Here is a 56,908-nt window from a genome sequence, read left to right on the forward strand (position 1 = left end):
CCGCGCCGGCCGAGGCGGGACCTTGATTGTTTACCGAGAACGGGGCACCCCGAGGGCAGGTGATCCGGTCCGGGTGGGAAAAGGCTCCTCATGATGCGCAACCTGGTGAACGGCGCCGTCGGCGGCGCGCTCGCGACAGCCGTGTACAGCGCGATGCTGATGGCGGCGGACAGGGCCGGCCTGCTGGAGGAGCCGCCGCCGCGGCGGTTCGCGCGGCTGACCCTTTCCGGGCGGGACAAGCCCAGGAGGGGTGAGAACGTGCTCGGGACGATCGCGCACTTCGCGTTCGGCTCCTCCTCCGGATCTTTGCTCGGCCTGCTGTCGGCCGGACAGCGGGTGCCCGTGCCCATCGGCACGGCGTACGGGTTGCTGGTGTGGTACTTCGGCTACCAGGGCCTGGCGCCGAGCATCGGCGCGTATCCGCCCGCGCCGAAGGACCGCGCGGGACGCCAGGCCGCACTGCTGGCGGGACACCTGTTGTGGGGCACCGCGCTCGCCGTCGCGCTCAACCGGCTGCGGACCGAGAAGGCGCCGTTGACCGCCGAACTCGCGCCCCGCGTTCGCGAGCAGGTCCGGCGCGTCATGCCCACCCTCGAGCCGGTCCCGGCGCGGTGACGTTCACCAGAACCCGACCTCCGGATACTCCGCCGACGGCCCGTCGAGCAGGGGCCGCCGCTTGCCCTTCAGGTGCGTGTCGAGGAAGGCGGTCACGTATTCCCGAGTGATCGTGAGGGAGCGTTCACCGTCGATCGGATACGCCGGCATGCCGAGCTGCGGCCCGAGCACCGCGTAGTCGACGAAGCTCACGTGCTCGGCGCCGGTGACGGTGAGCCAGCGCTTCCACATGCCGGTGCGTGTTCTTCATGGCCGTCACCCTGCCGGGCGGCGCTGCCGCACCGTCCCCTGCGAAGGTCACGCGGCGTGCGCGACTTTCGTAGGGGGTCGCTCCGCCGGCCGCCCAATAGCCTCTGACCATGACCTCTACCGGTTCGGGCATCCTGGATCGGGCCTTGCCGTGGGCGCTCGGGAGCGCGGTGTTCGTGCTCTGCGCGGGCTCCGTGTCCGGCTGGGCCGGCGTCGCGACGACCGTGCCCGCCCCGGTGGCCCTGGCGGTCGCCGCGGCCTCGGCGGGTGCCACGGTCGCGGCCAGGCGTTCGGTGTGGCCGGTGACCGTGGTGGCGGCCGTCGCCTACGTCTGGCTCGCCATGTGGCCGCCGGCGGTCGTGGCCTCCTATTACGCAGGCCTTCACCTGGGGCGCCGTCAGGCTCTGTGGCTCTACGCGGCAGGCGCGTCCGCCGTGTGGGCGCTGGGCGGAGTCGTCTCCCGCCTGAGCGGCGGCCACCGGGCGCTGGCGATGGGCTCCTCGCCCAACGTGCTCATCCTGGGCGGCGCGCTGGTCGGGCTTCCGCTGGTGGCCGGGTTGTGGAGCCGTGCCAGGCGGCAGGTGCTCGACGCCGTGCGCGAGCAGGCCGAACAGCTGCTGCGGGAGCAGGTCCTGCGCGCGGAGCAGGCACGCGCCCAGGAACGCGCCCGCATCGCGCGGGAGATGCACGACGTGGTCGCGCACCGGGTGTCGCTGATGGTCCTGCACGCCGGGGCGCTGGAGGTCGGCGCGCCGGACGAGCGTACCGCCCAGGCGGCCGCCCTGATCAGCGACGTCGGCAGGGAGGCGCTGCACAACCTGCGCGAGGTGCTCGGTGTCCTGCGCTCGCCGGACGCCTCCCGCGACCCGCAGCCCACGCTGGCCGACCTCGACCGGCTGCTGGAGCAGTCGCGCGCCCTCGGCCTCATGGTCAACCGGCGCGACGAGGGCCCGGCCCGCCCGCTCGGGCACTCGGCGGAACGCACCGCCTACCGGGTGGTCCAGGAGGCGCTGACCAACGTGCACAAGCACGCACGTGGCGCCGAGACCGACGTGGTCGTCCGCTACCTGCCCGCCGAGCTGGAGGTCCTCATCCGCAACGCGACGTCCCCCACGGGCGAGGGGTTCCCCGGATCCGGCTGGGGACTGGTCGGCCTGCGCGAGCGCGTCGAGCTGCTCGGAGGCACCCTGGAGGCCGGCCCGCACGGAGGCGGTTTCCAGGTGCTGGCGAGGATTCCCGCCGCATGATCCGCGTACTGATCGTCGATGACGAGGCGCTGGTCAGGTCGGGGCTGCGGATGATCCTGGAGTCGGCCGGCGACATGGTGATCGTGGGCGAGGCCCGTGACGGCGAGGAGGCGATCGGCGCGGCCGCCCGGCTCAGGCCCGAGGTCGTGCTCATGGACGTCCGGATGCCCGGCATGGACGGCCTGACCGCCGCGGCGCGGCTCCCGCGCGCCGCCGGCGCCCCGAAGGTGGTGATGCTGACCACCTTCGACCTGGACGAGTACGTCCACGAGGCGCTGCGTCTGGGCGCCGTGGGGTTCCTGCTCAAGGACACCCCGCCGCGTGAGCTGATCGCCGCGGTCCGCACGGTCGCCGCGGGGAACGCGATGCTCTCCCCCGTCGTCCTGAAGAGGCTCATCGGCTCGTTCGTCCACAAGGCGCCCTCGCGTGCCGAGGTCGCGCGCGAGCGGCTCGCCGCGCTCACGGCCAGGGAGGAGGACGTGATCAGGGCGCTGGCGCGCGGCCTGTCGAACGCCGAGATCGGACGGGAGCTGAAGCTGTCGGAACCGACGGTGAAGGCGCATGTGAGCCGGCTGCTCGCCAAGCTGGGCCTGGCCAACAGGGTGCAGGCCGCGATCCTCGTCCACGACGCCGACCTCGCCTGACGCCGGCGCTTTCGCATACGAAAGTAGGGGCTGACGCCCGCCGATCGTCCGATGTGCCCTGACCTGCTGAGTGTCTAGCTTCATGGCGTGTCGGCCCTGACCTCTGTGCGGGATGGGCCCGCCTCCGACCCGGGACCTCCCGGATGTCCCCGACGCTCCTCGGCCGACACGGTGTACCCAGTGCCCCAACGATCGGAGTCACGCTGATGTCGCACGCGATCCTCGACCTGGTCCAGCAGGTGATGTCATCGCCTTGGTTATACGTGGCGCTGTTCGCCCTGGCGCTGCTCGACGGCTTCTTCCCGGTCGTGCCGGCCGAGACCTCAGTGATCACCGCCGCGGTGTTCGCCGCGTCGGGCGAGACCAACCTGGCCCTGGTCATCGTGGTCGCGGCTCTCGGCGCATGCGCGGGTGACCACATCTCCTACCTGATCGGCAGCAGGTCGGCGGGCAGGCTGCGGGAGAGGAAGCCGTTCGTCTGGGCGCGGAACGCGCTGGCCGAGCGGGGCGGTCTCGTCCTGGTCGTGGCGAGATACATCCCCGGTGGACGCACCGCGACCACGCTCACCATGGGCGCCGTACGGCATCCGCTGCGCTCGTTCACGTTCTTCGACGCGATCGCGGCGGGCTCGTGGGCGGTGTACTCCGGGCTGATCGGCTTCTTCGGCGGCATGGCGTTCGAGAACGACCCGATCAAGGGCCTGTTCCTCGGCCTCGGCATCGCGCTGTCGATCGCCGTGATCGTCGAGCTGGTGCGATGGCTCAGGAAACGACGCGCCGCCCGGCTCTCCCCCGAGCGTCTTCCCACCCCGTCATCGGGGGAAGAATGTGATCTCGTGTCCGCCGCCGATTCAAGGCAGCGCTGACGAACCGAGGAGGAGCAGATGAGCAAGCTCGATGAGAACGCCGTAGCTCTGCTGAAGGAACCGGTCCACGCCTGGGTGACGACCGTCCGGCCGGACGGATCGCTGCACAACACCGTGGTGTGGGTCGACGTCGACGGAGACGAAGTGATCTTCAACACCGCCGTGGGGCGGGCGAAGGAGCGGCACCTGCGCAACGACCCCCGGGTGTCGGTCAGCGTGCTCGACCCGGAGAACGCCTTCCGCTTCGTCAGCGTCTCGGGCACCGCCGAGCTGGTGCTCGAAGGCGCGGACGCGGTCATCGACGGCCTGGCGAAGAAGTACCTCGGGGTGGACGCCTACCCCTACCGGCAGCCCGGAGAGCAGCGCATCACCGTGCGCGTCGTTCCCGAGAAGGTTGTCTCCAGCGCCGGTCGCTGACCGGGCGCTCTCCGGAGCGGCGACGAGGACCCGCTCACACGGCGGCGCGCAGGTAGGCGAGCACGGCGAGCACCCGGCGGTGGTCGTCGGCGTCCGGAGGCAGGTCGAGCTTGGCCAGGATGCTCGCGATGTGCTTGGCGACGGCCGCCTCGGAGACGAACAGCGCGCGGGCGATCGCGGCGTTCGACCGTCCCTCCGCGACGAGGGCGAGCACCTCGCGCTCGCGTGGCGTGAGCCGGGTCAGCGGGTCGCGGCGCCCGCGCAGCAACTGCCGGACGACCTCGGCGTCGATCACCGTGCCGCCGCCCGCGACCGTCGTCACCGCGCCGGCGAACTGCGTGACGTCGCCGATCCGGTCCTTCAGCAGGTAGCCGACGCCGCCCCCGGCCGGGGAGCGGGTCTGGTCGAGCAGTTCGGCGGCGTAGGTCTGCTCGACGTACTGGCTGAGCACGAGCACCGCGAGGGACGGCCGCGCCGCCCGCAGCTCCAGCACGGCCCGCAGCCCCTCGTCGCTGAAGCCGGGCGGCATGCGCACGTCGGCGACGACGACGTCGGGGTCCTGCTCGGCGACCGCCGCGATCAGCGCGGGGGCGTCGCCGACGGCCGCGACGACGCTGTGCCCGAACCGTCCGAGCAGGCCGGCGAGGCCCTCCCGGAGCAGCACCGAGTCTTCGGCGATCACCACTCGCACGGGATCTCCGCCCTCACCGTGGTCGGGCCGCCGTACGGGCTCTCGACGGTCAGGGTGCCGCCGACGGCCGCCACCCGGTCGGCGAGCCCGGTCAGGCCGGTGCCGCACGCCGGGTCCGCTCCCCCGCGCCCGTCGTCGGCGATCTCCAGCACGAGCCTGCCCCTGCGCAGCCGGCCGCGCACCGCGCAGGAGCCGGCCCCGCTGTGCTTGGCCACGTTCGCCAGCGCCTCGCAGGCGACGTAGTAGGCCGCCGCCTCCGCCCGCTCGGGCAGCCGCCGGTCCAGTTCGACGTCCACCTCCGCGGGCACCGGCGACCTGCCGGCCACGTCGCGTACGGCGGCGGGCAACCCGCGGTCGGCGAGCACCTGTGGATGGACACCGCGGATCAGCTCGCGCAGCTCCGCCAGCGCCTGCCCGGCCAGCTCGCGCGCCTCGTCGAGCCGCACGGCCGCGGGCGAGCCCGGCGGCAGGTCGAGCCCGGCCAGGCCCAGCTTCATCGACAGCGCGACGAGCCGCTGCTGCGCGCCGTCGTGCAGGTCGCGCTCGATGCGGCGGCGCTCGGCCTCGAAGGCGTCCACCAGCCGCGCCCGGGAGCGTGCGATCTCCCGCATCTCGGCCTCCTGCGGGACGAGCATCGCCCGCGCCATCGCCGCCCTGGCGCCCGCCCAGGCGGCGATCGTGTACGCCGCGACGGGCACCAGCAACAGCCCGACGGCCGAGCCGACGAAGGTCTCCCCCAGCGTGGCCTCGCCCTCGGGAGCGGTCGGCTGCACGACCGGGGAGAGGATCAGCACCACCGGCCCGGCGATCGCGGCCGCCACCACCAGCAGGTCGACCCACCAGAGCGCGAGCAGCGCCACGAGGGCGTGCCCCGCCTCCCGCCACCCCGGCCACCAGCCGTCCGGCAGTCCGCGCACCGGCTGCCGGTCCGCGAGGCGCAGCCGCCACCGCTCGAACCGGGCCAGGGGCGCCAGCAGCACGGCGGCCACCACGAGGGACAGCGGCGCGGCGAGCAGGCCGCCCACCGCACGGACGGGCGCCAGGACGGCGGCGAACGCGAGGCCGGGGACGACCCCGGCCAGCAGGTACGCCAGAGACCTCCACGGCCAGGCCGAGGCCAGGAAGCGCTGGGGCGGCCCGCTGAGCGCGTCCAGCGCGGTCCGGGGCACAAGGGTCATGGGGGCGGGGACGAGGAGCGGGGTGGCCACGGCACCGACGCTAACCGCTTGGCGCGCCGGTGTCGGTAGTGCTGGGGATACCCCTGGTTCTCGCCCCAGCGCCAATGCCTCGCGGGCCCGCCGCCGGTTGGCTGAGCCACATGACACAGACAACCGGGCAGGCGGTCCTGCTCGACTCGGTCCAGGTGGTGTACGGCACCGGGCCCGGCGCGGTGACCGCTCTCGACGGCGTGACCCTCGGCTTCGGCCAGGGGACCTTCACCGCCGTGATGGGGCCCTCGGGCTCCGGCAAGTCCACGCTGCTGCACTGCGCCGCCGGGCTCGACCGGCCGACGTCCGGGACCGTGCTGATCGGCGGCACCGACCTCGGCCCGCTCAGCGAGAAGGCGCTCACCCTGCTGCGCCGGGAACGGGTCGGCTTCGTCTTCCAGGAGTACAACCTGGTCGACGCGCTCACCGCCGAGGAGAACGTGGCGCTCCCCCTCCGCCTGGCCGGGCGCCGCCCCGGCCCTGACGAGGTGCGCGACGCGCTCGCCGAGGTCGGCCTGGAGCGGCGGGCCGGGCATCGGCCCGCCGAGCTCTCCGGCGGCGAGCGGCAGCGGGTGGCGATCGCCCGCACCCTCATCACCCGGTCGAGACGAACCGAGCCCGCCGTGCTCTTCGCCGACGAGCCCACCGGCGCGCTCGACAGCGCCGCGTCCCGCGTGGTCATGGAACTCCTGCGCGCGCTGGTCGACGCCCACGGGCAGACCGTGGTCATGGTCACGCACGACCCCGCCGCCGCGGCGTACGCGGACCGGGTCGTGCTGCTGGCCGACGGCCGGCTCGCCGGGGAGCTGAGCCGGTCGAGCGCCGCCGAGATCGCCGCCCGCATGGCCCTGCTGGAGGAGGCATGCTGAGCTTCTCCCTGCTCGGGCCGGCCGGAAGGGGCCGGTGGACCGGGCTCGCGGGCACCTTCGTCGCGCTCTGCCTCGGCGCCGCGGTCCTCACCGCGAGCGCGCTGCTGCTGACGTCCGCGGGCCCGCGGGTGCCCGCGCGGTACGCCGCCGCGTCCCTGCTCGTACGCACCCCCGGCGTGCCCGGCGACGACAACGCCTTCGCCGAGAACCGGCCCTGGTCTCCGGAGACGGTGGAGGCGCTGGTCCGCGCGCTGACGTCGGTGCCCGGCGTCGCGGCGGCCCTGCCCGATCGCGCCTTCTACGCCCAGGCCGTCGTCCGGGGCAGACCGGCCGGCGCGCACGAGGCACGAGGCTGGAGCACCGCGGCGCTGGCGCCGCACCGGCTGGTGGCGGGCAGGCCGCCCGTCCGCGCCGGAGAGGTCGTGCTCGGACGCGCGCCCGGGCTCGCGCCGGGCTCGCCCGTCACGCTGCTGACCGCCAGGGGACCCGCGCTCTACACGGTCAGCGGGCTCACCGACGGCCCCGGCCCGTACGTCTCCGACGGCGAGGCCGCGCGCCTCGGTGGCGGGGTCCGCGTCATCGGACTGCTCACCCGGCCGGGAATCGACCCCCACGCCGTGCGGCGTGCCGTACTCGGCGTCGTCGGCGGGTCCGGGCAGGTGCTCGCCGGGCCGGACCGGGCGGCGGCCGAGCCCGCGGCCGACGCGCGGACCCGCTGGATCGGCATGCAGGTGCTGACCGCGATGGCGCTGCTCGGCGGGTTCGTGTCGGTGTTCGTCGTGGCCTCCACGTTCGCGTTCCGGGTCACCCAGCGGCGCCGGGAGTTCGGCCTGCTGCGGGCGGTCGGCGCGACCCCGCGCCAGGTGCGGCTGATCGTGTACGGCGAGGCGCTCGCCGTGGGAGCCGTCGCCGCCGCGGTCGGGGCGCTGCTGGGCGCGGCCGTCGCGCCCGCCGTGGGCGGGGTGCTCGTCGCGGCGGGCTTCGAGCCCGAGTCGTTCGGCGTGCGGTTCGCCCCGCTGCCCGTGGCCGGAGCGGTCGCGGCCGGGATCGCGGCGGGCCTGCTCGGCGCGTGGTCCGCCTCGGGCAGGGCCGCCCGCGTCCGCCCGCTGGAGGCCCTTCGCGACCACACGACGGGCGGCACGCCGATGACCCGCCTGCGGTGGATCGCGGGCGTCGTGTCGGTCGCGGGCGGCCTGGCCCTGGCGGTGGCGAGCGGGTCCGCGGGCGAGGACGCCCTGGTGAACGACGTCCTGCTCGCCGCGATGGCGCTGATCGCCGGGCTCACCCTGCTCGCGCCGGTCGTCCTCCCGCCGCTCGTCCGCGTCCTCGCGTGGCCGGTCTCCCGGCCGGCCGTGGGCATGCTGGCCGGGCGGAGCGCGATGACGGCCGTGCGGCGCACCGCCGCCACGGCGGCCCCGGTGCTGCTGACGGTGGGCTTCGCCGTGCTCGTCACCGGCATGGTGCGCACGACCGCCGCGGCGTACACGGCGGGGCGGGCGGCCGGCACCCCCGCCGCGACGGTGCTCGTGCCCGACGGCGCCCCCGGCCTGTCGGACGCGGCGCTCGCGGCGGCGTCGGCCCCCTCGGAGATCACGGCCCCGCTGCCCACCACCGTGTACGGCGACCGGCCGCTCGCCGCGCTGGGCGACGGTCACCTCGCCGGGGACGAGACGGCGGTCGCGGAATGGGTCGCCCGGGACCACGGCTGGCGGAAGGGAGACGTCGTGCCGCTCACCTTCGAGGACGGCAGGGCCGTGCGCCTGCGGATCGCGGCGGTCCTGCCCGGCGCGCCGGCGGAGGTGCTGGTCTCCAGGGACACGGTCCGGGCGCACGACCCGTCGGCGCTGACCCCCGAGGCGTACGTGTCCCGGCCGGCCGGGATGGTCTTCCCGGGGGCGAGGACGGTGAGCGTCGCCGACCGCGCGGCCGGCGACCAGGCGGAGGAGGACCGGCTCGTCTGGCTGTTCACGCTCCTGCTGGTCGGGGTCTCGGCCGGCTATTCGGGCCTGGCGATCGTCAACACGCAGGTCATGGCGGCGTCGGCACGCGCACGCGAGTTCGCGGTCCTGCGTCTGTCCGGCGCGACGCGGCGGCAGGCGACCGCGGCGGCCGCGGCCGAGGCGGCGCTCGTCACCGGGATCGGCACCGTGCTCGGCCTCGCCGTGGCCGTTCCCGCGCTGCTCGGAATGCGCGCCGGTCTGGCGCAGAAGTCCGGCACGGCCGTTCCGCTGGTCGTCCCCTGGCCCACGGTCGCGGCCGTCGTCGCCGCCTGTCTCGTCCTCGCGGCCGGAGCGAGCACTTTCACAGGAAAAACACCTTTCACTTCCGGAAAGGCGTCGTATAGGCCGTCTACCAGGGCGGATGAGTGATCAGGCAAAGGAATCGTCGATCCTTCGCCTTGTTATCGCAAGTATTGCGATCCCACGTGTTCAGACGGCCCGGTTTCCAGATAGCCCTTATTAACATTTTTTTCCTGAGCATTGCATTACGGACACGAACGGAGGGGTCATGGCGGGCTGGCGCATGCCTTCCCTTTTACGCCCGCGCTCGATCCAGGCGCGGACCGCACTGATGAGCGCGGTCCTCTCCCTCGTCGTCCTCACGGTGATCGGGTTCGGCCTGGACATCGCCGTACGCAACCGGATCCACAGCCATCTCTTCATGGACACCCAGCGGGTGGCCACCGACTGGATCGCCTCGATGGGCCCCAACGGCATCTCCGAGCCTCCGGCCGCGCACGAGGACCTGGTGCAACTCGTCGACTCCCGCAACCGGGTGATCACCGCCAGCCGGGCGGCGAGCGGCCGGGCCCCGCTGACCTCCCCCTTCCCCACGGGCCAGGACCGCCTGCAGTACCGGATCGAATGCCCGGACCGGGGCCGGTGCGTCGTGCTCACCGCCGTACGGGTCCTGCCGGTGCAGTCCCGGCTGTTCTGGGACGGCGAGCCGCACGCCGTGTACGCGGGAAGGACCGAGCCGGGCCTCCTGGCCACGCGGCGGCTGGAACTGTTCATCGCGATCGGAGTGCTGCTGATGACCGCCGGATGGACCTGGGCGAGCTGGCGCGCCGCGGGCCGCACGCTGCGTCCGGTCAGAGAGATTCGTGAGAGGGTGACCGAGATCAGCGTGCGCGACCTGAGCCTGCGCGTCCCCCAGCCGCCCGGGCGCGACGAGATCGCCGAGCTCGCGCGGGCCTCCAACAACTTCCTCGAACGCCTCGACACCTCGGTGCGCCAGCAGCGGCACTTCGCCTCGATGGTCTCCCACGAGCTGCGGACCCCGCTCGCCGGGCTGCGCACGCAACTGGAGGAGGCCCTGCTCTACCGCGAGGAGACCGATCCGTACGAGACGATCCGTACGGCGGTGCGGACCACGGAGAGGTGCCAGGCGATCATCGACGAGATGCTCACGGTCGCCCGCGTGCGCACGGCCGCGACGGACGAACCCGAGCCGGTCGACCTCGGGACGCTCGCGCGGGAGGAGGCCGCCGCCCGCACGGACGGCGTGCCCGTGCACGTCGAGATCGAGGACGAGGTGACCGTCCTCGGCAACCGGGTCCAGCTGTGCGGCGTGCTGACCAACCTGCTGGTCAACGCCCAGCGCCACGCGTACAGCAGGGTCGACGTCACGGTCGGGCGGGCCGGGGACGAGGCGGTCGTCACCGTGCTCGACGACGGCGACGGCATCGCGCCGGAGGACCGCGAGCGGGTCTTCGAGCCGTTCGTCCGCCTGAAGGACGGGCGCCGCCGCGACCCCAAGGGCACCGGGCTGGGCCTCGCCCTGTGCCGCGTCACGGCGGACGCGCACCACGGGACGCTGCGGGTCGAGGACTCGCCCCGCGGCGCCCGCTTCGTCCTGCGTCTGCCGCTGCCCGCGGTCGCCGCGGCCGCGAGCAGCGCGCCCCAGCTCAGCCGGTGACGCTCAGCCGGTGACGCCCGGGCGGGCGCTCCCGACGACGGCCAGAGTCAGCGCGAAGTCGGCGGCGCTGTCGGTGTACCAGCGGCAGACCGCGAACCCGGCCCGGGACAACTCGTCGAGCACACCCTCTCTGCGGAACTTGGCGCTGATCTCCGTGCGCATCTCCTCGCCCTCGGCGAAGGCGACCGTGAGGCCGAGCGTCCTGATCGGGACCTCCATGGGCCGGGTGGCCCGCAGCCGCATCTCGATCCAGTCGTTGTCCTCGTCCCACAGCGCGACGTGCTCGAACGCCTCCGGCTCGAACCCGGCGTCCAGCTCCCGGTTGAGCACGTGCAGCACGTTGCGGTTGAAGGCGGCCGTCACGCCTCCCGGGTCGTCGTATGCCGCGACCAGCCGCCCCCTGTCCTTCACCAGGTCGGTGCCGAGCAGCAGGGTGTCGCCCGGCCGCAGCGTGGCGCGCAGTTCCTTGAGGAACACCTCCCGCGCGGCGGGCGGGAGGTTGCCGATCGTGCCGCCGAGGAACGCCACCAGCCGCCTGCCGGTCCTCGGCAGCAGCGCGAGGTGCTGCTCGAAGTCGGCGCGCACCGGCCGCACGTCGAGGCCGGGATAGCGTACGGCGAGCCGCTCCGCCGCGGCCTCGAGCGTGACGTCGTCCACGTCGACCGGCGTGTAGGCCCGCAGCACGCCCGCGTTGGCCAGCGCGTCGAGCAGCAGCACGGTCTTCTCGCTGGTGCCCGAGCCCAGCTCGACGAGCGTGTCGGCGCGGCTGAGGCCGGCGACGTCGACGGCGCGGCGGCGCAGGATCTCCAGCTCGCGCCGGGTCGGGTAGTACTCCGCCAGCCGGGTGATCCGGGAGAACAGCTCGCTGCCCGCGGCGTCGTAGAACCACTTGGGGGGCAGCCACTTGGGCGACGAGGTCAGCCCTGCGCGCACGTCGTTCTCCAGAGCATGGCGCAGGTAGTCGGCGCCGAGATGGTCCATAACGCTAACGCTCATGTCGCCTCTCAATCGATGGGTGTCACCGAAACGCCGTCGGGGGACGCGAGCAGCAGGCTCCGGTCGGGCACGGCCCGCCAGCCCGGCCGGTCGTCCAGCGGCTCGCTCGCGACGAGCACCCCCTCCTCCAGGTGCGTGAACAACGTGTCGCCCCACGCGACGGCGGCCAGGTGGGAACCTCCCGTGACGAGCAGGTTGAGCCGGGCCTCAGGGTCGCCCTCGGCGGCCGCGCGGACGACGGCGGGCAGGACGTCGGCGAGTGGCAGGCCGTCCCGCAACCGGGTGAACGCGGCCGCGGCGAGCCACGCCGAGTCGCACCCGCTCTCCGCGTCGGCCGCGAGGGGCCGGACGGCCTCGCGCCTGACCCTGCCGTTGTGGCTGAGCAGCCAGGGCCCGTCGACGAACGGCGCGGTGGCCGTCTCCTCGATCGGCATCCCGACCGTGGCCGACCGCACCGCCGCGATCAGGCATGTCGAGCGGGCCGCCGCGGCGAGGCCGGGCATGTTGGCGTCCGCCCAGATGGGCACCGTACGGCGGTAGCGCACGGGCCGGGACCCGTCATACCAGCCCAAGCCGAAGCCGTCGGCGTTCACTGTGCCGTACTTCTGCAGGCGCGGCGCGTACGACTGGCGCAGCAGGCCGTGTTCGGGGTCGCTGATGAGCGTGGTCAGGGCCCGCGCCGGGCCCAGCCACGCCGCGTGGCGGCACATCCCTCACTCCTCCGAGCGGGCGCAGCGGAACCCGGCGAAGATCTGCCGCCGGATCGGGTAGTCCCAGTTGCGGAAGGTCGTGCGGACGGCGGAGGGATGGGTGGCCCACGACCCGCCGCGCAGCACCCGGTAGGTCTCCCCGAAGAAGACCTTGCTGTACTCCTCGTAGGGGAAGCACCGGTAGCCCGGATAGGGCTGGAACCAGGAGTCGGTCCACTCCCACACGTCCCCGATGAGCTGCTCTACGCCATAAGGACTCGCGCCGTCCGGGAACGCCCCGGCGGGCGCGGGCCGGGCCGCGCGGTGGCCGAGGTTGGCCCAGCGCCCGAGGTGGCCGGGGTCGGCCTCGCCCCAGGGGTACGTGCGGCCGCCGCACGCCTTCTCCCACTCGGCCTCGGTCGGCAGGCGCTTGCCCGCCCACCGGGCGTACGCGTCGGCCTCGAACCACGAGACGTGCTGCACCGGCTCGTCCGGCGGCACGGGCTCCTCCCGGCCGAACCGGACCCGCCACCAGGTGTCGCCGTCGCGCGTCCAGAACAGCGGGGCCTCCACGCCGTTCCGCTCGGCCCACTCCCAGCCCTGCGGCAGCCACCAGCGCGGGTCGCGGTAGCCGCCGTCCTCGACGAACTCCAGGTAGGCCCCGTTCGTCACGGGGTGGCGGTCGATCCAGTAACCCGGCAGGTATATGCGGTGGGCCGGCCGCTCGTTGTCGTACGCCCAGGGCGTGGTGTCGGTGCCCATCCTGAAGACCCCGGCGGGGATGTGCACCTCGGGCTCGGCCGCGGGCCTGCCGGGCGGCAGCTCCCCGTCGCGGACCAGGCCCGGCCGCCGGGACAACTGGAGCGTGGCGAGCATGGTCTCGTCGTGCTGATGCTCGTGCTGCAACACCAGCCCGAAGACGTAGCCGCGGGACCGCAGCGGATCAGGGTCGGTCAGGTCCACCCGGTCGAGGACGTCGAGCACCCGGCCGCGCACGCCGGAGATGTACTTCCTGGCCTCGGCCGGGCCGAGCAGCGGGAGCGTCGGCCGGTCCTTGCGCGGATACCTGAACGCGTCGTAGAGGTGGTCGATCTCCGGGCGCAGCGGCTCGATGCCGCCCACCTCGCGCAGCACCCACAGCTCCTCGTAGTTGCCGACGTGGGCGAGGTCCCAGACCAGCGGCGACATCAGGGACGAGTGCTGGCGCACGAGCATGTCGTCGTCGGCGTCGGTGTAGGCGAGCGACCGCTCGCGTACGGCGGCGAGCTCGGCCGCGATCCGCTCCTTCAGGCCGGTCGGGCCGGCGTTGCCCAGGACGGCGTCGAGATCGGTCACGCGAACATCTCCTCCATCTGGTCGGCGGCCGGCGATCGGCCGGATTCGATGTGCCGAGAGGCGAACGCGCGGACCCGGGCGACCAGCGAGGGCTCGGCCCCGAGGCGGGGCAGGGCCTCGGCGGCGGCGGCGAAGCAGACCGAGGCGGAGCGGCGCAGATCGGGGTCGGCGAGACCGAGGCGGGCGGCGTCCGCCCACCGGTGGGCGACCGGCCGGGCCGCCTCCACGGCGATCCCGGCGGCCCGGTCGTCGGTGACGAGCGCGTGGACGACGGCCACGCACACGGGCCACTCGGCGGCCCCCTGCGCGTCGAGGTAGCGCACCTCCAGCCAGCCCCGGGGCCGCACGGGCGGGAAGAGCGTGGTGGCGTGGTAGGCGAGGTCGGCCTGAGTGGGGGGCCGCCCGGCCACGCGGGCGAAGTCGCGGAACGCCGAGCCGTCGAGGACCGGCAGGAGTCCGCCGGTCCCCCGGACCAGCATGAGGCGGGCGTCGAGGAGGTAGCGCGCCCAGTCGTCCGCCGGGTCGCCGTTCCGCGCGACCGGCGCGGTCCTGCTCGGGTCGAGCCTGCCCCACACGGCCTGGCGGCCGGAGGCCCACCCGTCGGCGGGCGAGTTGGCGAAGGCCGCCACCAGCACCGGGCCGAGCACGTGGGCCCTTTCCCAGCGGGCCCGGTGATCCTCACCGAAGTCCAGGTTGACCTGGATCGACGCCGTCGAGCACATCATCGTCAGGCCGTCCGGCCGCTCCAGGACCGCGGCCATCGCCTCATACCTGGGCTCTCGTAACTGCCGCAGGGGCGCGCGCAGGGTGTCCAGGCCGCGGCCGCCCAGCCGCAGCCCGGCCCGGGCGAGCGCGAGCCGTACGGCGTCGACGTCGGCGGTGAGCTTCGCGACGGCGACGGGCAGGACGTCCGGCGGGGCGGACAGTTCGAGCTGCCCGCCCGGTTCGAACGTCACCCGGCTGCCACCCGGGAGCGCGGGGAGCGCACCCGCGATCCGGGCGATGGGGACGTAAAGCGCGGGGTTGTCCGCGTCGAAGACCAGAAACTCCAGCTCGACGCCCAACCGGTCGGAGGTGACCCCGCGGAAGCAGTCCCGGGCGTACCTCTGCACGTCGGTCATTCGCCCCCCATCGGGCCGATGTTTACGCGACTCGGTCGCGCCGAGTCAACTTTCCCCGTAATCCCCCTTGTCAACCTGAAACCCACTGAAACAGTGCGTTACCACCGGTCACGCGGCGTCGGAGGTCGCCCACTCCTCGTTGCGCATGCGGATCATCGATACGCCGACGATTCCGAAGACGACCAGCAGGATGACCGGGCCGCCGAGGCCGAGCACGAGGTTCCACGCGCTCGCGCCGAACAGCCAGACGAGGATGCCGACGAGCACACCGGCCGGGAACCACCACCCGGCCCGGCCTCCCCAGGCGTACGCGACGGCCACGAGCACGAGGCCGAGGAACGACCCGATCATGCCGGGCATCTGCCAGGCGATGGTCATCGCGGGCTGCGCCGCGTCCTGCATGAGCTTCTCCGCCTGGTCCACCGGCAGCATCCGGAACGCCACGATGTCGAAGAAGTCCGAGATCATCAGCGCCGAGAAGTTGATCAGGCCGAGGACGGCCACGACGCCCGCGATGTTGGCGAGCACCACGCCCTTCTTGCGTACGAGGTGGACGAGGCCGATCACTCCGGGCACCCACAGGATCCACGCGTAATGGAGGAGCGTCGCGCTGACGCCCACGGCGCCCGGGTTGTGCGCGTACGCGAGGGGGTCGTCGACCCCGGGCTCGGACGGATCGACGGCCATGCCGAGGAGCAGGCAGAGCGGGGCGAGGATGAGGCTTGTGCCCGCCGCGACGCGGCGGAAGGTGTTCGCGTTGGTAAGCATGCGGAGGACCGTACGGATCGGTCCTCCGCGGCGTCGTCAAAGCACACTTTGACCTCATGTCCACCTAGAGGCGGATTCCTCTCACCTAAGTGGCGGAACGGTGCATTTAGGGCGACCGTTACTCTCTGCACCCATTACTCTCTGGATCGTGCTCCACCGCCGTCCCCCCACTCTCGTCGACTGGCTCGTCGCGGTGGTCGTGGGCCTGTTCGCGATCGCCGAGGAGGTCGGCGGGCGCTCGACGGGCCCGGCCCGCGACCATCTCCCCCTGTGGATCGCCGCGGGGGTCGCCGCCGCCGTCGCCGTGCTGTTCCGGCGCCGCGCTCCGTTCGCGATCCTGTTCGTCTACTGCGCCGTCACCGTCCCGCTGCTCATCCTGGAGTCCCAGACCGCGTCGGCCTGGCAGTTCTACACCGAGCTCGTGCTGCTGTTCACCCTGCTGTCCGAGGTGCGGCCGCGCAGCGTGCGGGCCGCCGTCGGCCTGGCGGCGAGCGGCGCGTACGTGGCCGCCATGATGTCCACCGCGTCCCCCGCGTCCGGGCCGGGCGACGTCGCCGTGGCCGTGGTGATGTCCGCGATCGCGGCCGGAGCCGGCCTGGCCGTGCGCCGCCACCGCGTGCTCGCCGTCCAGGCCGCCGAACGCGGCGAGCTGCTGGCCCGCGAGGCCGTGGCGGAGGAACGCGCCCGCATCGCCCGCGAACTGCACGACATCGTCGCCCACAGCGTCAGCGTGATGACCATGCAGACCGGCGGGGTACGGCTCATGCTGCGCGAGGACCAGGAGCGTGAGCGGCAGGTGCTCGCGTCGATCGAGGAGACGGGCCGGGGCGCCGTGGACGAGTTGCGCCGGATGCTCGGCCTGCTGCGCGGGCCGCAGGCCGACTCGGGCCCGCAGTCCGGCCTCGACCGGCTGGACGACCTGCTCGACCAGGTCAGGGCGGCAGGGCTCGACGTGACCCTGGAGGTGCGCGGCGATCCGGTGCCGCTGCCCGCCGGGCTCGACCTGTCGGCCTACCGCATCGTGCAGGAGGCGCTGACCAACGCGCTCAAGCACGCCGGCCCGACCCGGGCGACGGTGACCGTGGCGTACCACTCGGGCGAGCTGCACCTGGAGATCGTGGACCACGGGCCGCGCGAGCGCCGGGCCAGGACGGCCGGGCGCGGGGCGGGCCACGGGCTGATCGGCATGCGGGAGCGGGCCGCGCTGTTCCACGGCACGCTCACCGCGGGACCGCTCGCCTCGGGCGGGTTCGGCGTGAGGGCGGTGCTTCCCCTCTGAACGAGCGTGTGATCGGCATTCTGATCGCCGACGACCAGGCGATGATCCGGGCCGGGCTGCGCCTGGTCATCGGCACCCAGCCGGACCTCGCCGTGCTGGGCGAGGCATCCGACGGCGAACGCGCCGTGGACCTGGCCCGGAGCCTGCGGCCCGACGTCGTGCTGCTCGACATCGCGATGCCGCGGCTCGACGGCCTGGAAGCGGCCCGGCGCATCCTGTCCGTGCCCGAGCCGCCGCGCGTGATCATGCTGACGACCTACGACACCGACGAGAACCTCGACAAGGCCCTGCACACCGGGGTCAGCGGCTTCCTGCTGAAGGTCTCCCCGCCCGAGCACCTGTTCGCCGCGATCCGCAGCGCCGCCCGGGGGGAGGTGCTGCTCGACCCCGCCGTCACGGGCCGGGTGGTCGACGCCTACCGCCGCGCGCAGCCCGCCGCGCCGCCGCCCGAGACGGGACTCACCGCCCGGGAGGAGCAGGTGCTGCGCCTGGTCGCACGGGGGCTGTCGAACGGCGAGATCGCGGACACGCTGTCGATCAGCGAGGCGACGGTGAGCACGCACATGAACCGCCTGCTGGCCAAGCTCGGCCTGCGCGACCGCGCCCAGGCCGTGCGTTACGCCTACGAGTCGGGCCTCGTCCGTCCAGGAGACCCCTCCTCGTGAGCCGGTAGCGTAGGTGCACATGACAGCTATCGACTCCACCACCTCGGGTGCGTACGGCATCGGCCTGGCCACGATCGCCGCGGACGGCACCGTGCTGGACACCTGGTTCCCCTTCCCGGCGCTGGGCGAGCCCCCGGCCGTGGGCACCGAGCCGATCGCGGGCGAGGACCTCGGCGAGGGCATGGCGGAACTGGTCGGCCCCGACCTCGCCAGGGGCGTCGAGGTCGTGGCCGTGCGCACCGGCATCGCCGACCTGTCGGCCCCGCCGGCCGACGCGCACGACGTGTATCTGCGCCTGCACCTGCTGTCCCACCGTCTGGTCCGGCCCCGCGCGCTCAACCTCGACGGGATCTTCGGGCTGCTGGCCAACGTCGTGTGGACCAACCACGGCCCCTGCAAGGTGGAGGGCTTCGAGGAGGTGCGGCTTCGCCTGCGGGCCCGGGGCCCGGTGACCGTGTACGGCGTGGACAAGTTCCCCCGGATGGTCGACTACGTGCTGCCGGCCGGGGTGCGGATCGCCGACGCCGACCGCGTACGGCTCGGCGCCCACCTGGCGAGCGGCACCACCGTCATGCACGAGGGCTTCGTCAACTACAACGCCGGCACGCTCGGCGTCTCCATGGTGGAGGGCCGCATCTCGGCGGGGGTCGTCGTGGGCGACGGCTCCGACGTGGGCGGCGGGGCCTCGATCATGGGGACGCTGTCCGGCGGCGGCAAGGAGGTCATCTCGATCGGCGAGCGCTGCCTGCTCGGGGCCAACTCCGGCATCGGCATCTCGCTCGGCGACGACTGCGTGGTGGAGGCCGGGCTGTACGTCACGGCGGGCACCAAGGTCACGCTGCCGGACGGGACGGTCGCGAAGGCGAGGGAGCTGTCGGGCAAGTCGGGCCTGCTGCTGCGCCGCAACTCGACGACCGGGGCGGTCGAGGCGGTGTCCCGCGACAGCAGGGGCATCGAGCTCAACGCCGCGCTGCACGCCAACGACTGACGCCGGAGCGGGCCCCCTCCCCCACCCTGAGATGACCCTGAGTCTGCCCTGAACTTGGCCTTCGGCCCTGTGAACGGCGGGAGGGCGGCCCGTACGGTGAAGGCATGGGACGCATTCTCCTCATCGCCGCAGCCGTCATCGTCGGGTTCTTCCTTCTCGGTTCCGTCATCGGGCTCATCTTCGGCGCGCTGAAGTGGGTTCTGATCATCGGCGCCATCGCGCTGATCGTGTCGGTCGTGCTCAAGCTCACCCGGAGCAGCAGGTCGAACCACTACTCCTGACCGGCTCCATGGCCGGAAACAGGGCCGGAAAACAGGGGCGGGCCCCGCCGCGGATGCGGCGGGGCCCGCTGTCACTCGCGCCTCGTGTTACGAGAGGGGCGGGTAGGCGTTCTGCATGAGCTGCTGGAACTGCGCGGAGAACCAGTGGCCCGAAACCGGGGCGCCCCCCAGAGCACCGGACATGTTGTTGCCGTTCAGGCTGTTACCGGTGTAGGTGGGGTCGCACATCCGGTCGAAGCCCTTACCCTCGTCGTTGTCGATCGCCGAGCTGGAACCGTCGGACTCACCCGGGGGCTTGATCCAGACGTAGGCGTCGAAACCGGCGGCGGGGTTCGCCCTCGGCCGCTCACCCATACCGGCGCCGGACTGGTTGCACCAGTTGCCGGCGTGGATGCGGCGGTCGACGCGCGACTCGTTGACGAAGGTGTTCACGTCGGTGGACGTGCTCGCCTTGGTCGGCCGGGCCGAGCCACCCCAGCCGTTGCGGGAGGTGTCGACCAGCATGCCGATGGTGTTCGGGAAGCCCTTCGAAATCAGGGCGTTGCGGAGACCGGTCGCGAAGGACGACTCGTCCACGTACCAGTTCCAGTCGACCCAGTGGGACTGGCGCACCGACTGACCGTTCACCGTGGTGTTGATGTTGAAGTACGGCTCGGTCAGCGCGGCGAAGTTGGCGGTGTTCACGATGAAGCCGTCAATGCTGTTCACGCCGGCGGTGGTGCCGGTGGCGACCTGGTAGAAGAGGTTCACCATCGGCTGGAAGTTGTTGTCCCAGCCGAGCCAGGCGTGGTGCGCCGCGTCCACGTAGGTGTACACGTTCTTGATCGCGTGCAGCTTGTTCAGCGCGTACTGGACGCCCTGGACGTAGGCGCCCGAGGACTGGGCCTCCTGGCACGCCTGGAAGTTGCTGACGTTGGTGATCAGGTTCGGCAGCGAGTCGGGCTCGATGACCGTCACGATGCGGAGGTTCGAGTACTTCGAGTCCGCCATGATCCCGGCGATCACGTCGATGTACTCGCTCTTGTACCGCGCGAGGCCGTCCTGCGCGATCTTCAGCTCGCCGTTGGAGGCGAGCGCCGAGCAGTCGCGGTTCGGCAGGTCGTAGATGACGACCTGGATCGTGAGAGGCGCGCTGCCGTTGGCCGCGTCCTGCCTGACCGCCTCATCGAGGTGGTCACGCAGGCCCATGCTGTTGTTGCCGGCCGAGCCGGAGCTGATCGCCGCGATGCGGTCCAGCCAGATCGCCGTGGAGATGTTGGCCACCCGCGAACCGCCCGGCTCGGACTTCGCGCTCGCCGACCAGTCCGGGTTCACGTAGCCCGTGGCGTCGGCGTACGGGTTGTCCACGTGGGTCCCGGGCGGCGGCGGCGAGGACGACGGTGAAGCGGACGGCGACGGGGACGCCGACGGGGAGACCCGGGGAGAGGGCGAGGCCGACGGGGAGACCCTCGGGGAGGGCGAGGCCGAGGGCGAGACGGACGGCGAGGCCGACGGGGACTGCGTCGGGCCGGTCCCGTTGCAGGCCACGCCGTTGATCTTGAAGTCGGTCGGCGCCGGGTTGCTTCCGGACCAGGTTCCGTTGAAGCCGATGCTCGTCGAGCCGCCTGTGGCCAGGGACTTGTTCCAGTCCATGGCGGTCACGGTCACATTGCTGCCCGACTGGCTCCAGTTGCCCGACCAGCCCTGGCTGACCTTCTGGCTGCTGTTCGGGAAGCTGAACGTGAGCGTCCAGCCGTTGAGGGCGTCGCCCAGGTTCTGAATGGTCAGGTTGGCGGACATACCGCCCTGCCACTCGCTGGCGGAGTAGTTGACTTTGCAGGAGACCGCGGCACTCGCCGAGGTGGCGGTGGCGACGGCCGCCGTGGAACCGAGCGCGAGCACGGCCGCCGCGACCAGGCCGCGGCGCACCGTGGAGCTCACGGCTCCCGGTCGGGGGGTGGATCTCATTGGGAAGGTCCTCCTGGCGATGAATACTGCGCTTGGGAGCGCTCCCACGAACCATAGGCACCGCCTCCGGCGCCGTACAGGGACCCGTCAAGGGCGGGAGCGCGGCGAAGTCGCGGCCCGGCGTTCACCCCGCGTCCGAGCAGGGATTCCGTCATGCCGTTACGTCAGAAGTCACCTGCGTGTTTCGTGAAAGTTTCACCCTTTCACTGGCGAAACGCGTGGCCAGGGGCCGGATGTCCCGTCCAGACCACCCCCGACGCGCGGAAGTGGGGATGCACCACCTGGTCACAGGGGGAACCGGGCCGACGGGTAGCATCCGTGAGTCACACATATCGCGAATGGGGATCCGTCATGACCGTCAAAGTGACCGTCACCGGCGCGGCCGGCCAGATCGGTTACGCGCTGCTCTTCCGCGTCGCCTCGGGCCAGCTCCTCGGGGCTGACACCCCGGTGAAGCTGAGCCTTCTCGAGATCCCGCAGGCCGTCAAGGCGGCCGAGGGCACCGCGATGGAGCTCGACGACTGCGCGTTCCCGCTGCTGCGGGGCATCGAGATCTCCGACGACCCGGCCAAGGCCTTCGACGGCGCCAGCGTCGCGCTGCTCGTCGGCGCCCGCCCGCGTACGAAGGGCATGGAGCGCGGCGACCTCCTCGAGGCCAACGGCGGCATCTTCGGCCCGCAGGGCAAGGCCATCAACGAGCACGCGGCCGACGACATCCGTGTGCTCGTCGTGGGCAACCCGGCCAACACCAACGCGCTCATCGCGCAGTCCGCGGCTCCCGACGTGCCGGCCGAGCGGTTCACCGCGATGACCCGTCTCGACCACAATCGCGCGCTCTCGCAGCTCGCGGCCAAGCTGAACGTGCCGGTGGCCGAGATCAAGAAGATGACGATCTGGGGCAACCACTCCGCCACGCAGTACCCGGACCTCTTCCACGCCGAGGTCGGCGGCAAGATCGCGGCCGAGCAGGTCGAGCAGGAGTGGCTGCGCGACACCTTCATCCCGACCGTCGCCAAGCGCGGCGCCGCCATCATCGAGGCGCGCGGCGCGTCCTCGGCGGCGTCCGCGGCCAACGCGGCGATCGACCACGTGCACGACTGGGTGAACGGCACGCCCGAGGGCGACTGGACCTCGGCCGCCATCCCGTCCGACGGCTCCTACGGCGTGCCGGAGGGCCTCATCTCGTCCTTCCCGGTGGTGTCCAGGAACGGCCGCTGGGAGATCGTCCAGGGCCTGGAGATCGACGCGTTCTCCCGCGAGCGGATCGACGCCTCGGTGAGCGAGCTGGTCGAGGAGCGCGACGCCGTGCGGGCTCTCGGTCTCATCTGACGATTCACGCACGGAAGGGGCGGGCCCGCATGGGCCCGCCCTCGTGTTGTCCCGGGTCTCCCGCGCGGTACGGCTCCGCCTGCCTGGGCAGTTGACGGGCATGGACGGCATGTACGACGTGGTGGTGCTCGGTCTGGGACCGGGCGGAGAGGACGTCGCGGGACGGCTGGCGGAGGCGGGCCTCAGCGTCGCCGGCGTGGAGGCCCGGCTGATCGGGGGCGAGTGCGCCTACTGGGGCTGCGTGCCCTCCAAGATGATGGTGCGCGCCGCGGGACTGCTGGCCGAGGCGCGGCGGGTGCCCGGCATGGCCGGCTCGGTGCGGGTCTTCCCCAGGTGGGCCCCGGTGATCGACCGGATCAGCGGCGAGGCCACCGACGGCTGGAGCGACGACGCCAGGGCGGAGCACTTCGAGAGCGCCGGCGTCCACCTCGTCCGCGGCCGCGGCCGGATCACCGGGCCTCGGGAGGTGACCGTGGACGGCCGGGTGCTGCGGGCACGGCGCGGGATCGTCCTCGCCACCGGGACCAGCCCCGCCGTCCCCCCGATCGACGGCCTGGAGGGCACGCCGTACTGGACGAACCGGGACGCCGTCGCGGCGCGGCACGTGCCCGAGTCGCTGATCGTGCTCGGCGGCGGGGCGATCGGCTGCGAACTCGCCCAGGTGTTCGCCCGGTTCGGCACGCGGGTGTCGGTCGTGGAGGCCGCCGACCGCCTGCTCGCGCAGGAGGAGCCCGAGGCCGGCGTGCTGCTGGCCCGGGTGTTCGCCGGCGAGGGCCTCGAGACGCACACCGGCGTCGCGGCCGAGCGGGTGCGGCACGACGAGGGCGGCTTCACGCTCACGCTGGAGGACGGCCGGACCCTCCGCGCCGCGCGACTGCTGGTCGCCACCGGGCGCAGGACCGACCTGGCCGCGATCGGCGCCGGCGACGCCGGCCTCGACGAGAGCGCCCGGTTCGTCACCGTGGACGGGCGGATGCGGGCCGCCGACGGCGTGTGGGCGGTGGGCGATGTCACCGGCCGGGGGGCGTACACGCATGTCGCCGTCTACCAGGGCAGGATCGCGGCCCGCGACATCCTCGGCGAGGGCGGCCCACCGGCCGACTACCGGGCGGTGCCCCGGGTCACGTTCACCGACCCCGAGGTGGCCTCGGTCGGCCTGACGGAGCGGGGGGCCCGGGAGGCCGGGCTCGACGTGCGGGTGGGCCTCGCCTCCGTCAGCGAGTCGGCCCGGGGCTGGATCCACGGGGCCGGGCACGAGGGCTTCGTCAAGCTGGTGGAGGACGCGCGGCGTGGCGTGCTGGTCGGCGCCACGAGCGCCGGGCCGGCCGGCGGGGAGGTGCTCGGCGCACTGGTGGTGGCGGTGCAGAACGAGATCCCCACGACGCGGCTGCGGCACATGATGTACGCGTATCCGACCTTCCATCGCGCCATCGAGGACGCGCTCGAGACGCTCGACGGCCAGGCATACGCAATCGACTTGTGACGAACCGGCGACGCCCGGGGCGGGTCCAATGCATGACCTCCCAGGAAGGAGAAAGTCATGCGGCACCCCACCCGGCCGATCACACTGCGTCCCATCTCAATGGGGCTGATCGGCCTCGCCCTGTCCACGCTCACGATCTCCGCGGCGGCCGCGCCCGCCACGGCCCGGACCGCACCCCCCATGCGGCACTCCGCGCACCACTCGATCCGGTACGCCTCGGTGGACGCCTGCACGGCCAAGGACGGCACCGATAGCCCGTGCCACACCTGGCGGCTGGACCTGCTCGACGGCAGGCGGGTCGCGCTCAAGGACGCCATGCTGTGGCCGCTCAACGCCAAGGGCAAGGTCGACAAGAGCCTCAGCGCCCCCCTCACCGTCAGCGGTGACGGCGAGTCGGTGGCCTACTTCCGCAAGTCAGACCATCGCCTGGTCGTACGCGAGTTCCACGGCGGGGTCCACGTGATGCCGAAGACGCCGCTGCCGCGCGGCATCGGCATGGACTCGGTCTGGCTGGACATGTCCCAGGACGGCAGCCGCCTGGCCCTCGCCTACACCGACGACGACGGCAATACGCGAGGCCGCCTGTTCGACGTCGCGCGGGCGAGCGTGACCGGCACGATCCCGAAGTCGGGCGGGTTCTCCGGCTTCAGCGGGGACGGCTCGGCCGTCCTCCTGCAGCGGGACGCCACCGCGAACACCACAGGGCTGGCCGTCCACGACGACGCCGGCGCCGAACTGGCCAGTGCCGTCCCACCCCAGATCGTGGCCAACAACGGCCCGTGGGCGCTGTCGGCCGACGACCGCACGGTCGCCTTCGTCACCGGCAGCGGCAAGAAGGCGGTGCTGCGCTTCTACGACGTCAGGACCGACCAGACGACGGGCTCGGTCCGCGTCTCCCTGCCCGGGGACACCTCGCCCGACATGATCGACTGGACCGGCGAGCACGAGGTCACCGTCCACATCAGCGAGTCGGGAGGCCCCCGCGACGTGGTGACCGTCCTGCGGATCGACACGCAGACGGGCAAGACCCGAGTGCGTGACCGATACAAGGTCCGGGCCGGCACCTTCACCTACCAGAGCTGCGGCGGCTGACCTCGCCGCCGACACGGACATGGCCACCAGCGCCGCCACCTCGGAGACGACGGTCAGGCGCTGGGTGAGCCCGGCCGGCACCGTGCCGGGGTCGAGGTGCAGCATCCGGAAGGCGTACGGCAGGACCACGAGGAGCAGCGAGCCGAGCGCGACGGAGCACAGCACGCGCACCCGACGCGAGCGGGTGGCCCGGGCGACGAGCAGCCCGGCCAACGGCAGGCTGACGAAGGCGGCGAAGGCGGCATAGCGGTGAATGCCGCCGGAGAGCGACAGCGACAGCCCCGGCCGGTCGGTCGGGAACCCGGCCACCAGCAGCAGGCAGACGCCCCACACGCCCACCAGCAGCGCCGCACGCCGGTCCAGCCGCGCCAGCCGTACGGCGAGCACGGCCGAGCCCAGGGCGAGCGACGTCAGCGAGACCGGCAGCAGCCAACCGTGCGGCGCGAAGACGTACTCGCTGATCATGTCGGTGAGCGGGTCGAGCCCCGCCACCAGATGTAACGCGAGCATCGCGGCGGCGCCGGTCGCCACCAGCAGGTATCCCAAGACCATCCCCATGGCTCTTCACTGTGGCCGTGGGGAGGGCGGCGGCCCATCGGAGATCCACCCGAGCCGTCCCTGAGGGAACCCCTAGGGAGCTCAGGAGGCGTCGGCGGAATCCGCCGGGGCCGTCTCGGGGGTGGAGGCGCGGAACCAGCGGCAGCCGTACCTGCCCATGGGGAAACGGGCCCGCCCGGAGCCGGAGATCTCGACCGTGCCGTCCACCAGCAGGTCGGTCAGCACCTTGGAAGAGTCGAGCCCGTCCAGCTCGATCTCCACCTCGACCTCGGCCTCGCTGAGGTTGTGCACGGCCACGACCGTCTCGCCGTCGCAGTCGGCCCGGTGGGCGAACACGGCGTCCACGCCCGTGTCGAGCACCGTGTACTCGCCCCACGCGAACTCCGGGCAGTCGCGGTAGTGCCTGATCAGCCGGGTGATCCACGACAGCAGCGAGTCGGGGTCGCGCTCCTGCGCGCTGACGTTGACCTGCTCGGGGCCGTAGTCCCCGGTGGGCATGGGGATCTGCACCTTCGAGGGGTCGGCGTCGCTGAAGCCGCCGTTGCGGTGCGGGGTCCACTGCATGGGCGTCCGGACGGCCTGGCGGCCCTCCAGCTCCAGGTTCTCCCCCATACCGATCTCCTCGCCGTAGAAGAGCACCGGGGTGCCGGGCAGGGAGAACAGCAGGCTGTAGACCATCTTGATCCGGTCGACGTCGCCGCCCAGCATCGTGGGCAGGCGCCGGCGCAGGCCCCGGCCGAACAGCTGCATGTTCTTGTCCGGGCCGAAGGCCGCGAAGACCTCCTTGCGCTCGGCGTCGCTCAGCTTGTCGAGCGTGAGCTCGTCGTGGTTGCGGACGAACGTCGCCCACTGGGAGTCCTTGGGGGCCTCGGGGCGCTCCCGCAGGGCGGCGGCCAGCGGGCCGGCGTCGTTGCGGGCCAGCGACAGGTACGTCCGCTGCATGGTGATGAAGTCGAAGCACATGGTGATCTCGTCGCCGAGATCGTTGCCGAAGTATCGCACCAGGTCGTCGTACGGCAGGTTCACCTCACCGAGGAGGATGGCGCTGCCGTCGCGGCGGCTGAGGAAGGCCCGCAGGCAGGCGAAGAACTCGTGCGGATCGGGCAGATCGCCGCTGTCGGTGACCTGCTCGACGAGGAACGGCACGGCGTCCACCCGGAAGCCCGAAAGGCCCAGCTCCATCCAGAACCCGAGGATGCGGGAGATCTCGTCCTGCACCTCGGGGTTGGCGGTGTTCAGGTCGGGCTGGAACCGGTAGAACCGGTGGAAGTAGTACTGCTCGGTCTTCTCGTCGTACTCCCAGAGGCTGTCCTCCTTGTCGGGGAACACGATGCCCTTGGGATCGTCGGGCTCCGGCTTGTCGGACCAGATGTACCAGTCCCGATAGCGGGAGTCCCGGCTGGAGCGCGCCTCCTTGAACCAGGGATGTTTGTCGGAGGTGTGGTTGACCACGAGATCGGCGATGACCCTGATGCCGCGATCCCTGGCGACCCGCATGAACTCGACGAAGTCGCCGAGCGTGCCCAGGCGCGGATCGACACTGTAGAAGTCGGTGATGTCGTAGCCGTCGTCCTTGTCCGGCGTCGGGAAGAACGGCATCAGCCAGATGCACGTCACGCCCATCCGGTCGAGATGGTCGATGCGCTGGATCGCCCCCCTGAAGTCACCGATCCCGTCGCCGTTGCCGTCGGCGAAGGTCTCGATGTCCAGGCAGTACACGACCGCGTTTTTCCACCAGAGATCGGAGGTCATGCTCAGTCTCATGACCATTCCCGGTGCCCGGCAAAGGAACGGCAAAACATCGGGCCCGCGCCGCGGCAGCGGCGCGGGCCGACGTGGTACCGCTCACGCGGCCTCTCACGGCCGCCGTGTCACCGTGCGTCACGTCCTACAGCGGCGTGACCTGTTCGGCCTGCGGTCCCTTGTTGCCCTGAACGGTCACGTAGCTGACTCTCTGGTTCTGGTCCAGCGTCCGGTAACCGTTCGAAGTGATCGCCGAATAATGAACGAACACGTCAGCGGTGCCGTCGTCCGGAGCGATGAAACCGAAGCCCTTTTCGGCGTTGAACCACTTGACAGTGCCTTCAGACAACTGCTTCTCCTTCTTGGAAGCCACACCATGTTCCCAGGTCGAGAGCATGAGGCTGCGTAGCGGATTCATCGCGCGACCGCGTGAGACGCTGGAAATGCGCGTATATCCGCCGCCGGGACGAACCCGGGTGCGCTTTTTACAAACCATGTTTTCAGGAATTGTCCACTGCGACACTCGCAGCCTGTACGGAGAGTACCCGCGATTACCCGAGGCTATGCCGGTGCCGCCATATACCAGCGGGCGTGCCCGTCACCGCGCGTGAGCGAGTCGAGCCGCCGAGGCAGCTCCTGGCGGGAGAACGGGTCGCCGGAGGCGTTGCGGATATGGATGCCCACGGCGTACATGTCCCGCACCTCCATCAGCGTGCTGTAGCCGGGCCACAGCCGCAGGTCCGAGCCGTACGCGCGGGCGAACTCGTCCACGTCGGCCGCCGACAGGCCGAAGCGGCGCTGCCCGTGGTAGGTGTGCACCAGGTCCCACTCGCGCGGGCCGACGGCCACGCCGTCCCAGTCGCACAGCACCACGTGCCCGTCCTGGCAGCGCAGCAGGTTGTCGATCCAGGCGTCGCCGTGCAGCAGCACCGGCGGGCCGGTGTCCAGGTCGCGCCAGCGCCCGGTGAGCTCCTCGATGCGGTCGCTCAGCCAGGACCGCTGGCCGGCGGTGAGCACCTCGGCCCGGTGCTCCACCGCGTGCCGCACCTCGGCGAGCGGGTCGGTGAGCGTCCGCAGGCCCACCGGCGGCACCGGCTCGCGGTGCAGGCTGCGCAGCACCCGGCCGAGTTGCCGGGTCGTCGGGCGGCCGCGGGAGGGGACGTACCGCCAGAAGGTGACCACCCGGCCGTCGTGCACGATCGGCTGATCGGCGATCTCGTCGGCGGGCCGCACGGTCGGAAAGCCCCGGTCGGCGAGCCAGCGGGCGACCGCCACGACCACCGGCAGCCGGGTCAGCGCGTCCGGCGCGGTCGCGATCCGCACCACCATCTCCCCGCCCGCCGTGTCCCCGCCCGCCATGTTCCCGCGCAGTTTGAAGACCGCGTTGCTGCGCAACCGCAGGAGCCGCGCGCCTCGCGCGTCCACCCCGATCTTCGCGCAGACCTCGCGCAGGACCCCGAACGCCTCCTCGGCCAGCGGTGCCGGCTCCATCGTCCTCATGGCGGTTTCAGGCGTTCTCGGCGTTCTCGGCGACGGGGAGGTCCGCAGCGGGGAACAGCCCGCTGAGGGCGAGCGTGGGTGACGACTCCGACAGCACCCGCCGCAGGCGTCGTACGGCGGGCAGCGCGGGGTCGGCGTCCGCCAGCAGGGCCCTGGCCCGGGTGACGACGATCGAGGTGCGGTGTTCGGCGGGCACCTGGCGCAGCGCGTCCGCGGCGATCCTGCAGGCCTCCTCGTGGTCGCCGTGCCTGGCCAGGTGGCTCGCCTGGTCGAGCAGGATCAGCGCCGGGTCGATGGTCTGGAAACCCGGGGGGAACCCGTCGATGCCCTGCACCTGCAGGGCGTCCCCCAGCTCGATCAGCGTGCCGGTGCGGTAGAACTTCATCCGCTTCTCGGTGAAGACGAAGGCCAGGTCGTCCTGGCTGATGCCGCGCATGCGGGCGAAGATCTGCTCCGCCTCGGCGAGCGCGATCCTGGCGGCCTTGCCGTCCCCCATCCTGGCCAGCGCGCGCGCCTCGGCCGCCGCCGCGAGCGCCGCCGGCGAGCTGGGGGCCGAGCCGGCCAGCATCCGCGCCTCGCGGGCCAGCCGCACGGTCTCGTTCAGGTCGCCGTAGTAGTAGAGGAGCATGGTCTGCTGGGCCCGCACGAGCGCCCGCAGCCGCAGGTCGCCCACGTCGTCGGAGGCGGCGCGGGCGGTGCCGTACCAGGCGTGGGCCTGGCGGGTGTCGCCCAGCTTCATCAGCGCGTCGGCGGCGAGCAGGGTGAGCATCGTGGTCGCGGTGAGCAGGCGGCGCTGCACCGACGACGGCTGGCGGACCGCGCTCAGCCGGCGCACATCGGAGATCTCCAGCATGACCCGGCAGAGCATCGGCGTCGGCGGGGTCGTCATGTACTCCCTGCGGTAGCGCAGCACCTGCTCGTCCAGCCGGTCGAGCTGGTCCTCGCTCACCGTGCCCGCGGCCAGCGTGCGGTCGAGGTCGTGGCGCAGGCCCTCGACCTCAGCGAAGAACCGGCCGCTCGGCGTGCCCATCAGCATCGCCTGGTGGAACAGCGCCCGGCGCTCCGCGTCGTCGGCGGCCGGGTCCTCGGCCCGGGCCTGCTCAGCGGTCTGGCCCGGCCCCACCACGACGATCTTCTGCCCGCCCTGGTCCTCGCAGTAGTCGGCGGCCAGGCCGAGCCGTACGGCGTTGGCCCGGTAGAGCCGGGCCAGCAGGTCGATGGTCTGGGGACGCGGGCGTGCCCGGTTGTTCTCCCAGGCGTTCAGCAGGTCGATGCTGGCCCGCGGGTGGCCGAGGTTCTGCTGCTCGCACAGGTGCTCCAGCTCCTCGATCGCCTGCCGGGCCGACCAGCCGCGGCCGAGCCTGTGGGCCTTCAGCAGGCTGACGCCGCAGCACCCGTGGATCGCCTGGACGGTCTGCCAGAGCGTCCACTGCCGCACCTGTGCCTGTTCGCGCCAGCGACGCGCGCAAGCGGGTGAGTGCTCTCCGCGGGCCATGTGCACGCCCTCCACTGGTGAAGCGGTCCCCGTTTACGGTTGTTTCCCCAAGGTAAACGCGCAGGCACGCAACGCCCGAGACTGTTATGCCTTCGTGTTCGCGAACCCGCGTGTGTTCCACGGAATCCCGGTGAGTTCCCTGGTTATTGCACGGTTTCGGGGAATCGGGGCGATTGCCGGTGGGTCGTTGCGGGTTCACCCTTTCCGGTGATAGGTCCTGACGTTCCGGAGGCTGACCATGACGACGGTAGACCGCAGCGAGGCGATGGACCACCTGGAGCGGCTCGCCGCGCAGCTCGAGGCCCACTCCTTCCAGGTACGCCTGACCGCGCCGGCAGGCCTCTATCCCCGTCTGCGCGTCATCAACCCCATGGAGCCCACGATGGCCGAGGACGTGCTCGCGTCCAACGCCAGCGACGGCGAGTGGTGGTACTGGCTGTCCTGGGCCGGCCGGATCGGGCACGCCTCCGACGTGGTCACCGCCGCCGAACGCATCGCCAGCGTCCTCCACGTGATCCGCCGCTGAATCAGGTCAGGCGAACTTGGACTCGGGCCGGTCCTGGAGGACGCCGTCGACGTACACGTCCACCTTCTCGTCGTAGAAGGCGACCAGCCCGGCGATCTTCTGGGACTCCGGAAGCGGCGTGGGATAGGACCAGACGAGGTCCTTGCCGGACTCGTCGTCGCCGACAGACCAGTACACCGCGCGGCCCTTGTACGGGCAGTGCGTCACGGTCTCGGACGGGCGCAGCAGGTCCAGCCGCACGTCGGTCTTCTGCAGGTAGTAGCGCGGCGGCAGGCCGGTCTCGAACAGGATGCGCGGGCTGCGCGAGTCGGCGACGGTCACGCCGCCCACCTCCACGCGGACGTGTCGCGAGCTGGCCAGGATGTCCACCCGCGTGTACGGGTCGCGGGCGTGGACGAAGACCTCCTCGTCCTCCTCGAACCAGTTGTCCATCGCGTTCCAGTCGAAGCGGACGTGGCCCCGGATCTGCTCCAGCGGCGCGTCGTCCCCGTACACCAGGGCGGCGCCCGCCCGGCCGGCCACGTCGTGGACCGCCGCGTCTCCCCTGCTGGGCGAGTGCCGCGTCTCCCCGGTGGCCTTCAGCTCCTCCATGCGGACGTCGTCCGACGGGAAGTAGTACGTCGGGTAGTAGGGGACCTCCCAGACCAGCAGGGCCCGGGTGGTGTCGGCCACCGCCCGGCCCTCGACGTAGACACGCACGCGCTTGGCCGTCGTCTCCACCCGGACGCGGCCCCGTTTCGTCGGCTCCATGCCTGCGCCAACCAGCGGGCGGATCGTCCTTATTCCCCGCCCTCACAATCGCCATTTCCCGGTGTGCGGGGCGGGGTCGGCCCGCGCTATCGACAGCGAGCGGATAAGTCGCTTACCCTCGGCTAGGTGGGTCTTCGCCTTTACGATACGCATCGCCGCGCCGTCCGCGATTTCGCCCCCCGAATTCCCGGAACGGTGTCGATTTATCTCTGCGGTCCCACCGTCGTCGTCCCGCCGCATCTGGGACAGCTCAGGTCGCAGGTGAATTTCGACATCCTGCACCGCTGGCTGAAAAGCAGCGGATACGAGGTCCTGCTCTGCCGGAACGTCACCGACATCGAGGACAAGATAATTCACCGGGCCATTTCCGAGGGGGTTCCGTGGTGGCGGATCACCGATCCCGTCCACCGCGCCTTCGTCCGCACGTACACCGCCCTGGGATGCCTTCCGCCCAGCGTGGAGCCGCGGGCGACGGGACACATCCCGGAGATGGTCGAGATGGTGGAGCAGCTCGTCGCGTCCGGGCACGCCTACGAGTCCGACGGCAACGTCTATTTCTCGGTCGGCTCCTACCCGCATTACGGGTCCCTCTCGCGGCAGCAGGCCCGGCATCTGCGAGCGGCCGAGGAAAACGAGCACGGAAAGCGCGATCCGCGCGATTTCGCGCTGTGGAAGAGCGCCAAGCCCGGCGAGCCGGTGTGGAACTCCCCCTGGGGCGAGGGGCGCCCGGGGTGGCATCTGGAATGTTCCGCGATGGCCCGCAGATATTTGGGCGCCGAATTCGACATCCACGGCGGCGGGGCCAATCTGATATTTCCGCACCACGAGAACGAGATGGCCCAGTCGCGGGCCGCCGGGGATTCGTTCGCACGCTTCTGGCTGCACAACGGGCCGGTGACGCACCGGGGCGAGAAGATACGCAAACATCTCCGCAATCCGCTGGCCGTCCCGGCCCTGCTCGACCGCGTACGGCCGGCCGAACTCCGCTATTACCTGGCGGCGGCCCATTACCGGTCGCCGGTGGAATTCAGCCCCGACGCCCTGGACGAGGCGGCCGCGGCCTACCGGAGGATCGAGAGGTTCGTGCTGCGGGTGGCCTCCGACGCCTCCGCGTCCCTTCCCCCGCAGTTCAGCGAGGCCATGGACAACGACCTGAACGCGCCTCAGGCCCTCGCGGCCGTCCACGCCGCGGTGGCCGAAGGCAACGCCGCACTGGCGTCCGGAGATCGCCGGCGGGCGGCCGGGAAATGCCGATCGGTCCGGGCCATGCTGAATGTGCTCGGCCTCGATCCGCTCAGCGACACCTGGCATCGGGAAACGCATCTGCAGGAAGTCGCGGGGGCCGTACTCCGGGTGGTGCGTAATCTCGCCGCCGCCAGTGCGCGGCAGGGAGATCACGAACGCGCGCGGATCATGGAGCAGCACATCGAGAGGGCGCTCGCTAAACGGCGCCAAATCGAGCATGCCGCGCTTATCAGATAGATCTTGACGCCCGGCCCGGAGTGAACGCTCACATCCCGGCGGGGTCCGGCCTCTTGGGGCACGGACACGACCACGGCGTGCGAGCAGCCCCGACGGGCAGTCTGCGACGCGCGGGTGACCGACGGGCGCACGTTACAAGAACAAGAACTGACGCGCGGAGGATAATTTCGGCCAATTCATGGGAATCATGACGGCACCAGCTGACGGACACCGCCGAAAGGAGGGCCCCGATGAAGAAGGTGCAGATCGTGCCGCGACCGCGGCCACCGAGAACTCCCGCTCCGATGGACCTGCGCACCCCCTCGGGAAGGGTCCTCCCCTACTAGACCCCCGCTTCTTGGACCCCGGTGGCCCGGATCAGCTTCTGGCCAGCTCGTAGCAGTGGGCGAAGCCCTCCAGGACGGCGGGCCAGGAGCACCGGACCGGCTCCGTCTCCCTGTTGTGCTCGGCGATCGACTGACGCAGGGCGGGGTCGCGGGCCAGCCGTGCGACCGAGGCGACGAGATCGTCGAACGTGCGGCCCAGCAGGCCCTCCTTGCCCGGCCTGACGAAGTCGGCCACGCCGCTCTGCGCCCGCGCCACCACCGGCACGCCGGCCGCGCGGGCCTCCAGCGCGGCCAGGCCGAACGACTCACGCGGAGCCGGGGCCACGAACACGTCGGCCCCGGCCAGCAGGTCCTTGATCTGCTCCCGGCTGTACCTGCCCGGCAGCGACACCCAGCCCATCCGGCGCGCCCGCAGGTAGCGCTCCATACGCCCGCGGGCCGGGCCGTCGCCCACGATCGTCGCGCGCATCGCGATGTCCCTCGGCACCCGGGTGCGCACCGTCTCCAGCAGCTTGAGCAGCCGCAACGGCTGCTTGCGCGGCGCCAGTCTGCCGACCGCCACCACGTGGACGACGTCGTCCACCGGCCCGTCCCCCGCGTCCCGTACGGAACTGTGCCGTACCGAACCGGGCTCGGGCCGCCAAGAGGTCACGTCCAGGCCGTTCGACACCACCTGTACGGGCACGCGGGGCCCGGCCACGGCGCGGATGGGGCGCGCGGCGGCCTCGCTGACGGCGGTGAGGACCAGGCCCCAGCGCCGCCACTCGAACGCCGCCTGCAGCGCCCGGTAGACGCCGCGGGTGACCGGATCCCACATGCTGTGGACGGTCGCGACCACCGGCAGCCCGGACCGGACCGCCGCGCGCACTCCCATCCACGCGAACGGCGAGACCGCCCCCGTGTGGACGTGCACCACGTCGAACCGTCCGCTCGCCATGATCCGGCGAAGGTGGGCCGTGCCGCGCGGATGGACCGGCAGGTCGAAGGGGAGGTTCGCGACCACCCGGTGCACCCCGGGCAGCTGCTCCCCCGGCGTCGCCGTCACCACCTCGACCGTGTGGCCCGCCTCCCGCTGGGCCCTGACGAGGTCGGCGACCTGCACCTCGATCCCTCCGAGCCGCGGCAGGTAGCAGTCGCTGACGTGAAGAATCCTCACCGGGTCAGCCTGGCAGAGCACGCCACGCCCATCAAACCGCACGCCTATTCGGACTGCTCACGGGGAGGGCGACGTCGCGCGACCTGGGCCACGTGGGATCATGGGCGGAACTGGCCGCGACGGCAGCCGCGACGGCAGCCGCGATGGCGCTGACGAGTGGAGCACGCGATGACGACGTTCCGTGGGGCGCGATGAGGACGGCGGTGTTCTTCCACGCCCATCCCGACGACGAGGCGCTGCTGACCGCCGGGACCATGGCCATGCTGGCCAACGAGGGGCATCGCGTGGTGCTCGTCGTCGCGACGGCCGGCGAGCGCGGCCTCGCCGACCTCCCCCACGGCGAGGAACTGGGCAGAGCCCGCATGGACGAGCTGCACCGCTCGGCCGCGGCCCTGGGCTGCGCCCGGGTCGTGCTGCTCGGCTACGGCGACTCCGGCCTGGCCATAGACGGCGGCGTGGCCGACGACCGGCCGGACAACGCGTTCATCGACGCCGACATCGAGGAGGCCGCGCAAGGGCTGGCCTCGGTGCTCAAGGAGGAGGCCGCCGACCTGCTCACGATCTACGACCCTGCCGGCGGCTACGGCCACCCCGACCACGTGCAGGTCTACCGGGTCGGAAGCCGGGCCGCGGAGATCGCCGGGACGCCCATCGTGCTGGAGGCGACGGTCGACCGCGACCTGCTGCTGAAAGGCGTACGGCTGGCCTCCCGGTTCTACCCGGCGATCGACGTGCGGAGCTTCGAGCGGGCCTACTCGCCCCGCGACGCGATCACCCACCGGGTCAGCGTGCGCAAGTACGCCAAGGCCAAGAGGGCGGCGATGGCGGCCCACGCCAGCCAGGCCACCGGCGGCGACGGCGACCGCACGCTGGGCGCGATGCTGAAGATCCCCGGGTTCGCCTACCGCTTCGTCTTCGGCACCGAGTGGTACGTACGCCGCGGCCTGCCCCGCGGCACCCGCCTGCGGCATCCCTTCGACGACAGCCCGCAGGCCGCCCCCTAAGGGGCGTGATCCTCCGCCAGGAGGATTCGGCCGCCCCCGGGGCCCGGCAGACTGGAGGGGACCGACACCGGACTGGGGGCGTACGCGGGTGAACAGGAAGTGGCTGCAGATCGCGCTGTCTGTGGTCTCGCTCGGGCTGGCCGCGGCGCTGGTGCTCTATCTCCCGGAGATCGTGCACACGCTGACCGGCGCCACCGTGAGCTGGACGGAGATCGGCCACCAGTTCGGCGGTCTCGGATGGCAGACGATCGCGCTGATGACCGTCCTGTGGCTGGCGAGCCTGTGGGCGTACACGTTCGTGATGACCTCCGCGCTGCCCGGCCTCACGCACACGCAGGCGCTCACGCTCAACGCGGCGGGAAGCGCGGTCAGCAACCTGCTGCCGTTCGGCGGCGCGGCGGGCGTGGCCCTGACGTTCGGCATGACCCGCGGCTGGGGCTTCGCCAACCGGCCGATCGTCGTCTACACGCTGGTCACCGGCATCTGGAACTCGCTGTTCCGCTTCATCCTGCCCGCCGTGGGGATCGTGTGCCTGCTGATGGCGGACAAGGCCACCAATCCCACGGTCGCCAAGGCGGGCTGGGTCGGGGCCGTCTCGATCCTCGTCCTCGTCGCCGTCGTCGCCACGGCGCTGTACTGGGACCGCGCGGCCGCCGTCCTCGGCCGCGTCCTCGACGGGCTCGTACGGCTCGCGCCCCGGCGATTCCGCCCGGCGGAGCACGCGGCGTCGGCGGCGATCGAACGGCTGCGCAGGGACACGACCGACATCATCCACAGCCGGTGGGCGGGCCTGTCGCTCGGGATGGTCGCCTTCCTCGTCCTGCAGTGCCTGATCATGGCCGCCTGCCTGGTCGCCACCGACTCGTACCCGGGACCGGCCGAGACCGTCGCCGTCTTCGCGCTCAGCCGCGTCCTCACCACCGCCCTCGTCACGCCCAGCGGAGCGGGGATCATGGAGGGGGGCGTCGCCACGCTGCTGATCGGGGCGTTCGGCCAGCCCGCCGGCGGGGCCACCGCGGCCGCCGTGCTGTTCGGCTTCTGGACCTACACGATCGAGATCCCCTGGGGCGGGCTCGCGCTCGGCGGATGGGCCCTGCTGCGCAGGCGGGAGACCCGCGCCGCGAACGCGGAGGCGGAATCGGCCGCCTCCCCGCACCGCACCCGGGTCCGCTGATCAACTGCGGGTCACCCTGCCGATCTCCTACACTCGCGGGCGAGAGGGTGAGGGTGTCCGGGTTGGTGAATGCCTTGTGCCCCTTCGCGGGCGCGCATACGGTGACGCCTGAGATAGGACGACCAGCGGCGGCCGGCAGGCACGACGCACGACAGCGGAGGAGCGCCCGATGAGCCCCCCGACCAGCCCGGTGACGTTCCGGGTCCTCGGTCCTGTGGGGGCGCACGACGGCACCGACGAGCTCGACCTGGGCGGGCTGCGGCAGCGCGCCGTGCTGGCCCGCCTGCTCGTGGCGCGCGGCCAGGTCGTGCCCGTGGACACCCTGCTGTTCGACCTGTGGGACGACGACACCGCCAAGGGCGCCCAGTCGGGCTTGCAGGTCTACATCTCCCGGCTGCGCCGCGTGCTTGAGCCCAACCGCCCGCGCGGCGGGCCCAACCGCCTGCTCGTGACCGTCGCGTCGGGGTACGCCCTGCGCGCCGCCCCGGAACAGGTGGACGCGCTCCGCTTCGAGGCCATGGTCCGCTCGGCCGGGGAGCGGCTGGAGGAGAGCCCCCAGGCCGCCCGGGCCCGGCTGGACTCAGCGCTCGCGCTGTGGCGGGGCACGCCGTACTCGGACTTCGCCGACCAGTCCTGGGCGGAGGCGGAGGTGGCGCGGCTGAGCGAGCTGCGCCTGGTGGCCAGGGAGCGGCACGCCGACGCCGGGCTGCGGATGGGCTTGCACGCCGAGACCGTGCCCGACCTGGAGGCGCTGACCACCGAGCACGCCCTGCGCGAGGAGGGGTGGCGGCTGCTCGCGCTCGGGCTGTACCGGTGCGGGCGGCAGGGCGACGCGCTCGCCGCGCTGCGCCGGGCCCGCACGATCCTTTCCGACGAGCTGGGCATCGACCCCGGACCGGCGCTGCGCAAGCTGGAGTCGGACATCCTGGCCCAGGACCCCGGGCTCGACCTCGTGCTCCCCGCTCCCCGGCGGCCCGCCGAGATCACCGCGACCTGGCCGCCCCGGCCGCTCGCCACCGGCGACGCCCCGCCGCTGGAGCCCGAGCCGTTCGTCGGGCGCGACGCAGAACTGGCCGCGCTCGCCGCCGCCGCGCCCCGCGCCCAGGCGGGCCGGTTCACGGTCACCGTGGTCAGCGGCGATCCCGGCGCGGGGAAGACCACACTGGTGCGGCGGCTGTTCGAGCGGCTGGAGGGCGACGGCTGGATAGGGGCGACCGGTGGCTGCCCCGACAGCACGGCGACCCCGCCCGGCTGGGCCTGGGTCGAGGTGCTGCGCGCCCTGGTCGCCCGCAGGGGCGCGGGCGAGTACGCCGCGCTGCTGGCGCCGCTCCTCGACGACGCCGCTCCCGACATCGCCGACGACGAGGCGTCGGGCGGCTTCCGGCTGCACCGGGCCGTCGGCGGCTACCTGTCGGCCGTGGCGCGCGAGGCCCCGCTGCTGATCCTCCTGGAGGACCTGCACTGGGCCGACGACCAGACGCTCGCGCTGCTGCGCGCGCTGCCCAGTCTGCTCGCGGCCAGCCGCGTGCTCGTCGTGGTGACCTGCCGCGACGGCGAGCTGAACGACCAGCAGCAGGACGTGCTGGCCGCGCTGGCCCGGCTCGACCCCGTACGCGTGGGGCTCGGCGGCCTCGACGACGCCGCGGTGGCGGAGCTCGTCCGGGCGACCTGCGTGCACGACGTGGACGACGAGGTCGTCAGCACGATCGTCGAGCGGGCCGGGGGCAACCCGTTCTTCGTCAAGGAGACGGCCCGGCTGTTCGAGGCCGAGGCCGACATCTCCGAGGTCCCCTCGGGCGTGCGCGACGTGCTGCGGCGGCGGATCGCCCGGCTGCCCGAGCGAGCCCAGCAGGTGTTGCTGCAGGCCGCCGTGATCGGCCGCGATGTGGACGTGGACGTCCTGGTCGACGTGTCCGGCGACGAAGACGCCGTGGTGGACGCGGTCGAGGCGGCGCTGCTCGCCGGGCTGGTGACCGAGCCGGGCCCCGGCCTGCTCAGGTTCGACCACGACCTGGTCAGGGACACGATCTACTCGGACGCCTCCCGGTTGCGCCGCTCGCGCCTGCACGCCGCGGTCGCCTCGGTGATCGAGCAGCGCAGCCCGAACGACGTGGCCGCGCTGGCCCACCACTACGACGCGGCGGGCACGGTGGAGACCGCCGCGAAGGCCGTACGGTACGCCGGGCTGGCGGCCGAGCAGGCCGAGCGCAGGTTCGCCCACCGGGAGGCCGCGACGCTCTGGCAGCAGGCCATCGCCGCCTTCGACCGTGCTGCCACAGGCCGGGCTCACACGGGCCGTGGCTCGGTGCGCGACCGGCTGGAGCTTCAGCTGCGGATGATCAGAGCGCTGGCGCTGTGCGGGGACATGACCGCCGCCCGCGCGCACCGGGGGGAGGCGATGTCGGTCGCGCTGCCCCTCGGCGACCTGGAGCTGACCGCCCGGGTCGCGGCGGCGCTCGCGGTGCCGCACAAGGGCATCGCCCGCGACTTCACGCGCACGGCCTGGGAGATCGTCGACGTCACCGAGAAGGCGCTGGTCGAGCTGCCGCAGGGCGAGCAGTCGCTGCGGGCCAGCCTGCTCGCCACGCTGGCCCTGGAGCTGGAGGGGTCGGCCACCGAGCGCGGCTACCAGGCGTCGCTGGAGGCCGAGGAGCTGGCCAGGTCGAGCGGCGACCCCGCGCTGCTGGCGATGGCGCTCAGCGGGCGGCTGCGGCAGTCGTACACGCTGACGCAGGTCGACGAGCGCGAGACCATCGGCCGTGAGCTGCTGCGGGTCGGGGCGGAGTCGGGCCAGATCTCGGTGCAGACGCTGGCGCACCTCGTGCTGCTGGAGTGCGCGGCGGCCCGCGGCGACTTCGCCGAGGCCGACGAGCACCTCGCGCAGGCCGAACGCCTCGGGCGGCAGTACGCCCTGCCCGCCCCCGCGGCCGTCGGCGCGTGGTACGCCGGGCAGCGGTTGATGATCACAGGTGACTACGCGGGGGCCGAGCGGGCCTACCGGAACGCGGCACGGCTGACCGCGCGGGCCGGCATGCTCGAAGGCCGCCAGGACCTGCCGCTGATCGCCACGTTCTGCCTGCACCTGGTGGACGGGCGGGCCGCCGAGATGACCGAGCCGCTGGGCGAGGCCCACCAGCGCGGCGCGAAGTGGACGCTCGACGCGTACGCCGTGGCGCTCGCCTCGGCCGGGCACGTGAGGGACGCCCAGGTGGTGGCCGCGAGCCGGGAGCCGGTCCGCACCGACTTCCTCTACGAGCTCGCCCTCATCTGGCGGGCGCTCGCCGGGATGCTGCTGGACGACGAGGGCCGGATGCGGGAGGCGTACGAGAAGCTGGCGCCGTTCCGCGACCGCATCGCCGGGGCGGGCACCGGCGTGGTCGCCCTGTGGCCGGTGGCAAAGACGCTCGGCGACCTCGCCGTACGGCTCGGCCTGCCGGCCCGCGACCACTACGAGAAGGCGCTGGCCGTGGCCGAGCGCGTGGGCGTGCCCCGCTGGGTCGCCGAGGCGCGCGGGGCGCTCGCGAACAGATGAGCGAGCAGAGGAGGCAGGGAAAGGACGGATCGATCGCCGGTTGACATTCGCGTGCAATAAGCGCGATCCGGGGCGCTAAGGTGAGGCTTGCCTAAATGACTGCCTCGATGACCGGCGGTGAGAGCACGTGCGGATCCCTGACCCTACGGCCGCCTCCGTGTTCGGCCTCCCCCTGTGGCTGGTCGTCGCGGTCGGCGCGGTCGCCCTGTTCGGCGCGTTCCAGGTGTACTACTGGGTCGGCCGCAGGCTCGGCGAGGCGCTCTACCGCTCGCGGATGGGCCGCAGGATCGGCCGGGAGCGGATCGAGCGCGTGGAGAACGTGGTGCGCCGGTGGGGCGCGCTCGCCGTCTACGGCTGCTTCTGGGTGCCGGGCCTGCGGCACACGCTGCCGTGGGTCGCGGGGGCGCTGCGGGTCAACTACCGCTGGTATGTGGTGGCCAGCGCGCTCGGCTGCCTGACCTGGGTGCCGGTGGCCTCCTTCGGCCTCTACTCGCTCCTGTGGGCCTGGCTGTCGCTGGCGGCCCGGTCCCCCGCGCTGGCCGCCGTCGTCGTCGCCGTCGCGGCCCTGGCCGTCGCCCTCCTCGTACGGCGCCGCAGGAGGAGCCGGAACGGGGACGCGCCCGCCGCACCCGAAGCCGTGCGATCATGTCGGGATGCGTAACGGGGTACTCATCGCGCTGGCCGCCGCCCTCGTCACGGCAGGGACCGCGGCCGCGCCCGCTCAGGCCGCTGAAGCGCCCTCGGTCACTGCCAGGGAGGCCTACCTGGTGGACACCACGGAGGGAACGGTCCAGTTCGCCAAGCGCGAGACGCGCCGGGTGCCGGTCGCGAGCCTGACCAAGGTCATGACCGCCTACGTGGTGCGGCGGCAGGCCCGGCTGGACGACGTGGTGACCATCACCAAGGCCGACGTACGGCACGCGACGGCGGGCGGTGCCACGACGGCGGGCCTGCGGGCGGGCGAGCGGCTCACGGTGCGCGACCTGCTCTACGGGCTCATGCTCCCCTCGGGAGCGGACGCCGCCCACGCCCTGGCCGAGCGGTACGGCCCGGGGACGGCGAAGTTCGTCGCCGAGATGAACGACGCGGCGCGGGCTCTCGGCCTGCGCGACACCCGCTACGCCAACCCCGACGGGCTGCCGTCGAAGGGGTACTCCACCGCCCGCGACCAGGCGACGCTGGCCGTGGCGGCGCTGCGCGACCCCGTGATCGCGTCCATCGCCAGGACGCCCAAGCGGGTGGTCGGGAAGTCGGCCCTCCACCGGGCGCACGTGTGGCGCAACACCAACGACCTGCTGGACGACGGCGCGGTGGGGCTGAAGACCGGCTTCACCAACCAGGCCGGCTACTGCCTGTCGTTCGCCGCCGTCCGGGACGGGCGCACGTACGTGGGGGTCGTGCTGGGCGAGCGCAGCGACAGGGCGAGGTTCGCCACGGCACGCAGGCTGCTCGACTGGGTCGGCCAGGACACCGGCGAGAGCGCCGAGCCGGGGGCCGGGGTCACGCTCCCCTGAGCAGGCCGTGACAGGCGACGGCCGCGGCGGCCACCACGTTCAGGGAGTCGACGCCGAGGTCCATCGCCCGCGGGCTCATCGGGATGCAGACGGGCTGGTCGGCCTCGTGCAGCCAGTGGGACGACAGCCCGTCGCCCTCCGAGCCGAGCATCAGCGCGACCCGGCCGGACAGCGGGGCCTTGTCCAGCGGCACGGCCGACTGGTCGGGCGTGAGCGCCAGCAGGCGGAACCCGGCCGCCCTGATCTCCGCCAGGCCGCCGTGCCAGTCGGTCATCCGGGCGTACGGGATCGCGAACACCGCCCCCATCGACACCTTGACGGCCCTGCGATAGAGGGGGTCGGCGCAGCGCGGTGACAGCACGATCGCGCCGACGCCGAGCGCCGCCGCGCAGCGGAAGATCGCCCCCACGTTGCCGTGGTCGACCAGGTCCTCCAGGACGAGGATCCGCGACCCCGCGTCCGCGAGAAGTTCGCCGACCGGGGGAAGCGGGGTGCGCTCCATCGCGGCGAGCGCGCCGCGGTGCACCTGGAAGCCGGTGATCCCCTCCATCACCCGGTCGGAGACCACATAGACGGTGGCCTCCTCCACGACGTCGGCCAGCGCGTCGAGCCACTTGGCCGTGGTCAGCACCGAGCGCACCGGATGGCCCGCGCCGATCGCCCGCCGGATGACCTTCTCGCCCTCGGCGACGAACAGCCCGCGCTCGCTCTCGACACTCTTGCGCAGATCGACGTCGCGCAGCCGCACGTAGTCCGACAGGCGCGGATCGGCGGCGTCCTCGACCGGGATGACCACGGGCCAAGGCTACGGCCTGCGAGGCGGACTCCCGCACATCAGGCGCAAGTTATGACTTTTTGCCAGTATCGTTCCGTAAACCTGTTACGGCCAGTCGACATCGGAGAGAGCACCGTGGGCGGACGGCACCGCACAGACGAACTCGATGGCGGCTTCGACCCCCAGTACGAGCCCCCGCCGCCGCCGCGGCGGCGGGCCGGGCGGGGGACGGTGTTCGTCCCGCTGGCCGGAGCGGTCGCCCTGGCCGTCCTCCTCGGCGTCGCCGCGTACGTGGTGGTGAACAAGAGCCCGGGCTGCGCCGGCGAGAAGGTCAAGCTCTCGGTCGTCGCCGCGCCCGACATCCAGCCCGCCGTCCAGAAGATCGCCACCAGGTTCGGCAAGTCGGGCAAGGCCCTCGACGGCAAGTGCGTCGCCGTCACGGTCAAGGCCGCCGAGCCGGCCGACGTCGCCAACGCGATGGCGGGCACCGGTCCCACCAGCGGCAAGCTGGACCCCGACCTGTGGATCCCCGACTCCAGCCTGTGGCTGAGCGGCGTCAAGAACGCGCCGGAGCCCGCCGGGAACGCCGCGAGCACCCCCGTCGTGCTCGCCGCGTCCAAGACCGGCGCGGACAAGCTCCAGTCGGCCTTCAGCCCGAGCTGGACCGGCCTGATGAGCGCGGCGAACGCCGCCAACCCCGACGGCCTGGCGCGGAAGGTGCGCGTGCTCGCGCTCGATCCCACGCAGAACGCCGCCGGCCTCGGCGCGCTGCTCGCCGGGGCCGCCGTGCTCAAGCAGGGAGGCGGCAGCGAGGAGACGCTCGTCGGCGTGCTGCGCCAGTTGTCGGAGTCCACCGTGTCGACCCCCGACAGCATGTTCGCCACGCTGACCAAGGCCGCGGCCCGCATCCCGATCGGCGTGACGTCCGAGCAGGCCGTGTGGTCGTACAACACGACGACGACCCCCTCGAACCCGGCGGTCGCGCTCTATCCGGCCGAGGGCACGATCAACCTCGACTACCCGATCATCATCACGGCGAAGGACGCCACGACGCGCAAGGCGGCGCAAGCCCTGGCGACCGAGGTGACCTCGCCCAACGGCAGGAAGACCGTCCAGGACTACGGCTTCCGCGCGCCCGACGGCAAGGGCGGCAGCCTGCTGAAGCCCGACAACGGCGTGAACGCGAAGAAGCCGGCCGCGATCCCGCTGCCGGACGCCGCGACCGTCACCCGCCTCTCGCAGGCGTGGCACCAGATCAAGCTCGGCACCAGGCTGCTCTCCCTCATCGACATCTCCGGGACCATGGCGCTGCCCGCCGACAAAACCGGTGTGAGCCGGATGCGCGCGATCAGCGACCTCACCGTCGAGGGCCTGAAGCTCTTCCCGGACAAGGCCGAGATGGGCATCTGGGCCTTCTCCGACAACCTGCGCGGCGAGGGCGTCGACTGGAAGCCCGTCGTGCAGATCGGGCCGCTGGCCCAGCAGGTCAACGGGGTGACCCGCCGCGAAATGATCTCGCAGGCGCTGCGTCAGGCGAAGGCCATTCCCACGGGCAACACCGGATTGAACGACACCCTGTGGGCCGCCTACCAGAAGATGACCAAGGAGTACGAGCCCGACAAGGTCAACACGATCCTGCTGTTCACCGACGGGGTCGGCAACGACGACCCGAACGGCGGCATCTCCAACACCGAGATCCTGCGCAAGCTGAAGGACGCCTACGACCCCAAGCGGCCGGTGAGCATCCTGATCATCTCGTTCAACACGCAGAAGGACGAGGACCGGACGCAGATGACCTCCATCGCCAAGGCGACCGGCGGCGCCGCCTACTTCCCGCAGACGGTCCTGGAGATCCGCAACATCTTCCTCAAGGGCATCGCACGCCGTCTCCAGTAACATCCGCACCTGTTTTCCCAGGTCATGCCGGTTGGGCATGACACTGTGATCCGTAAACGACGCCAGAGGGGACGGCGTCCCACTCGTGTGGGGACCGGCAAGACCAGGTTCCGTCACACGGGGAGGAATGTTCGTTGCCCGAATGGCCCGGCGTCGGGCGAGCCGACGACCACCGACTGCTGGAGGCGCTGCGCCGCGGGGGCGGCGCCGACGCCCAGGCCACGGCCGCGCTGTACGACGCCTACGCCGACCGGCTGAGCGACTACGCGTACGCGCTGGTGCGTGACCTCGACGCGGCGGAGCGTGCGGTGCACGACGCCCTCGTCGCCGCGTCCTGCTGCGCCGACCGGCTGAAGGAACCGGCCCGGCTGCGGGCGTGGCTGTACGCGCTGACCCGGTTCCACAGCGCCACCGGAAAAGGGGCCGCGCGAGGAGGGAAGGAGGTCACCGGATCCGTCATCGCCGTGGAGGAGTCCGCGGACCCGCCGCTCGCCGCGCTGGTGCGGGAGGCGCTTGGGGAACTCGGCGACCACGAGCGCGAGGTGCTCGAACTCGCCGTACGGCACGGCCTGACGACGGCCGAGATCGGATCGGTCCTCGGGCTCGCCTCCCGGCAGGTGTCGGCGCGGCTCACCCGGGCCCGCGACCACCTGGAGAACGCCGCGGCGGCCCTCGTGCTGGCCAGGGTCGGCCGGGCCCACTGCCCGGAGCTGTCGGCCCTGGTCGACCACGGCGTGGGCGCCGCCTGGCAGGACGGCCCTCTCGCTCCTCCCCTGCGCAAGCGGTTGAGCAAGCACATCGCGGCCTGTGAGATCTGCCGCGAGGGCCGGGGCAGGCACGTGTCGGCCGAGCGGCTGCTCGACATGATCCCCGTCGCCTTCCCCCCGCTCTCCCTGCGCCGCCGGGTGATCGAGTCCGCGCTCCACGCCGACCGGCGTGACGCCGCCACAGCCGCCACAGCCGCCACCACAGCCGCCACCACCGCCGAGTTCGACCGGCGCGGCTTCCCCGCGACCACCGACAGGCAGGCAGGGCACGGGCGGACAGGGCGCGGGCCAACAAGGCGCAGACGGGTCCGCTCCCGCCCGCTGCGGACCGCCCCCGTCATGCTCGCCGCCGTCTGCGTGTTCGGCGCGGCCGGCGGGCTCGCGCTGGTCTCCGGTCAGGCTCCGGCCGAACGGCTCGAGGCGATACGCATACCGCCGACGGCGGCGCCCGCAGGCCCCGCCTCCGGAGACCCTGCCGTCGGAGAGCCTGCCCCCGGAGATTCGACGCCGGGCCCGGAGGAGAGCGACCTGCCCACGGCGACTCCCGCCGCGTCCGGAGACGAGACACCCCCACCAGACGGCTCCCCCCAATCGGCCGCGACCGCCCCGCCCCACACCCCCGCACCCTCGGGGCGGTCGCGGCCCTCTCCCACCCGTACGCGACCCGTGCCCAGGCCGGCGCTGACGGCGCTGTGCCCCGGAGACCTGGGCGGGGCCGCGGGCGCGTCGATCACGCTCGCCGCGCGCAACGCCGCGATCGAGTGGACGGCCGTCACCTCGGGCGGGATCGCGGTCTCGCCCCGGCACGGCAGGCTCCGCGCGGGCGCGAGCGGCCGGGTCACGCTCGCCGTCGTCGACCCCGGCGTCGCGGGCAGGGGCGTGGTGACCTTCCAGTCCTCGGCCGGCCGGCCCTCGTGCCGGATGACCTGGGACGGCCAGGAGGGGGACGGCGACGCCGGCCCGCTGCCCGACCCGACCTCCGACACCACGACCGGGCCCACGACCCGCCCCACGGCCGGCCCCTCCTCCGATCCTGCGGGCGAGTCGGGCGACGGCCAGCCTCCGGCCGGCGAAGCCGCCGCCACCCCCTCCGCCTGACGCATCCGTCACAGAATCACCAGTTGTTACACCCTCGTTGGAAGATTGGCACCCGCCAGTAACAATCAGGATTCGCGAGGTGTCAGCGGAAGTTTGAAAGGGGAAAAACGACGCGACCGAGGATTTGAGGGGGCATTGTGGCCCAAGCATGGCTGCCCGGCGCAAGCCGACTTCCCTCCCCCGGGGACTCCGGAGCGATGCTCGGAGGAGCCCCGAGGACCGTCTGGTTCATCTGGCCCGCCGACCCCCAAGGGGTCTCGGCCAGGTCCGTCGCCCAGCGGCTGATCCAGCTCCACCGGCCCTCCCACCTGGTGTGGAACCCGGTGACCGGGGAGATCGTCCAGTTGCTCCCGCCCACCAGGGCGGGCGGCGGGCTCGCCGCGGACCGCGGCAGGAACGGACGGGTCTGCGTGCAGATCCAAGTCATCGGCTCGGCGAGGGAACCGTTCACCGACACCAAGCTCGACGGTCTGGACGACATCCTGGCCTGGCTCGACTCCTGGGAGGTGCCGCGCCGCTGGCCGGCCGGCCCTCCGCTGCCCTATCCGCACTCCCTGACCGCCGAGCGCAGCAAACGGCTGTGGGCGCGGGGCGGCCACTTCGGCCACTCCCAGGTGCCCGGCACCAGGGAGGGCGACCCGGGATCGATCGACATCGCCCGCATCATCGGCGAGGAGGCGCTCAACCTGGAGGTAGCCCTGCCCGGAAGCGAGCTCAGGCTTCTTCAGGAGGTATGAGCTCCCGGATCACCGCGCACCCGCGCCGCACGTCGGCGCGGGAGGCCGAGCCGTAACCCAGCACGAGGCCGTGCACCCGAGGCGGTCCGTGGTGGTGGGCCTCGGTCGTGTCCAGGAGCACGCCGCGTTCCCCGGCCCGCCGTACGAGGCCGGGGACCACGCCGGCGGGCAGGCTGACCATGACGTGGAGCCCGGCCGTGTCGCCCCGCACGTACGGCCCGAGCGCCTCGACGATGGCCGCCCTCCTGCGGGCGTACTCCAGCCGCATCCTGCGCAGGTGCCGGTCGAGGTCGCCGCGTTCCAGCAGGGTCGCCACGGCCCGCTGGACCGGCCCCGACGTCCGGTCGGCGAGGTGCATCCGGCGCTCGGCCACGGCGTCGAGCAGGTCGGCGGGGGCGACCAGCCAGCCGAGCCCGACGTCGGGGCCGAGCGACTTCGACAGCGTGCCGAGCAGCACCACCCGCCCGGGGTCGAGCCCGTAGAGCGCGGGCAGCGGCGCGACGTCGTAGCGGAACTCGGCGTCGTAGTCGTCCTCCACCACGATCGCGCCGGTCCTGCGCGCCCAGGCGAGCAGTTTCTCCCTGCGCGGGATCGGCAGCCTGCCGCCGACCGGGAACTGGTGCGCGGGCGTGGTGTAGAGCACCCGCAGGTCGTCGGGGAGCGCCTCGACGATCACGCCCTGCTCGTCCACCGGGCAGGGCACGACCTCCGCGCCGCGTGAGGCGAAGATCCGCCGGGCGGCCCGCCAGCCGGGCTCCTCCACCCCGGCCCGGCTCCCCGGCCCGAGCAGCGTGGCGGCGATCAGGTCGAGGCCGTTGCCGGTGCCCCTGGTGACCATGACGTTCCCGGCGCCCACCGGCACGGCCCTGGCCCTGCGCAGGTGATCGGCCAGCAGTTCGCGCAGCTCCGGGTGGCCGTAGGGGTCGGGGAACGCGTTCAAAGCGAGCTCGCCGGCCGAGCGCCAGGCCCGCCGCCAGGCCGCCGTGTCGTACCCGAACACCCACGGCCGTCCCGGCCGCAGGTCCACCCATCCCGGGGGCGCCGGCTCGCGGCGGGCGGCCCCGCGAGCCTCGACCGCCTGCGCGCCGGGCTGCTCGTACGGCACCGTGTCGTCGGCCACATAGGTGCCCGAGCCGTGCCGCCCGTCCAGCCACCCCTCCGCGTACAACTGCTGGTAGGCGTCGGTCGCGACGGTCCTGCTGACCCCCAGCAGCGCGGCGAGGGCCCGCGTGGACGGCAGCCGCTCCCCCGCCCTGAGCCGGCCGGTGCGCATGGACTCCCGCAACTGGCCGGCCACCTGGACGGCGAGCGGCACCGGGGACTCGCGGTCCACCGCCAGCGGCAGATCTATGGTCACGCGCACAGTGTTCTCCGCAAAAGTGGTCTCCCCGTATGGGCACTGAGTGGACGTGTTCCGCCGGTCCACTTCGGCCTAACGTATCGGACATGCTCTCCACAACCGCCCGTACCACCCTTAGGCGGTCGAAAGACCGCGCCCGCACCGACCGCGCCGACCTGTACGCGATCCTGGACGCCGGCCTCATCTGTCATCTCGGCGTGCTGGCCGGCGGGTCCCCCATGGTGATCCCCACCGGTTACGGGCGGATCGGCGACACCCTCTACCTGCACGGCTCCACCGCCGCCACCTCGCTGCGGGCCGCGCTCGGCACCCCGGTCTGCGTCACCGTGACCCACCTCGACGGCGTCGTGCTGGCGCGCTCCGCGTTCCACCACTCCGTGAACTACCGGTCCGCCATGGTCTACGGCCTCGCCCGGATGGTGGACGACCCCGAGGAACGGCTCGCCGGCCTGCGGGCCATCACCGAGCAGCTCGCCCCCGGGCAGTGGGACGCCGTACGCCTGCCGGACCGCAAGGAGATGGCCGCCACGGCCGTGGTCGCCCTGTCCCTGGAGGAGGCGTCGGTGAAGGTCCGGCAGGGGCCGCCGAAGGACGACGAGGAGGACTACGACCTGCCCGTCTGGGCGGGCGTGCTGCCGCTCACCGTGTCGTGGGGCACTCCCGAGCCCGACCCGCGCCTCGCGCCCGGCATCCCGGTTCCCCCGCACATCGGGAACCGTCAGCCGCGGCTGTAAGCGGATTGCAAGCGGTTTCACCGACACTGCGGCCGACCTTTCATCAGCCAGGGAGGCCGTATGAGTTCCGCCGAGCACTGGAATGTGCCCGGTTACACGGTGACGCGTGAACTGGGCGCGGGAGGCGGCGGGCGCGTCGTCCTCGCCGTCCACGAGCGGTCCGGCGCCCCGGTGGCGATCAAGTACCTGTCGGAGGACCTGCGCCGGGACGAGGGATTCGTCGCCCGTTTCCGGCAGGAGGCCCGCCTGCTCGTCGAGCTGGACGACCCGCACGTGGTGCGGCTCTATGAGTACCTGGAGACCGGGCGGGGCGCCGCGATCGTCATGGAACTGGTCGACGGCCCCACCCTGCGGGCGCTGCTGCGCGAGCAGGGCCCGACGGGCGCCGAGGCCGCGCTCGCCGTCCTCAAGGGCTCCCTGCTCGGCCTGGCCTCGGCACACGCGACCGGCGTCGTCCACCGCGACTACAAGCCCGAGAACGTGCTGGTCACCGCCGACGGCACGAGCAAGCTCGCCGACTTCGGCATCGCCGTGCGGGCCGGAGGAGCCCTCGGCTTCCCGGCCGGCACCCCGCCGTACATGGCCCCCGAGCAGTGGACGGGCACGGCCGCCTCACCGGCGTCCGACGTGTACGCCGCGACCGCGGTCTTCTTCGAGTGCCTGACCGGGCACCGGCCCTACCGGGCGACCGAGCACTCCGTCCTCCGGCACATGCACAGGACGGCGCCCGTGCCGGTCGAGGAAGTCCCCGAGCCGCTGCGGCACCTGGTCGCGCGCGGCATGGCGAAGGACCCCGCGCTACGGCCGGCGAGCGCGACCGCGTTCGTCTCCGAGCTGGAGCAGGCCGCCGTGGCGGCGTACGGCCCGGCGTGGGAGGAGCGGGGCCGCCGCAGGCTGGCCGCGCTCGCCGCCACCCTGGCCGCGACGTTCCCGCTGAACCGGACACGTCCCCCCGAGGCCGGCACCTCGCTGTTCACCACGACGCTGCGGTCGCTGAGGAGCAGGGGTGTCCTGCTCACCGCCGGGGCCGTGCTGGTGGTGGTCGCGGGCGGCGGCATCGGCGCGTACGCCCTCGGCTCGGCCGGGACGCGCACCGTCGCGGCGTCGCAGGACACGAGCGGGGGGAACACGGGCGCGGGGAACACGGGTGTGCCCGCCACGGCGTCCGCGTCGCCGGTCGTCCCTGAGGAAAGGCCGGACGAGACGCCGGACGAGACCTTCTCGGAGTCCCCCTCGCCGGTGTCCGCGGAGACACCCGTGCGGAGCCCGTCCCCGGCGCCCACCCCTGTGCCCACCCCGGCGCCCACGGCCAAGCCCTCTTCCAAACCTTCTCCGAAACCTTCTCCGAGGCCCTCTGCGACACCCTCGGTGAAGCCGTCGCCCTCTCCCTCGCTCCTCAAGGTCGCCGACCTGGATGTCGGCGGGCTGTCGTACAAGGCCGGAGCAGGCAAGGACGGCGCGACCGGCGCCGGAACGGTCACCGTCAGGACGAGCGGGCCGGGCAAGGTGACCCTGACCGTGCGCTTCACCGCCAACGGCGCGGTGACCGCCACCCGCACGCTCACCCTCAGCGGCGCGACGTCCTACACCCGCACCGTCTCGGGCGACCTCGGCCACGTCTGCTCGGGCACCTGGGGCATGAGCGTGACCACCGGCCCCGCCGCGCCGGGCGGCGCCCGCGAGGCCACGGCGAAGGCGCCGCCGTGCCCGACTTCCGTCACCGGCCTGAAGGCCGGCACACCTGTCGTGTCCTCGGCCGGGGTCGCGACGGCCACCGTGACGGTGACCACCGACGGCACCGGCCCGGTGGACCTCACCGGACGGTTCTCCGCGCCCTCCGCGGGCGGCGGCACGAAGACGGTCCGCCTGTCCGGGGCGAGGACCTACACGCGGACGCTGTCGTACACCTTCTCGCGCCGCCCCTGCGGCGAGAGCGTCACGTTCGACGCCTCGACCGATCCCGCGGCCCCCGGCGGCGCCGCGTCACGTTCGGTCGCGGTGACCTGCCCCGCCTCCGTCGGTCAGGTACGCGTGCAGAGCCTGGACATAAGCGGGACGACGGCCACGGCCACCATCGCCGTCACCGCGGGCAACACCTCCGCGGTGCGGTTGAACCTCGCCTGGATGACCGGTGGCTCCACGGTGACCACCCGGACCTTCAGCCTGTCGGGCAAGACCGGCTACACCGTCACGGCCTCGTACACCTACTCCCGCTGGCCCTGCGACTCCTACGGCGTGACCGCGTCGACCTCCCCGGCCGCGGCGGGCGGCGCCTCCTCGATCACCCGGCAGACGGATTCGTGCATCAAATGACCCCGGACCATCATTGACGACTCAGTCTGACTAAGTCGTGACTTTTCATCGCACTCGCAACGTCATCACTAAACTACGGTCTCGTCATATGGCGGGGGCCCCAGGCGATGAGGAGACAGACCGTTATGCACGGCCATACGGGCGCCTGGCGCGTCCCCGGCTATACGGAGATTCGTGAACTCGGCACGGGGGGCGCCGGGCGAGTGATACTCGCGCGGCACGACGCCGACGACATCCCTGTGGCGATCAAGTACCTGTCCGACGAGATGATGGCGGACCTCCACTTCGTCGCCCGGTTCCGGCACGAGGCCCGCCTGCTCGCCGCCATGGATCCCAATCCCCACGCGGCGCGCTTCTACGAGTACGTCGAGACCGCGCGCGGCGCCGCCATCGTCATGGAGCTCATCGACGGCGTCTCGCTGCGCGCGATGCTCCGCTCTGAGGGCCCGACCGGTCCCGAGGCCGCGCTCACCGTGCTCAAGGGCTCGCTGCTCGGCCTGGCCTCGGCGCACTCCATCGGCGTCGTCCACCGCGACTACAAGCCCGAGAACGTCATGGTCGAGGCCGACGGCACCAGCAAGCTCGTCGACTTCGGCATCGCGGCGCAGGCCGGCGAGGGGGTCAGGGCGGCCGGGACGCCGCCGTACATGGCGCCGGAGCAGTGGTCGGGCGGGAAGGCCGGACCGGCGAGCGACGTCTACGCCGCCACGGTCGTCTTCTTCGAGTGCCTCACCGGCGGACGGCCGTTCCGCGCGCAGAACATGGCCGCGCTGGCCCGCCAGCACCAGGCGACCCCTCCTCCGGTCGACGAGGTGCCGCCCCCGCTGCGCGACCTCGTGGAGCGCGGCATGGCCAAGCGGCCGGAGGACCGGTTCGCGTCGGCCGAGGAGTTCGTGCGGGAGCTCGAGACCGTCGCCGCCGGCGCATACGGGCCGGCCTGGGAGGAGCGCGGACGGCGCCGGCTCGCGGCGCTCGCCGGGCTGCTCGTGCCGTTCTTCCCGCTGAAGGAGAACGCCCCCGAGACCGGCACCGCGCTGGCCGAGACGAAGCTCGGCGGGCTGCTGAGCCAGACCCGCATGAAGATCGGCCTGACCCTGGCCGGGATGGTCGTGATCGCGGGCGGAACGGTGGCGCTGGTCCAGACGGTGAGCGGCGGCACGACCCTGCAGGCCGGGACGACGATCGAGACGCCGAGCCCGCCCGCGGTCGACCCCTCCTCCATCGAGGTGGAGGACGACTCCGGCGACGACTCAGGCGACGACCCCACCGAGGAGCCGCAGGAGCCCACACCGACCCCGGCGGCCACCAGCCCCAAGCCCGGCGCGTCGCCGACGCCGGTCGTGCGCCCCACCGCGACCAACCGGCCGACCCGCAGGCCCAGCCCCTCGCCGAAGCCGAAGCCGACCGCCAAGCCCACGACCAGACCCACGACCAAGCCCACGCCGAAGCCGTCGCCCAAGCCCGTTCCCTCGGACGAGCCCACGGTCACGGTGGACCCGCCCAAGAACCCGCCGGCGACCAGGCAGCCCAAGCCCACGCAGACCAGCAACCCGCCCACGACGCAGCCCTCCACCCAGCCCTCGCCGACGCAGAGCAACCCCGGTACGCCTTCGGGGGAGCCCACGCTGACGCTCACGTCCGGCCCGGCCGACCCGTCGGGGGCTCCGATGGGCGGGCTCGCCGCGGCCCTGGTGACGACCGGCCTCGTTCCCGCCACACTGGCCATGGGACGCATACGCGGACGGCACCGAAGGCGGCGGTAGATGCGAGAAGGCGTGACGGTCGCGGGTCACCGGCTCACCGGCCGCACCCGGCCCAGCGAGGTGGGCACCTGGGCGGACGCCGTCTCCCCCGACGGGCGGCCGTCCGGTGTGCTGCGGTTCGATCCCCTGGCCGTCGCGACGGCCGAGGCGCGCGAGCGGCTCGTCGCGGCGGTCGGCGCCGACGTGCGTTTACACGGAGGCGGGCCGATCGGGCTGCTGCCCGTGATCGACCTGGTGGCCGCGCGTGACGAGGTCTGGCTGATCACCGCACGGGCGACGCCGGCCGTCGCCGACCTGATGGCCGCCGGCCGCCTGGACTCGAGCGGAGCGGCGACCGTGCTCCTGGAGAGCGCGCAGGCGCTGCTCTCCGTGCACGCCGCCGGGCTGGCCCACGGCGCGCTGCACGCCGGGACCGTCGTGATCGGAGAGAACGGCTCGGTGCTGCTGGCGGAGCGCGGCCTGCTGCGGGCGCTGCGGGGCGAGCACGCGTCCGCGGAGCAGGACGTGGCGGCCTGGGCCGCGCTCGCCGGCGCGCTGGCCGCGAACTGCGGGCAGGGACCCGCCGCGGCGGCGCTGCGGCGTGCATCCGCCGCCGCGGCCCACGGGCTGGCCGCCGCGCGAGACACCCTGCTCGCCGAGCGCGAGGCGTTCCCCGGCATGGGCAGGGATCGGCTGGCCCACGCGGCACACGGCCTCGCCGCGACCGCGACCCCCGAACTCCCCGCGGGCGCGGCGGCCGGCTCTGCCGGCGGGGAGGCGGTGACCCTGCTCGACCTGCCGAATGCGGCGGACGGGCTCGACCTGCCGAATGCGGCCGACGGCCGCGGCGACGTGATGATGCGTTTCGGGCCCGGGGTCCCGACCGAGACCACGGCGGCGCAGATCTGGCGTGCCGGGCAGACCTCCGACGCCATCACGACCACCCACGCCGGCGGTCCGGCTCCCCGGCGGCGCCGGAGGCGTACGACGGCGTGGGCGGGGACGTTGCTGCTGGCGATTTTGATCGCGGCGGTGATCCTGTGGCTGCGCCAGACGCCCGGCGTGCCGCTCGCGGTGAGCGACGTCGACGTCAAGGCGCCCAAGAAGACGGTGCGCTGCGACGGCAAAGCCGATTTCGTGGGCGTCGTCACGACCAACGGCGAGGCCGGGACGATCCGCTACCTCTGGATCCGCAGCGACGACCGCAAGCCGCTGGAGCAGGAGCAGCGGGTCTCCTCTGGGGACACGTCGGTGGACCTCCCCCTGCACTGGAAGGTGACCGGATCGGGATCGTTCAAGGGCACGGCCACACTCCGCGTCCTGTCCCCCACGACGACGGGGAAGCCGATCCAGGACAAGGCAAGTTTCACCTACAAATGCTGATTTCATTAGTGTGGCGCGCATGACGACGACCCCCGCCGGCTGGTATCCGGACCCGTACGGCTCCCCTCTCCTCCGTTGGTGGGACGGCACCCAGTGGACCGACGCCACCCACACTCCCGGACAGGAGGCCGGGGCGCCGCCCCAGGCTCCTCAGCAGGCCCCTCAGCAGGCCGCTCAGCACGCCGCTCAGCAGGCCCCGCAGTGGACACAGCCCCAGTGGGGACCTCAGAACCAGACGGCACAGCTTCCGATGCCCGAGTTCGGCGCGCCGCGGCGTACGGCGCCGGTCTGGCCGTGGATCGTGGGCGGCATCGCCGCGGTGGTCGTGCTCGCGCTGGTCATCGGCGGCGCGGTCATCGTCCTGCGCGATCGCGCCGGCACGGCCCTCGCCCGGCCGGACACCACCGCGACGGCCCCGCAGCTCGACCAGACCGTGCCGCCCGAGCAGGAACCGCAGCAGTCCACCGCGCCGCTGCCCCAGCTTCCCCAGCCCTCCGGTGACCGCATCACGGACCCGGTGACCGGCCTGTCGTACGCGTACCCGGGCGACAAGTGGCAGGTGCCGGAGTCGAAGGACGTCAACAACCCGGCCGACCCGACGAGGCCACTGTGGACGAGCGGCTGCCAGGCGACGTCCCAGTCGAACTACGACGGCAGGGGCAACGACTGGGTCGGCAGCGTCTACACGGCCGAGGTGCCCCAGATCTTCCCCAACAGCGGCGCGCAGGGCTTCCAGCGGCTCGCTCAAGGGCTGCTGCTCACCTATGACCAGGGCTGGTACGGCATCCAGCACGACCGCAAGATCCTCCGCAACGAGGCGCTGACCGTGAGCGGCAAGCAGGGCTGGGTCATCGAGTTCGAGATGGACTTCACCAAGGTCGCCGAGGCCAACAATCTGAAGTGGAAGAAGGAGAAGGGCGCGATCATCCTCGTGGACCGCGGCCAGAACGCCCGTCCCGCGATGCTGTACGTCTCGGTGCCGGACAACCTGGACCAGTCGGTCATCAAGCGCCTGGAGGACTCGCTTCAATCTCAGTGACGTCCCCATTACCCTTCAGCATTACTCTTGAGCCATGACTGACCCGCTGGTCTGGATCGACTGTGAGATGACCGGGCTCGACCTCGGCCGTGACGCGCTCATCGAGGTGGCCTGTATCGTCACCGACGGCGAGCTGAACCAGCTGGATGAGGGCGTGGACGTCGTCATCAAGCCCCCCGCGGAGACGCTGGAGCAGATGTCCGAGGTCGTGCGGGAGATGCACACGGCCTCGGGACTGCTGCGGGCGCTCGCGACGGGGGTGACCCTGGCGGAGGCCGAGGCCGTCGTGCTCGACTACATCCGCTCCCACGTGCCCGAGGCCAAGAAGGCGCCGCTGTGCGGCAACTCCATCGCGACCGACCGCGCGTTCATCGCCCGGGACATGCCGCTGGTGGACGCGTTCCTGCACTACCGGATGGTCGACGTCTCGTCGATCAAGGAGCTGGCCCGCCGCTGGTATCCCCGGGTCTACTTCGCCTCCCCCGAGAAGCAGGGCGGGCACCGCGCGCTGGCCGACATCACCGAGAGCATCCGCGAGCTGCGTTACTACCGCGCCGCGGTCTTCGTGCCGCAGCCCGGCCCCGACTCCGCCACCGCCCGCGAGGTCGCGGAGGCCGTCTCCGGGTCCTGACGCCGAGGGCGAGCGGTATTGAGGGCGCGGAGGACTCCGAAATACCGCTACACTTTCTTCGTACGCCTCGAACGGCGGACATGGTGGGTGTAGCTCAGCTGGCAGAGCGCCAGGTTGTGGTCCTGGATGTCGTGGGTTCAAGTCCCATCACTCACCCCAATGGCGAACGGCCGGTCCGGACGGATCGGCCGTTCGCTTTTTCATGAGTGACTATCACCCCCGTGTATACACTCGATGTATAGTCGCGGGCATGACCGTTCCCCTCGCGTTGCTCGGCCTGCTGGAACGGGAGCCGAGCCACGGATACGACCTGAAACGCGACTACGACGCCTTCTTCGGCCGGGGCAGGCCACTGCCCTTCGGGCAGGTGTACTCCACGCTCGGCCGCCTGGCCAGGGACGGCAAGGTCACCGGGCAGAGCGAACCGGGCGACGGGCCTGACCGCAAGCGCTACGCCATCACCCCCCTGGGCAGGCAGGAGGTCGCCACGTGGCTGGCCGAGCCGGTCGCGGCCGAGCCGTACCTGCAGACGGTGCTGTTCACCAAGGTCGTGCTGGCGCTGATGCTGGGCCGTGACGCGGCCGGCTATCTGGACGCGCAGCGCGCCACGCACATGCGGCGCATGCGGGAGCTGACGGAGGTCAAGCGCGGCGGCCCCCTGACCGACGCCCTGCTGGCCGACCACGCCATGTTCCACCTGGAGGCGGACCTGCGGTGGATCGACGTCACCCAGGCCCGGCTGGGGGCCCTGGCCGAGATGGTGCGCGCGTCGTGATCATCGAGGCTCGGGAGGTCAGCCGCTCCTACGGCAGCACGCCCGCGCTGCGGGAGGCGAACCTGTCGGTGGCCGCGGGCGAGGTCGTGGCGATCATGGGTCCCAGCGGGTCCGGCAAGTCGACGCTGCTGCACTGCCTGGCCGGCATCTTCACGCCGGACAGCGGCGAGGTCTGGTTCGACGGCCGCCGCCTGGACACCC

The 56,908-nt window shown here is 72.5% G+C and carries 50 protein-coding genes, 1 tRNA gene and 1 pseudogene (1 of these 52 only partly in view); 34 read left to right on the plus strand and 18 right to left on the minus strand.

What is annotated here, in order from left to right:
- Positions 1–90 precede the first annotated feature (90 nt).
- Complete coding sequence (locus tag HHX35_RS20370) at positions 91–615, plus strand: DUF6789 family protein (protein ID WP_182900330.1); 525 nt, start codon at positions 91–93, stop codon at positions 613–615.
- A 3-nt stretch (positions 616–618) separates the two neighbouring features.
- Here the strand turns inward: HHX35_RS20370 and HHX35_RS20375 are convergent, their stop codons facing one another.
- The gene (locus HHX35_RS20375) at positions 619–846 is read right to left on the minus strand and encodes a hypothetical protein (protein ID WP_182900331.1); all 228 of its coding nucleotides are present in this window, start codon (positions 844–846) and stop codon (positions 619–621) included.
- 128 nt (positions 847–974) lie between these two features.
- On the opposite strand from HHX35_RS20375, the gene HHX35_RS20380 reads away from it, so the two are divergent.
- From HHX35_RS20380 to HHX35_RS20395, 4 genes are all read left to right on the plus strand, one after another.
- Positions 975–2,111, plus strand: coding sequence for a sensor histidine kinase (locus HHX35_RS20380; protein ID WP_182900332.1), 1,137 nt, complete (start codon positions 975–977; stop codon positions 2,109–2,111).
- Positions 2,108–2,755 carry a response regulator transcription factor gene (locus HHX35_RS20385; RefSeq protein ID WP_182900333.1) on the plus strand — a complete coding sequence of 216 codons (648 nt, stop codon included), beginning with the start codon at positions 2,108–2,110 and terminating at the stop codon, positions 2,753–2,755. Before HHX35_RS20380 ends, HHX35_RS20385 begins: the two co-directional genes overlap by 4 nt.
- A 206-nt stretch (positions 2,756–2,961) precedes the next feature.
- A complete protein-coding gene (locus HHX35_RS20390) occupies positions 2,962–3,621 on the plus strand; it encodes a DedA family protein (protein WP_182900334.1) in 660 nt (219 codons plus the stop codon).
- A gap of 18 nt (positions 3,622–3,639) precedes the next feature.
- Positions 3,640–4,038 (plus strand): PPOX class F420-dependent oxidoreductase, encoded by a 399-nt coding sequence (locus tag HHX35_RS20395; RefSeq protein ID WP_182900335.1) that lies wholly within the window; start codon positions 3,640–3,642, stop codon positions 4,036–4,038.
- Positions 4,039–4,072: 34 nt separating this feature from the next.
- On the opposite strand, the gene HHX35_RS20400 is transcribed toward HHX35_RS20395, so the two are convergent.
- Both HHX35_RS20400 and HHX35_RS43575 read right to left on the minus strand, forming a co-directional pair.
- A complete protein-coding gene (locus HHX35_RS20400; protein WP_182900336.1) occupies positions 4,073–4,729 on the minus strand; it encodes a response regulator transcription factor in 657 nt (218 codons plus the stop codon).
- On the minus strand, positions 4,717–5,937 hold the full coding sequence (locus HHX35_RS43575; protein WP_310739190.1) for a histidine kinase: 1,221 nt from the start codon (positions 5,935–5,937) through the stop codon (positions 4,717–4,719). Before HHX35_RS43575 ends, HHX35_RS20400 begins: the two co-directional genes overlap by 13 nt.
- Before the next feature lie 110 nt (positions 5,938–6,047).
- On the opposite strand from HHX35_RS43575, the gene HHX35_RS20410 reads away from it, so the two are divergent.
- The 3 genes from HHX35_RS20410 (at position 6,048) to HHX35_RS20420 (ending at position 10,724) form a co-directional block, all read left to right on the plus strand.
- A complete protein-coding gene (locus HHX35_RS20410; RefSeq protein WP_182900337.1) occupies positions 6,048–6,806 on the plus strand; it encodes an ABC transporter ATP-binding protein in 759 nt (252 codons plus the stop codon).
- Entirely contained in the window at positions 6,800–9,175 is a 2,376-nt protein-coding gene (locus HHX35_RS20415) for an ABC transporter permease (protein ID WP_182900338.1), read from the plus strand. The genes HHX35_RS20410 and HHX35_RS20415 overlap by 7 nt, the downstream gene beginning before the upstream one ends.
- Before the next feature lie 202 nt (positions 9,176–9,377).
- On the plus strand, positions 9,378–10,724 hold the full coding sequence (locus tag HHX35_RS20420; RefSeq protein WP_182900339.1) for a HAMP domain-containing sensor histidine kinase: 1,347 nt from the start codon (positions 9,378–9,380) through the stop codon (positions 10,722–10,724).
- Positions 10,725–10,727: 3 nt separating this feature from the next.
- On the opposite strand, the gene egtD is transcribed toward HHX35_RS20420, so the two are convergent.
- From egtD to HHX35_RS20445, 5 genes are all read right to left on the minus strand, one after another.
- Positions 10,728–11,720 carry an L-histidine N(alpha)-methyltransferase gene (gene egtD / locus HHX35_RS20425; RefSeq protein ID WP_182900340.1) on the minus strand — a complete coding sequence of 331 codons (993 nt, stop codon included), beginning with the start codon at positions 11,718–11,720 and terminating at the stop codon, positions 10,728–10,730.
- 8 nt (positions 11,721–11,728) lie between these two features.
- Entirely contained in the window at positions 11,729–12,430 is a 702-nt protein-coding gene (gene egtC / locus HHX35_RS20430) for an ergothioneine biosynthesis protein EgtC (RefSeq protein ID WP_182900341.1), read from the minus strand.
- A 3-nt stretch (positions 12,431–12,433) separates the two neighbouring features.
- A complete protein-coding gene (egtB, locus tag HHX35_RS20435) occupies positions 12,434–13,744 on the minus strand; it encodes an ergothioneine biosynthesis protein EgtB (RefSeq protein WP_310739191.1) in 1,311 nt (436 codons plus the stop codon).
- Complete coding sequence (gene egtA, locus HHX35_RS20440) at positions 13,741–14,865, minus strand: ergothioneine biosynthesis glutamate--cysteine ligase EgtA (RefSeq protein ID WP_182900342.1); 1,125 nt, start codon at positions 14,863–14,865, stop codon at positions 13,741–13,743. Before egtA ends, egtB begins: the two co-directional genes overlap by 4 nt.
- Before the next feature lie 108 nt (positions 14,866–14,973).
- Positions 14,974–15,633 (minus strand): hypothetical protein, encoded by a 660-nt coding sequence (locus tag HHX35_RS20445; protein WP_182900343.1) that lies wholly within the window; start codon positions 15,631–15,633, stop codon positions 14,974–14,976.
- 148 nt (positions 15,634–15,781) lie between these two features.
- On the opposite strand from HHX35_RS20445, the gene HHX35_RS44675 reads away from it, so the two are divergent.
- The 4 genes from HHX35_RS44675 (at position 15,782) to HHX35_RS20465 (ending at position 18,846) form a co-directional block, all read left to right on the plus strand.
- On the plus strand, positions 15,782–16,912 hold the full coding sequence (locus tag HHX35_RS44675) for a sensor histidine kinase (protein WP_182900344.1): 1,131 nt from the start codon (positions 15,782–15,784) through the stop codon (positions 16,910–16,912).
- Between the two features lie 8 nt (positions 16,913–16,920).
- On the plus strand, positions 16,921–17,577 hold the full coding sequence (locus HHX35_RS20455; RefSeq protein ID WP_310739192.1) for a response regulator transcription factor: 657 nt from the start codon (positions 16,921–16,923) through the stop codon (positions 17,575–17,577).
- Positions 17,578–17,596: 19 nt separating this feature from the next.
- Positions 17,597–18,565: a 2,3,4,5-tetrahydropyridine-2,6-dicarboxylate N-succinyltransferase gene (dapD, locus tag HHX35_RS20460; RefSeq protein ID WP_182900345.1), complete on the plus strand. Its 969-nt coding sequence runs from the start codon at positions 17,597–17,599 to the stop codon at positions 18,563–18,565.
- Between the two features lie 104 nt (positions 18,566–18,669).
- Positions 18,670–18,846 (plus strand): hypothetical protein, encoded by a 177-nt coding sequence (locus HHX35_RS20465; protein WP_156081201.1) that lies wholly within the window; start codon positions 18,670–18,672, stop codon positions 18,844–18,846.
- 87 nt (positions 18,847–18,933) lie between these two features.
- Here the strand turns inward: HHX35_RS20465 and HHX35_RS20470 are convergent, their stop codons facing one another.
- The gene (locus HHX35_RS20470; protein ID WP_182900346.1) at positions 18,934–20,793 is read right to left on the minus strand and encodes a glycoside hydrolase family 6 protein; all 1,860 of its coding nucleotides are present in this window, start codon (positions 20,791–20,793) and stop codon (positions 18,934–18,936) included.
- 351 nt (positions 20,794–21,144) lie between these two features.
- Here HHX35_RS20470 and HHX35_RS20475 point away from each other — a divergent pair, with 351 nt between their 5' ends.
- The 3 genes from HHX35_RS20475 (at position 21,145) to HHX35_RS43585 (ending at position 24,697) form a co-directional block, all read left to right on the plus strand.
- The gene (locus HHX35_RS20475; protein ID WP_182900347.1) at positions 21,145–22,122 is read left to right on the plus strand and encodes a malate dehydrogenase; all 978 of its coding nucleotides are present in this window, start codon (positions 21,145–21,147) and stop codon (positions 22,120–22,122) included.
- A 100-nt stretch (positions 22,123–22,222) separates the two neighbouring features.
- Positions 22,223–23,605: an NAD(P)/FAD-dependent oxidoreductase gene (locus HHX35_RS20480; RefSeq protein WP_182900415.1), complete on the plus strand. Its 1,383-nt coding sequence runs from the start codon at positions 22,223–22,225 to the stop codon at positions 23,603–23,605.
- 57 nt (positions 23,606–23,662) lie between these two features.
- On the plus strand, positions 23,663–24,697 hold the full coding sequence (locus HHX35_RS43585; protein WP_259405199.1) for a hypothetical protein: 1,035 nt from the start codon (positions 23,663–23,665) through the stop codon (positions 24,695–24,697).
- A gap of 72 nt (positions 24,698–24,769) precedes the next feature.
- Here HHX35_RS43585 and HHX35_RS45150 read toward each other — a convergent pair.
- The 5 genes and pseudogenes from HHX35_RS45150 to HHX35_RS20505 form a co-directional block, all read right to left on the minus strand.
- Positions 24,770–25,255, minus strand: a pseudogene (locus HHX35_RS45150) (DUF998 domain-containing protein); the annotation flags it as partial.
- An 81-nt stretch (positions 25,256–25,336) separates the two neighbouring features.
- Positions 25,337–27,007, minus strand: a complete 1,671-nt coding sequence (locus HHX35_RS20490) for an alpha-amylase family protein (protein WP_259405201.1) — start codon at positions 27,005–27,007, stop codon at positions 25,337–25,339.
- 136 nt (positions 27,008–27,143) lie between these two features.
- On the minus strand, positions 27,144–27,347 hold the full coding sequence (locus HHX35_RS20495; protein WP_030511616.1) for a cold-shock protein: 204 nt from the start codon (positions 27,345–27,347) through the stop codon (positions 27,144–27,146).
- 212 nt (positions 27,348–27,559) lie between these two features.
- Positions 27,560–28,489, minus strand: a complete 930-nt coding sequence (locus tag HHX35_RS20500) for a phosphotransferase enzyme family protein (RefSeq protein ID WP_259405202.1) — start codon at positions 28,487–28,489, stop codon at positions 27,560–27,562.
- Between the two features lie 16 nt (positions 28,490–28,505).
- Positions 28,506–29,993, minus strand: a complete 1,488-nt coding sequence (locus tag HHX35_RS20505) for an XRE family transcriptional regulator (RefSeq protein ID WP_259405203.1) — start codon at positions 29,991–29,993, stop codon at positions 28,506–28,508.
- 238 nt (positions 29,994–30,231) lie between these two features.
- Between HHX35_RS20505 and HHX35_RS20510 the strand changes: the two genes are divergently transcribed.
- On the plus strand, positions 30,232–30,519 hold the full coding sequence (locus tag HHX35_RS20510) for a hypothetical protein (RefSeq protein WP_079315904.1): 288 nt from the start codon (positions 30,232–30,234) through the stop codon (positions 30,517–30,519).
- Between the two features lie 6 nt (positions 30,520–30,525).
- Here HHX35_RS20510 and HHX35_RS20515 read toward each other — a convergent pair whose 3' ends face one another.
- The gene (locus tag HHX35_RS20515; protein WP_182900351.1) at positions 30,526–31,269 is read right to left on the minus strand and encodes a DUF427 domain-containing protein; all 744 of its coding nucleotides are present in this window, start codon (positions 31,267–31,269) and stop codon (positions 30,526–30,528) included.
- Between the two features lie 126 nt (positions 31,270–31,395).
- On the opposite strand from HHX35_RS20515, the gene cysS reads away from it, so the two are divergent.
- A complete protein-coding gene (cysS, locus tag HHX35_RS20520) occupies positions 31,396–32,751 on the plus strand; it encodes a cysteine--tRNA ligase (protein ID WP_182900352.1) in 1,356 nt (451 codons plus the stop codon).
- 357 nt (positions 32,752–33,108) lie between these two features.
- Here the strand turns inward: cysS and HHX35_RS20525 are convergent, their stop codons facing one another.
- Complete coding sequence (locus HHX35_RS20525) at positions 33,109–34,233, minus strand: glycosyltransferase family 4 protein (protein WP_182900353.1); 1,125 nt, start codon at positions 34,231–34,233, stop codon at positions 33,109–33,111.
- Between the two features lie 92 nt (positions 34,234–34,325).
- On the opposite strand from HHX35_RS20525, the gene HHX35_RS20530 reads away from it, so the two are divergent.
- From HHX35_RS20530 to HHX35_RS20550, 5 genes are all read left to right on the plus strand, one after another.
- Entirely contained in the window at positions 34,326–35,237 is a 912-nt protein-coding gene (locus tag HHX35_RS20530) for a PIG-L family deacetylase (protein ID WP_310739193.1), read from the plus strand.
- 88 nt (positions 35,238–35,325) lie between these two features.
- Positions 35,326–36,411, plus strand: a complete 1,086-nt coding sequence (locus tag HHX35_RS20535; protein ID WP_182900354.1) for a lysylphosphatidylglycerol synthase domain-containing protein — start codon at positions 35,326–35,328, stop codon at positions 36,409–36,411.
- 169 nt (positions 36,412–36,580) lie between these two features.
- A complete protein-coding gene (locus HHX35_RS20540; protein WP_182900355.1) occupies positions 36,581–39,943 on the plus strand; it encodes an AfsR/SARP family transcriptional regulator in 3,363 nt (1,120 codons plus the stop codon).
- Positions 39,944–40,070: 127 nt separating this feature from the next.
- Positions 40,071–40,604, plus strand: coding sequence for a VTT domain-containing protein (locus HHX35_RS20545; RefSeq protein ID WP_182900356.1), 534 nt, complete (start codon positions 40,071–40,073; stop codon positions 40,602–40,604).
- Positions 40,597–41,457 carry a D-alanyl-D-alanine carboxypeptidase family protein gene (locus tag HHX35_RS20550; protein ID WP_182900357.1) on the plus strand — a complete coding sequence of 287 codons (861 nt, stop codon included), beginning with the start codon at positions 40,597–40,599 and terminating at the stop codon, positions 41,455–41,457. Before HHX35_RS20545 ends, HHX35_RS20550 begins: the two co-directional genes overlap by 8 nt.
- On the opposite strand, the gene HHX35_RS20555 is transcribed toward HHX35_RS20550, so the two are convergent.
- Positions 41,444–42,253, minus strand: a complete 810-nt coding sequence (locus HHX35_RS20555) for an RNA methyltransferase (RefSeq protein ID WP_139576849.1) — start codon at positions 42,251–42,253, stop codon at positions 41,444–41,446. The genes HHX35_RS20550 and HHX35_RS20555 overlap by 14 nt on opposite strands.
- 114 nt (positions 42,254–42,367) lie before the next feature.
- Here HHX35_RS20555 and HHX35_RS20560 point away from each other — a divergent pair, with 114 nt between their 5' ends.
- The 3 genes from HHX35_RS20560 to HHX35_RS20570 all read left to right on the plus strand — a co-directional run bounded on the left by HHX35_RS20560 (position 42,368) and on the right by HHX35_RS20570 (position 46,730).
- A complete protein-coding gene (locus HHX35_RS20560) occupies positions 42,368–44,128 on the plus strand; it encodes a substrate-binding and VWA domain-containing protein (protein WP_182900358.1) in 1,761 nt (586 codons plus the stop codon).
- 134 nt (positions 44,129–44,262) lie between these two features.
- Complete coding sequence (locus HHX35_RS20565) at positions 44,263–45,993, plus strand: sigma-70 family RNA polymerase sigma factor (protein WP_182900359.1); 1,731 nt, start codon at positions 44,263–44,265, stop codon at positions 45,991–45,993.
- A gap of 197 nt (positions 45,994–46,190) precedes the next feature.
- Positions 46,191–46,730: a hypothetical protein gene (locus HHX35_RS20570; RefSeq protein WP_182900360.1), complete on the plus strand. Its 540-nt coding sequence runs from the start codon at positions 46,191–46,193 to the stop codon at positions 46,728–46,730.
- On the opposite strand, the gene HHX35_RS20575 is transcribed toward HHX35_RS20570, so the two are convergent.
- The gene (locus HHX35_RS20575; protein WP_182900361.1) at positions 46,708–48,093 is read right to left on the minus strand and encodes a PLP-dependent aminotransferase family protein; all 1,386 of its coding nucleotides are present in this window, start codon (positions 48,091–48,093) and stop codon (positions 46,708–46,710) included. The genes HHX35_RS20570 and HHX35_RS20575 overlap by 23 nt on opposite strands.
- An 83-nt stretch (positions 48,094–48,176) precedes the next feature.
- Here HHX35_RS20575 and HHX35_RS20580 point away from each other — a divergent pair, with 83 nt between their 5' ends.
- The 9 genes from HHX35_RS20580 to HHX35_RS20620 form a co-directional block, all read left to right on the plus strand.
- Positions 48,177–48,824 (plus strand): pyridoxamine 5'-phosphate oxidase family protein, encoded by a 648-nt coding sequence (locus HHX35_RS20580; protein WP_182900362.1) that lies wholly within the window; start codon positions 48,177–48,179, stop codon positions 48,822–48,824.
- Between the two features lie 60 nt (positions 48,825–48,884).
- Positions 48,885–51,137: a serine/threonine-protein kinase gene (locus HHX35_RS20585; protein ID WP_182900363.1), complete on the plus strand. Its 2,253-nt coding sequence runs from the start codon at positions 48,885–48,887 to the stop codon at positions 51,135–51,137.
- Between the two features lie 125 nt (positions 51,138–51,262).
- Entirely contained in the window at positions 51,263–52,900 is a 1,638-nt protein-coding gene (locus HHX35_RS20590; protein ID WP_182900364.1) for a protein kinase domain-containing protein, read from the plus strand.
- Complete coding sequence (locus tag HHX35_RS20595) at positions 52,901–54,262, plus strand: hypothetical protein (RefSeq protein ID WP_182900365.1); 1,362 nt, start codon at positions 52,901–52,903, stop codon at positions 54,260–54,262.
- Between the two features lie 19 nt (positions 54,263–54,281).
- The gene (locus HHX35_RS20600; RefSeq protein ID WP_182900366.1) at positions 54,282–55,301 is read left to right on the plus strand and encodes a DUF2510 domain-containing protein; all 1,020 of its coding nucleotides are present in this window, start codon (positions 54,282–54,284) and stop codon (positions 55,299–55,301) included.
- A gap of 34 nt (positions 55,302–55,335) precedes the next feature.
- Positions 55,336–55,932, plus strand: coding sequence for an oligoribonuclease (gene orn / locus HHX35_RS20605; RefSeq protein ID WP_139576857.1), 597 nt, complete (start codon positions 55,336–55,338; stop codon positions 55,930–55,932).
- 83 nt (positions 55,933–56,015) lie between these two features.
- Positions 56,016–56,091 (plus strand) — tRNA-His (locus HHX35_RS20610).
- 91 nt (positions 56,092–56,182) lie between these two features.
- Positions 56,183–56,707 (plus strand): PadR family transcriptional regulator, encoded by a 525-nt coding sequence (locus tag HHX35_RS20615; protein ID WP_161628069.1) that lies wholly within the window; start codon positions 56,183–56,185, stop codon positions 56,705–56,707.
- Positions 56,704–56,908 carry the 5' end (the start) of an ABC transporter ATP-binding protein gene (locus tag HHX35_RS20620; protein ID WP_182900367.1) on the plus strand. The gene runs 476 nt beyond the window's last position, so 205 of the gene's 681 nt are visible here — the first part of the coding sequence; its start codon is at positions 56,704–56,706; its stop codon lies off the right edge, out of view. Before HHX35_RS20615 ends, HHX35_RS20620 begins: the two co-directional genes overlap by 4 nt.

Source organism: Microbispora sp. H10830 (assembly GCF_014161375.1).
Classification (GTDB): Bacteria; Actinomycetota; Actinomycetes; order Streptosporangiales; family Streptosporangiaceae; genus Microbispora; species Microbispora catharanthi.

Excerpts from the sequence above, each read along its gene's own strand:
- egtC (WP_182900341.1), bottom strand. The coding sequence starts at position 12,430 with ATGTGCCGCCACGCGGCGTGGCTGGGCCCGGCGCGGGCCCTGACCACG.
- HHX35_RS20390 (WP_182900334.1), top strand. The coding sequence starts at position 2,962 with ATGTCGCACGCGATCCTCGACCTGGTCCAGCAGGTGATGTCATCGCCT.
- HHX35_RS20550 (WP_182900357.1), top strand. The coding sequence starts at position 40,597 with ATGCGTAACGGGGTACTCATCGCGCTGGCCGCCGCCCTCGTCACGGCA.
- HHX35_RS20415 (WP_182900338.1), top strand. The coding sequence starts at position 6,800 with ATGCTGAGCTTCTCCCTGCTCGGGCCGGCCGGAAGGGGCCGGTGGACC.
- HHX35_RS20490 (WP_259405201.1), bottom strand. The coding sequence starts at position 27,007 with ATGACCTCCGATCTCTGGTGGAAAAACGCGGTCGTGTACTGCCTGGAC.
- HHX35_RS20380 (WP_182900332.1), top strand. The coding sequence starts at position 975 with ATGACCTCTACCGGTTCGGGCATCCTGGATCGGGCCTTGCCGTGGGCG.
- HHX35_RS20505 (WP_259405203.1), bottom strand. The coding sequence starts at position 29,993 with ATGGCCCGCGGAGAGCACTCACCCGCTTGCGCGCGTCGCTGGCGCGAA.
- HHX35_RS20570 (WP_182900360.1), top strand. The coding sequence starts at position 46,191 with ATGCTCGGAGGAGCCCCGAGGACCGTCTGGTTCATCTGGCCCGCCGAC.
- HHX35_RS20500 (WP_259405202.1), bottom strand. The coding sequence starts at position 28,489 with ATGGAGCCGGCACCGCTGGCCGAGGAGGCGTTCGGGGTCCTGCGCGAG.
- HHX35_RS20515 (WP_182900351.1), bottom strand. The coding sequence starts at position 31,269 with ATGGAGCCGACGAAACGGGGCCGCGTCCGGGTGGAGACGACGGCCAAG.
- HHX35_RS43585 (WP_259405199.1), top strand. The coding sequence starts at position 23,663 with ATGCGGCACCCCACCCGGCCGATCACACTGCGTCCCATCTCAATGGGG.
- HHX35_RS20410 (WP_182900337.1), top strand. The coding sequence starts at position 6,048 with ATGACACAGACAACCGGGCAGGCGGTCCTGCTCGACTCGGTCCAGGTG.
- dapD (WP_182900345.1), top strand. The coding sequence starts at position 17,597 with ATGACAGCTATCGACTCCACCACCTCGGGTGCGTACGGCATCGGCCTG.
- HHX35_RS20445 (WP_182900343.1), bottom strand. The coding sequence starts at position 15,633 with ATGCTTACCAACGCGAACACCTTCCGCCGCGTCGCGGCGGGCACAAGC.
- HHX35_RS20580 (WP_182900362.1), top strand. The coding sequence starts at position 48,177 with ATGCTCTCCACAACCGCCCGTACCACCCTTAGGCGGTCGAAAGACCGC.
- HHX35_RS20510 (WP_079315904.1), top strand. The coding sequence starts at position 30,232 with ATGACGACGGTAGACCGCAGCGAGGCGATGGACCACCTGGAGCGGCTC.
- HHX35_RS20615 (WP_161628069.1), top strand. The coding sequence starts at position 56,183 with ATGACCGTTCCCCTCGCGTTGCTCGGCCTGCTGGAACGGGAGCCGAGC.
- egtD (WP_182900340.1), bottom strand. The coding sequence starts at position 11,720 with ATGAGCGTTAGCGTTATGGACCATCTCGGCGCCGACTACCTGCGCCAT.
- HHX35_RS20475 (WP_182900347.1), top strand. The coding sequence starts at position 21,145 with ATGACCGTCAAAGTGACCGTCACCGGCGCGGCCGGCCAGATCGGTTAC.
- HHX35_RS20420 (WP_182900339.1), top strand. The coding sequence starts at position 9,378 with ATGAGCGCGGTCCTCTCCCTCGTCGTCCTCACGGTGATCGGGTTCGGC.
- HHX35_RS20375 (WP_182900331.1), bottom strand. The coding sequence starts at position 846 with ATGTGGAAGCGCTGGCTCACCGTCACCGGCGCCGAGCACGTGAGCTTC.
- orn (WP_139576857.1), top strand. The coding sequence starts at position 55,336 with ATGACTGACCCGCTGGTCTGGATCGACTGTGAGATGACCGGGCTCGAC.
- HHX35_RS20540 (WP_182900355.1), top strand. The coding sequence starts at position 36,581 with ATGAGCCCCCCGACCAGCCCGGTGACGTTCCGGGTCCTCGGTCCTGTG.
- HHX35_RS20595 (WP_182900365.1), top strand. The coding sequence starts at position 52,901 with ATGCGAGAAGGCGTGACGGTCGCGGGTCACCGGCTCACCGGCCGCACC.
- HHX35_RS20395 (WP_182900335.1), top strand. The coding sequence starts at position 3,640 with ATGAGCAAGCTCGATGAGAACGCCGTAGCTCTGCTGAAGGAACCGGTC.
- egtA (WP_182900342.1), bottom strand. The coding sequence starts at position 14,865 with ATGACCGACGTGCAGAGGTACGCCCGGGACTGCTTCCGCGGGGTCACC.
- HHX35_RS20385 (WP_182900333.1), top strand. The coding sequence starts at position 2,108 with ATGATCCGCGTACTGATCGTCGATGACGAGGCGCTGGTCAGGTCGGGG.
- HHX35_RS20480 (WP_182900415.1), top strand. The coding sequence starts at position 22,223 with ATGGACGGCATGTACGACGTGGTGGTGCTCGGTCTGGGACCGGGCGGA.
- HHX35_RS20585 (WP_182900363.1), top strand. The coding sequence starts at position 48,885 with ATGAGTTCCGCCGAGCACTGGAATGTGCCCGGTTACACGGTGACGCGT.
- HHX35_RS20465 (WP_156081201.1), top strand. The coding sequence starts at position 18,670 with ATGGGACGCATTCTCCTCATCGCCGCAGCCGTCATCGTCGGGTTCTTC.
- HHX35_RS20600 (WP_182900366.1), top strand. The coding sequence starts at position 54,282 with ATGACGACGACCCCCGCCGGCTGGTATCCGGACCCGTACGGCTCCCCT.
- HHX35_RS20370 (WP_182900330.1), top strand. The coding sequence starts at position 91 with ATGATGCGCAACCTGGTGAACGGCGCCGTCGGCGGCGCGCTCGCGACA.
- HHX35_RS20470 (WP_182900346.1), bottom strand. The coding sequence starts at position 20,793 with ATGAGATCCACCCCCCGACCGGGAGCCGTGAGCTCCACGGTGCGCCGC.
- HHX35_RS20590 (WP_182900364.1), top strand. The coding sequence starts at position 51,263 with ATGCACGGCCATACGGGCGCCTGGCGCGTCCCCGGCTATACGGAGATT.